General features: G+C 67.8%; 54 protein-coding genes and 2 rRNA genes (2 of these 56 only partly in view). 28 read left to right on the forward strand and 28 right to left on the reverse strand.

Annotation, left to right across the window (positions count from 1 at the left end; genetic code table 11):
* Both JL100_RS02790 and rrf read left to right on the forward strand, forming a co-directional pair.
* Positions 1 to 2354, forward strand: a 23S ribosomal RNA gene (locus tag JL100_RS02790) (it extends 389 nt beyond the left edge of the window).
* Between the two features lie 104 nt (positions 2355 to 2458).
* Positions 2459 to 2573, forward strand: a 5S ribosomal RNA gene (gene rrf, locus JL100_RS02795).
* Between the two features lie 123 nt (positions 2574 to 2696).
* On the opposite strand, the gene JL100_RS02800 is transcribed toward rrf, so the two are convergent.
* A complete protein-coding gene (locus JL100_RS02800) occupies positions 2697 to 3107 on the reverse strand; it encodes a phasin family protein (RefSeq protein ID WP_202682772.1) in 411 nt (136 codons plus the stop codon).
* Between JL100_RS02800 and JL100_RS02805 the strand changes: the two genes are divergently transcribed.
* From JL100_RS02805 to mtnA, 4 genes are all read left to right on the forward strand, one after another.
* Positions 3106 to 3417 carry a hypothetical protein gene (locus JL100_RS02805; RefSeq protein WP_202682773.1) on the forward strand — a complete coding sequence of 104 codons (312 nt, stop codon included), beginning with the start codon at positions 3106 to 3108 and terminating at the stop codon, positions 3415 to 3417. The genes JL100_RS02800 and JL100_RS02805 overlap by 2 nt on opposite strands.
* A 277-nt stretch (positions 3418 to 3694) precedes the next feature.
* On the forward strand, positions 3695 to 4300 hold the full coding sequence (locus JL100_RS02810) for a transcriptional regulator (RefSeq protein WP_202682774.1): 606 nt from the start codon (positions 3695 to 3697) through the stop codon (positions 4298 to 4300).
* 71 nt (positions 4301 to 4371) lie between these two features.
* Positions 4372 to 4704, forward strand: coding sequence for a hypothetical protein (locus JL100_RS02815; protein ID WP_202682775.1), 333 nt, complete (start codon positions 4372 to 4374; stop codon positions 4702 to 4704).
* 62 nt (positions 4705 to 4766) lie between these two features.
* Positions 4767 to 5855, forward strand: a complete 1089-nt coding sequence (gene mtnA, locus JL100_RS02820; protein WP_202682776.1) for an S-methyl-5-thioribose-1-phosphate isomerase — start codon at positions 4767 to 4769, stop codon at positions 5853 to 5855.
* 57 nt (positions 5856 to 5912) lie between these two features.
* Here mtnA and JL100_RS02825 read toward each other — a convergent pair whose 3' ends face one another.
* The 3 genes from JL100_RS02825 to JL100_RS02835 all read right to left on the reverse strand — a co-directional run bounded on the left by JL100_RS02825 (position 5913) and on the right by JL100_RS02835 (position 10073).
* The gene (locus JL100_RS02825; RefSeq protein ID WP_202682777.1) at positions 5913 to 6437 is read right to left on the reverse strand and encodes a response regulator; all 525 of its coding nucleotides are present in this window, start codon (positions 6435 to 6437) and stop codon (positions 5913 to 5915) included.
* A gap of 19 nt (positions 6438 to 6456) precedes the next feature.
* On the reverse strand, positions 6457 to 8748 hold the full coding sequence (locus tag JL100_RS02830; protein WP_202682779.1) for a histidine kinase dimerization/phosphoacceptor domain -containing protein: 2292 nt from the start codon (positions 8746 to 8748) through the stop codon (positions 6457 to 6459).
* A gap of 89 nt (positions 8749 to 8837) precedes the next feature.
* Positions 8838 to 10073, reverse strand: a complete 1236-nt coding sequence (locus tag JL100_RS02835; RefSeq protein ID WP_202682781.1) for a phenylacetate--CoA ligase family protein — start codon at positions 10071 to 10073, stop codon at positions 8838 to 8840.
* Positions 10074 to 10228: 155 nt separating this feature from the next.
* On the opposite strand from JL100_RS02835, the gene JL100_RS02840 reads away from it, so the two are divergent.
* Positions 10229 to 10465, forward strand: coding sequence for a hypothetical protein (locus JL100_RS02840; protein ID WP_202682783.1), 237 nt, complete (start codon positions 10229 to 10231; stop codon positions 10463 to 10465).
* A 123-nt stretch (positions 10466 to 10588) separates the two neighbouring features.
* Here the strand turns inward: JL100_RS02840 and JL100_RS02845 are convergent, their stop codons facing one another.
* The 6 genes from JL100_RS02845 to JL100_RS02870 form a co-directional block, all read right to left on the reverse strand.
* Positions 10589 to 11434: an ABC transporter ATP-binding protein gene (locus JL100_RS02845; RefSeq protein WP_407696945.1), complete on the reverse strand. Its 846-nt coding sequence runs from the start codon at positions 11432 to 11434 to the stop codon at positions 10589 to 10591.
* Between the two features lie 70 nt (positions 11435 to 11504).
* Entirely contained in the window at positions 11505 to 12773 is a 1269-nt protein-coding gene (locus JL100_RS02850) for an ABC transporter substrate-binding protein (protein WP_407697006.1), read from the reverse strand.
* A 63-nt stretch (positions 12774 to 12836) separates the two neighbouring features.
* Positions 12837 to 13904 carry a branched-chain amino acid ABC transporter permease gene (locus JL100_RS02855; RefSeq protein WP_201077149.1) on the reverse strand — a complete coding sequence of 356 codons (1068 nt, stop codon included), beginning with the start codon at positions 13902 to 13904 and terminating at the stop codon, positions 12837 to 12839.
* A gap of 16 nt (positions 13905 to 13920) precedes the next feature.
* A complete protein-coding gene (locus JL100_RS02860) occupies positions 13921 to 14814 on the reverse strand; it encodes a branched-chain amino acid ABC transporter permease (RefSeq protein ID WP_202682786.1) in 894 nt (297 codons plus the stop codon).
* A gap of 322 nt (positions 14815 to 15136) precedes the next feature.
* Positions 15137 to 17089, reverse strand: a complete 1953-nt coding sequence (locus tag JL100_RS02865) for a long-chain fatty acid--CoA ligase (RefSeq protein ID WP_202682918.1) — start codon at positions 17087 to 17089, stop codon at positions 15137 to 15139.
* The gene (locus tag JL100_RS02870) at positions 17089 to 17919 is read right to left on the reverse strand and encodes an ABC transporter ATP-binding protein (RefSeq protein WP_202682788.1); all 831 of its coding nucleotides are present in this window, start codon (positions 17917 to 17919) and stop codon (positions 17089 to 17091) included. Before JL100_RS02870 ends, JL100_RS02865 begins: the two co-directional genes overlap by 1 nt.
* A 325-nt stretch (positions 17920 to 18244) precedes the next feature.
* Between JL100_RS02870 and acnB the strand changes: the two genes are divergently transcribed.
* From acnB to JL100_RS02890, 4 genes are all read left to right on the forward strand, one after another.
* Positions 18245 to 20833 (forward strand): bifunctional aconitate hydratase 2/2-methylisocitrate dehydratase, encoded by a 2589-nt coding sequence (gene acnB / locus JL100_RS02875; protein ID WP_202682790.1) that lies wholly within the window; start codon positions 18245 to 18247, stop codon positions 20831 to 20833.
* A gap of 256 nt (positions 20834 to 21089) precedes the next feature.
* On the forward strand, positions 21090 to 23798 hold the full coding sequence (gene acnA / locus JL100_RS02880) for an aconitate hydratase AcnA (protein ID WP_202682792.1): 2709 nt from the start codon (positions 21090 to 21092) through the stop codon (positions 23796 to 23798).
* A gap of 320 nt (positions 23799 to 24118) precedes the next feature.
* The gene (locus JL100_RS02885; protein WP_202682794.1) at positions 24119 to 24538 is read left to right on the forward strand and encodes a hypothetical protein; all 420 of its coding nucleotides are present in this window, start codon (positions 24119 to 24121) and stop codon (positions 24536 to 24538) included.
* Between the two features lie 77 nt (positions 24539 to 24615).
* Positions 24616 to 24909 (forward strand): HigA family addiction module antitoxin, encoded by a 294-nt coding sequence (locus tag JL100_RS02890; protein WP_202682796.1) that lies wholly within the window; start codon positions 24616 to 24618, stop codon positions 24907 to 24909.
* A 99-nt stretch (positions 24910 to 25008) separates the two neighbouring features.
* On the opposite strand, the gene bla is transcribed toward JL100_RS02890, so the two are convergent.
* On the reverse strand, positions 25009 to 25911 hold the full coding sequence (gene bla / locus JL100_RS02895; RefSeq protein WP_202682798.1) for a class A beta-lactamase: 903 nt from the start codon (positions 25909 to 25911) through the stop codon (positions 25009 to 25011).
* Positions 25912 to 26106: 195 nt separating this feature from the next.
* Here bla and JL100_RS02900 point away from each other — a divergent pair, with 195 nt between their 5' ends.
* Entirely contained in the window at positions 26107 to 26952 is an 846-nt protein-coding gene (locus tag JL100_RS02900) for a hypothetical protein (protein WP_228421041.1), read from the forward strand.
* A gap of 12 nt (positions 26953 to 26964) precedes the next feature.
* Here the strand turns inward: JL100_RS02900 and JL100_RS02905 are convergent, their stop codons facing one another.
* Positions 26965 to 27201 carry a hypothetical protein gene (locus tag JL100_RS02905; protein WP_202682802.1) on the reverse strand — a complete coding sequence of 79 codons (237 nt, stop codon included), beginning with the start codon at positions 27199 to 27201 and terminating at the stop codon, positions 26965 to 26967.
* A 110-nt stretch (positions 27202 to 27311) separates the two neighbouring features.
* Here JL100_RS02905 and JL100_RS02910 point away from each other — a divergent pair, with 110 nt between their 5' ends.
* The 5 genes from JL100_RS02910 (at position 27312) to JL100_RS02930 (ending at position 32170) form a co-directional block, all read left to right on the forward strand.
* Positions 27312 to 28529 carry a multidrug effflux MFS transporter gene (locus tag JL100_RS02910; protein WP_202682804.1) on the forward strand — a complete coding sequence of 406 codons (1218 nt, stop codon included), beginning with the start codon at positions 27312 to 27314 and terminating at the stop codon, positions 28527 to 28529.
* Positions 28526 to 29227: a M48 family metallopeptidase gene (locus tag JL100_RS02915; protein ID WP_202682805.1), complete on the forward strand. Its 702-nt coding sequence runs from the start codon at positions 28526 to 28528 to the stop codon at positions 29225 to 29227. Before JL100_RS02910 ends, JL100_RS02915 begins: the two co-directional genes overlap by 4 nt.
* A 69-nt stretch (positions 29228 to 29296) precedes the next feature.
* Positions 29297 to 30475 (forward strand): multidrug effflux MFS transporter, encoded by a 1179-nt coding sequence (locus tag JL100_RS02920; protein ID WP_202682806.1) that lies wholly within the window; start codon positions 29297 to 29299, stop codon positions 30473 to 30475.
* A gap of 118 nt (positions 30476 to 30593) precedes the next feature.
* On the forward strand, positions 30594 to 31151 hold the full coding sequence (locus JL100_RS02925; RefSeq protein WP_202682807.1) for an ankyrin repeat domain-containing protein: 558 nt from the start codon (positions 30594 to 30596) through the stop codon (positions 31149 to 31151).
* A 38-nt stretch (positions 31152 to 31189) separates the two neighbouring features.
* Positions 31190 to 32170, forward strand: coding sequence for a cobalamin biosynthesis protein CobD/CbiB (locus JL100_RS02930; protein ID WP_228421042.1), 981 nt, complete (start codon positions 31190 to 31192; stop codon positions 32168 to 32170).
* A gap of 3 nt (positions 32171 to 32173) precedes the next feature.
* Here JL100_RS02930 and JL100_RS02935 read toward each other — a convergent pair whose 3' ends face one another.
* Both JL100_RS02935 and cobS read right to left on the reverse strand, forming a co-directional pair.
* Positions 32174 to 32803, reverse strand: a complete 630-nt coding sequence (locus tag JL100_RS02935) for a histidine phosphatase family protein (RefSeq protein ID WP_202682808.1) — start codon at positions 32801 to 32803, stop codon at positions 32174 to 32176.
* Positions 32800 to 33582, reverse strand: a complete 783-nt coding sequence (cobS, locus tag JL100_RS02940; RefSeq protein WP_202682809.1) for an adenosylcobinamide-GDP ribazoletransferase — start codon at positions 33580 to 33582, stop codon at positions 32800 to 32802. The genes JL100_RS02935 and cobS overlap by 4 nt, the downstream gene beginning before the upstream one ends.
* Before the next feature lie 132 nt (positions 33583 to 33714).
* Between cobS and cobT the strand changes: the two genes are divergently transcribed.
* The gene (gene cobT, locus JL100_RS02945) at positions 33715 to 34779 is read left to right on the forward strand and encodes a nicotinate-nucleotide--dimethylbenzimidazole phosphoribosyltransferase (protein WP_202682810.1); all 1065 of its coding nucleotides are present in this window, start codon (positions 33715 to 33717) and stop codon (positions 34777 to 34779) included.
* Position 34780: 1 nt separating this feature from the next.
* The gene (locus JL100_RS02950) at positions 34781 to 35218 is read left to right on the forward strand and encodes a DUF2141 domain-containing protein (protein ID WP_202682811.1); all 438 of its coding nucleotides are present in this window, start codon (positions 34781 to 34783) and stop codon (positions 35216 to 35218) included.
* A 20-nt stretch (positions 35219 to 35238) separates the two neighbouring features.
* On the opposite strand, the gene JL100_RS02955 is transcribed toward JL100_RS02950, so the two are convergent.
* On the reverse strand, positions 35239 to 36915 hold the full coding sequence (locus JL100_RS02955; protein WP_202682812.1) for a methyl-accepting chemotaxis protein: 1677 nt from the start codon (positions 36913 to 36915) through the stop codon (positions 35239 to 35241).
* A gap of 259 nt (positions 36916 to 37174) precedes the next feature.
* Positions 37175 to 38053 (reverse strand): transcriptional regulator GcvA, encoded by an 879-nt coding sequence (gcvA, locus tag JL100_RS02960; protein ID WP_202682813.1) that lies wholly within the window; start codon positions 38051 to 38053, stop codon positions 37175 to 37177.
* Positions 38054 to 38176: 123 nt separating this feature from the next.
* On the opposite strand from gcvA, the gene JL100_RS02965 reads away from it, so the two are divergent.
* Complete coding sequence (locus JL100_RS02965; protein WP_202682814.1) at positions 38177 to 38389, forward strand: DUF1127 domain-containing protein; 213 nt, start codon at positions 38177 to 38179, stop codon at positions 38387 to 38389.
* Positions 38390 to 38395: 6 nt separating this feature from the next.
* Here the strand turns inward: JL100_RS02965 and JL100_RS02970 are convergent, their stop codons facing one another.
* Complete coding sequence (locus tag JL100_RS02970) at positions 38396 to 39193, reverse strand: ABC transporter permease (RefSeq protein ID WP_202682815.1); 798 nt, start codon at positions 39191 to 39193, stop codon at positions 38396 to 38398.
* Positions 39194 to 39222: 29 nt separating this feature from the next.
* Positions 39223 to 39981 (reverse strand): ABC transporter ATP-binding protein, encoded by a 759-nt coding sequence (locus JL100_RS02975; protein WP_202682816.1) that lies wholly within the window; start codon positions 39979 to 39981, stop codon positions 39223 to 39225.
* Between the two features lie 62 nt (positions 39982 to 40043).
* Between JL100_RS02975 and JL100_RS02980 the strand changes: the two genes are divergently transcribed.
* The 4 genes from JL100_RS02980 to JL100_RS02995 all read left to right on the forward strand — a co-directional run bounded on the left by JL100_RS02980 (position 40044) and on the right by JL100_RS02995 (position 42812).
* Positions 40044 to 41384, forward strand: a complete 1341-nt coding sequence (locus JL100_RS02980; protein ID WP_202682817.1) for an ActS/PrrB/RegB family redox-sensitive histidine kinase — start codon at positions 40044 to 40046, stop codon at positions 41382 to 41384.
* A gap of 15 nt (positions 41385 to 41399) precedes the next feature.
* The gene (locus JL100_RS02985) at positions 41400 to 41984 is read left to right on the forward strand and encodes an ActR/PrrA/RegA family redox response regulator transcription factor (protein ID WP_158043777.1); all 585 of its coding nucleotides are present in this window, start codon (positions 41400 to 41402) and stop codon (positions 41982 to 41984) included.
* An 81-nt stretch (positions 41985 to 42065) separates the two neighbouring features.
* The gene (locus JL100_RS02990) at positions 42066 to 42518 is read left to right on the forward strand and encodes a ferritin-like domain-containing protein (RefSeq protein WP_202682818.1); all 453 of its coding nucleotides are present in this window, start codon (positions 42066 to 42068) and stop codon (positions 42516 to 42518) included.
* Between the two features lie 99 nt (positions 42519 to 42617).
* Positions 42618 to 42812, forward strand: coding sequence for a hypothetical protein (locus JL100_RS02995; protein ID WP_202682819.1), 195 nt, complete (start codon positions 42618 to 42620; stop codon positions 42810 to 42812).
* On the opposite strand, the gene JL100_RS03000 is transcribed toward JL100_RS02995, so the two are convergent.
* Positions 42809 to 42988, reverse strand: coding sequence for a DUF1289 domain-containing protein (locus tag JL100_RS03000; RefSeq protein WP_202682820.1), 180 nt, complete (start codon positions 42986 to 42988; stop codon positions 42809 to 42811). The genes JL100_RS02995 and JL100_RS03000 overlap by 4 nt on opposite strands.
* Before the next feature lie 15 nt (positions 42989 to 43003).
* Positions 43004 to 44068, reverse strand: a complete 1065-nt coding sequence (locus tag JL100_RS03005) for an NAD(P)/FAD-dependent oxidoreductase (protein ID WP_228421043.1) — start codon at positions 44066 to 44068, stop codon at positions 43004 to 43006.
* A gap of 166 nt (positions 44069 to 44234) precedes the next feature.
* On the opposite strand from JL100_RS03005, the gene JL100_RS03010 reads away from it, so the two are divergent.
* The 3 genes from JL100_RS03010 (at position 44235) to JL100_RS03020 (ending at position 46998) form a co-directional block, all read left to right on the forward strand.
* On the forward strand, positions 44235 to 46406 hold the full coding sequence (locus JL100_RS03010; RefSeq protein WP_228421292.1) for a sensor histidine kinase: 2172 nt from the start codon (positions 44235 to 44237) through the stop codon (positions 46404 to 46406).
* A 41-nt stretch (positions 46407 to 46447) separates the two neighbouring features.
* On the forward strand, positions 46448 to 46699 hold the full coding sequence (locus JL100_RS03015; protein WP_202682920.1) for a type II toxin-antitoxin system CcdA family antitoxin: 252 nt from the start codon (positions 46448 to 46450) through the stop codon (positions 46697 to 46699).
* A gap of 68 nt (positions 46700 to 46767) precedes the next feature.
* Complete coding sequence (locus JL100_RS03020; protein ID WP_407696947.1) at positions 46768 to 46998, forward strand: CcdB family protein; 231 nt, start codon at positions 46768 to 46770, stop codon at positions 46996 to 46998.
* A 225-nt stretch (positions 46999 to 47223) separates the two neighbouring features.
* Here the strand turns inward: JL100_RS03020 and JL100_RS03025 are convergent, their stop codons facing one another.
* Entirely contained in the window at positions 47224 to 47415 is a 192-nt protein-coding gene (locus JL100_RS03025) for a hypothetical protein (protein WP_202682823.1), read from the reverse strand.
* A 284-nt stretch (positions 47416 to 47699) separates the two neighbouring features.
* Between JL100_RS03025 and JL100_RS03030 the strand changes: the two genes are divergently transcribed.
* Positions 47700 to 49058 (forward strand): TldD/PmbA family protein, encoded by a 1359-nt coding sequence (locus JL100_RS03030; RefSeq protein ID WP_407696948.1) that lies wholly within the window; start codon positions 47700 to 47702, stop codon positions 49056 to 49058.
* 52 nt (positions 49059 to 49110) lie between these two features.
* Here the strand turns inward: JL100_RS03030 and JL100_RS03035 are convergent, their stop codons facing one another.
* The 7 genes from JL100_RS03035 to JL100_RS03065 form a co-directional block, all read right to left on the reverse strand.
* Positions 49111 to 50337, reverse strand: a complete 1227-nt coding sequence (locus JL100_RS03035) for a papain-like cysteine protease family protein (protein ID WP_202682825.1) — start codon at positions 50335 to 50337, stop codon at positions 49111 to 49113.
* Positions 50338 to 50412: 75 nt separating this feature from the next.
* Positions 50413 to 51327 (reverse strand): hypothetical protein, encoded by a 915-nt coding sequence (locus tag JL100_RS03040; protein ID WP_202682826.1) that lies wholly within the window; start codon positions 51325 to 51327, stop codon positions 50413 to 50415.
* Between the two features lie 52 nt (positions 51328 to 51379).
* Complete coding sequence (locus JL100_RS03045) at positions 51380 to 52120, reverse strand: hypothetical protein (RefSeq protein WP_202682827.1); 741 nt, start codon at positions 52118 to 52120, stop codon at positions 51380 to 51382.
* Position 52121: 1 nt separating this feature from the next.
* Positions 52122 to 52454 (reverse strand): hypothetical protein, encoded by a 333-nt coding sequence (locus JL100_RS03050; RefSeq protein WP_202682828.1) that lies wholly within the window; start codon positions 52452 to 52454, stop codon positions 52122 to 52124.
* A gap of 144 nt (positions 52455 to 52598) precedes the next feature.
* On the reverse strand, positions 52599 to 54560 hold the full coding sequence (locus tag JL100_RS03055; protein WP_202682829.1) for a hypothetical protein: 1962 nt from the start codon (positions 54558 to 54560) through the stop codon (positions 52599 to 52601).
* 23 nt (positions 54561 to 54583) lie between these two features.
* Positions 54584 to 55657, reverse strand: a complete 1074-nt coding sequence (locus JL100_RS03060; protein WP_202682830.1) for a hypothetical protein — start codon at positions 55655 to 55657, stop codon at positions 54584 to 54586.
* A gap of 51 nt (positions 55658 to 55708) precedes the next feature.
* Positions 55709 to 55955 carry the end of a hypothetical protein gene (locus JL100_RS03065; protein ID WP_202682831.1) on the reverse strand. It continues 1664 nt past the right edge of the window, so 247 of the gene's 1911 nt are visible here — the last part of the coding sequence; its start codon lies off the right edge, out of view; its stop codon occupies positions 55709 to 55711.

Consider the following 55955-nt stretch of genomic DNA (forward strand, 5'->3'; position numbering starts at 1 on the left):
TGGGGGGACCACCCTCCAAGCCTAAGTACTCCTCAGTGACCGATAGTGCACCAGTACCGTGAGGGAAAGGTGAAAAGCACCCCGACGAGGGGAGTGAAACAGACCTGAAACCGGATGCCTACAAGCAGTCGGAGCGGCCTTGTGCCGTGACGGCGTACCTTTTGTATAATGGGTCAGCGACTTAGAGTATGCAGCGAGCTTAAGCCGGTAGGTGGAGGCGCAGCGAAAGCGAGTCTGAACAGGGCGCTTGAGTTGCATGCTCTAGACCCGAAACCTGATGATCTAGCCATGGGCAGGTTGAAGGTGCGGTAACACGCACTGGAGGACCGAACTCACGCCTGTTGAAAAAGTCGGAGATGACCTGTGGCTAGGGGTGAAAGGCCAATCAAATCAGGAAATAGCTGGTTCTCCGCGAAAGCTATTTAGGTAGCGCGTCGGATGATTGCCCACGGGGGTAGAGCACTGGATGGGCTAGGGGGCCTCACCGCTTACCAAACCTAACCAAACTCCGAATACCGTGGAGCACAGTCCGGCAGACAGACGGTCGGTGCTAAGGTCGATCGTCAAGAGGGAAACAGCCCAGACCGCCAGCTAAGGTCCCCAAGTGGTGGCTAAGTGGGAAAGGATGTGGGAAGGCCATGACAACCAGGAGGTTGGCTTAGAAGCAGCCATCCTTTAAAGAAAGCGTAATAGCTCACTGGTCTAGACAAGCCGGCCTGCGCCGAAAATGTACCGGGGCTCAAGCCACCCACCGAAGCTGCGGGTGCACGCAAGTGCGCGGTAGCGGAGCGTTGCCTAGGCCGATGAAGGGCACCCGTGAGGTTGCCTGGAGGTATGGCAAGTGAGAATGCTGACATGAGTAGCGACAAAGAGTGTGAGAAACACTCTCGCCGGAAGTCCAAGGGTTCCTGCGCACGGTTAATCCGCGCAGGGTGAGCCGGCCCCTAAGGCGAGGCCGAAAGGCGTAGTCGATGGGAACCTGGTTAATATTCCAGGGCCTGGCAGAGGTGACGAATCCCGAAGTGCGTACGGCCTTATCGGATTGGCCGTGCGCTGGAGGGGTTCCTGGAAACAGCCCTGCCGACAAGACCGTACCCGAAACCGACACAGGTGGACAGGTAGAGTATACCCAGGCGCTTGAGAGAATGGTGTTGAAGGAACTCGGCAAATTACCCTCGTAACTTCGGGAGAAGAGGGCCCCGTTCCTGCGCAAGCAGGGGCGGGGGGCACAGACCAGGGGGTGGCGACTGTTTACTAAAAACACAGGGCTCTGCGAAGTCTCGCATGACGACGTATAGGGTCTGACGCCTGCCCGGTGCCGGAAGGTTAAAGGGAGGGGTGCAAGCTCCGAACTGAAGCCCCGGTAAACGGCGGCCGTAACTATAACGGTCCTAAGGTAGCGAAATTCCTTGTCGGGTAAGTTCCGACCTGCACGAATGGCGTAACGACTTCCCCGCTGTCTCCAACACCAACTCAGCGAAATTGAATTCTCCGTGAAGATGCGGAGTACCCGCGGTCAGACGGAAAGACCCCGTGCACCTTTACTCCAGCTTTGCAGTGGTGCCAGGGTTCCCATGTGTAGGATAGGTGGGAGGCTTTGAAGCCAGGGCGCCAGCTCCGGTGGAGCCATCCTTGAAATACCACCCTTGGGATCTCTGGCATCTAACCGCGCTCCCTGAACCGGGAGCCGGGACCCTGCATGGCGGGGAGTTTGACTGGGGCGGTCGCCTCCCAAAGAGTAACGGAGGCGCGCGAAGGTTGGCTCAGAGCGGTCGGAAATCGCTCGACGAGTGCAATGGCATAAGCCAGCCTGACTGCGAGACCGACAAGTCGAGCAGAGACGAAAGTCGGCCATAGTGATCCGGTGGTCCCGCGTGGAAGGGCCATCGCTCAACGGATAAAAGGTACGCCGGGGATAACAGGCTGATCTCCCCCAAGAGTCCACATCGACGGGGAGGTTTGGCACCTCGATGTCGGCTCATCACATCCTGGGGCTGGAGCAGGTCCCAAGGGTTCGGCTGTTCGCCGATTAAAGTGGTACGTGAGCTGGGTTTAGAACGTCGTGAGACAGTTCGGTCCCTATCTGCCGTGGGTGTCGGAGTGCTGAGAGGCGCTGTCCCTAGTACGAGAGGACCGGGATGGACGCACCTCTGGTGTACCGGTTGTGGCGCCAGCCGCATCGCCGGGTAGCTAAGTGCGGACGGGATAACCGCTGAAAGCATCTAAGCGGGAAACCCCCCTCAAAACAAGCACTCCCCGAGAGCCGGGATAGACCATCCCGTCGATAGGAGGCGTGTGGAAGCGCGGCAACGCGTGAAGCTAAGCCTTACTAATCGCTCGATCGGCTTGATCCCAACGCGGCGCGTCATGCGCAGCAGCAAGCCCGCAGAACAAAGCATCCGTCGAAGACGCATCGCATCCTCATCACCCGCCTCAAGGCACCCGGGCGCTTGGTCGACCTGGTGGTCATAGCGAGGGGCCCGCACCCGATCCCATCCCGAACTCGGCCGTGAAAACCCTCCGCGCCAATGGTACTGCGTCTCAAGACGTGGGAGAGTAGGTCGCCGCCAGGTCCACCAACCGCCCGGACGCCTCCAAGGCAGGACCAACCGTCACGAATTCTCCCATGCGGATACGCTCAGCGCCGCCCGGTAACCCGGGCGGCGCTGATGTCGTTCACGGATACTGACCGGCGATCAGTCCGCGCTTTGGTCGATCCGGGCCATTTCGGCGCCCGCCTTGCGCAGGCTTTGGCCGGCTTCGTCCATCAGGGACAGGCTGCCCCCAAGGCTGCTCGTCAGTTCGCTGATCCGTTTCGCCGTGTCGCTCGCGATCTGCGTGGAAACCTCGGAGATCCGGATGTTGCTGTTGTGCAGGGTCTCGATCCGGTCCCGGAGGATGCTGCTCTGGCAGGACAGGAGCGCATCGACCGATCGGCAGTTCATGAGCTCCTCAAGATCGCTCATGTTCTTCTGCGCGGTCTCACGGGTCGTATTGATCCATTCGTGCATGATGGCCTGCCAACCCTCCGTCACGATGGTGCCGCATCTCATCAGCACGTCCATGTTGAGGGTGGCTTGCTTCGCGGCTTCTTCGGATACCCTCATGGAAAAGTCGAGCATCCTGCCGATCCGAGCCGACGATTCTCCGACAAGCTGGACGGCCGAATCCATCGACTTGTCACCCGCCTCCTTTCCCGCCTCTCTGACGGACCGGAGCGTGTTCTTCGATGCCTCGATTATCCTGCTTTCCTCGGCGTCTGCGACGGTCGCAGCCCTTTCCTTATCCGCAGCCATCTCCTCACTCCTTAGCCGGTTTGGTCATCGACATTTCTTGAGTAGTGGCGCCCCGGTGTACGCGGCCGCATCCGGAGCGCGGCGACAGATTAACATGGCATTGGCAGCAGCACTGGAATAATGGAGCAGTGTTCGTGTGACAAACTGGGTTTAAATGTTAATATATCGATTTGTATAGACTTGGCGGTCTAAGCCTATTCACCGCAGATTGGAAGAACATCCTTTTGATCGTTGAAAACCAGCACTTTTGCAGACTAACGAAAAATATATAGGCATTTTTCAAAATTTTACCTATTTTCTGGCCCGGTTCCCTCAAGGCGGAATGGCTGCTATCCACCGTTGGCCTGGAAACCCCGAACGGCTAGCCTGGAGTCGTTTACCCGCTCAAGGTCCATGCCATGCCGCCGCGCCGTCCCAGACGCCCCTCCGATCCCGACCAGCTCGACCTGCTCGACATCCCCGAGGCGACAGCCGTGATGCTGACCTATTCCGGCCGGACGCTGGATCTGGAGCAGCCGGATTTCAGCCGTTTCGAGATCGAGGATATCGCTCGGCCGCTGGCCTATCAGTGCCGGTTCGTCGGCAATACCCGCGCTTTCTACAGCGTCGCCCAGCACTGCGTGCTGGCGAGCGAGCTGGCGCCCCATGGATTCGAGTACGAAGCCCTGATGCACGACAGCGAGGAGGCGTTCACCGGCGACTGGCCGACGCCGTGGAAGGTCCGGATCGGCCGCGACGCGATCAAGGCCGCCATCGAGCCGCTGAAGGTGGCGCTCGCCGCCCGATTCGGCTTCAGCCATCCCCAGCATGACGCGGTCAAGCTCGCCGACCAGCGCAGCCTCGCGACGGAGCTTCGCGACCTCTGCGCTCCCCATCGGGTCAACTGGCGGGATTTGCCGGCTCCCTCGCCCAGTCCCATCGTGCCGCTTGGACCCGACGATGCCATGGCCGCTTTCATCAGGCGCTATCATGAACTGCGTTCGTCCCAGCCGCACAAAGCCTGAGGAAACAAATCCGACCCCGTTCCGTTCTTGCCGGTGATCCGAGCTTTGTTGATGGCACGAGGAACGAAAGCATGCAGGTCATTCGGGTTGCAGACCATGCCCGGGAGCTTGAAGAGCCCGGTCTGGACCGGTTCAGCGCGGCATATGAGGAGCGGCTGGAGCGGGTCCTGAAAGACCTCTTCTCGGCCTGCCCGGACTGCGCCAGCGACGCGTGGGAGGAGGCGGCCGACGACTTCGACAGCCAGGTCGGGCGAGAGAAGGTCGTCGAATTCTGCCTGGAGCGCGGCTACGATGTCCGCCGCCACCCGGGCGGCGGTATCAACGGCAAGACCGAGCTTGTCGGGTGCTGGCGGGACGTGGGCATCATGCTGTTGGCCAGGGACCGCGGGTTGATCGACGCCTGACCTTTGGCCGGGACTGTGGGCGGGCGGTCGGCAGGGCGGGCGTAAACGGAGAGGGGACGGACATGAAAATCGACGGCAGACCATACCGGACGATCTGGCTCGCCGACGACGGCTGGTCGGTGGAGATCATCGACCAAACGCGCCTTCCCCATGATTTCGCGATCGCCCGCCTGACGACGGTCGAGGAGGCGGCGCACGCGATCCGCGCTATGCTGGTGCGCGGAGCGCCGCTGATCGGGGCCACCGCGGCCTACGGCATGGCCCTGGCGGCTCGGGAGGCGCCGGACGACAAATCCCTGTCGCAAGCTTCGGACCGCCTGCTGGAGACCCGCCCGACTGCGATCAACCTGCGCTGGGCGCTGGAGCGGATGCGCAGGCGCCTCGCCGAACTGGCGCCCGCCGACCGCGCCGCGGCGGCCTATGACGAAGCCGCGGCCCTGTGCGACGAGGACGTGGCGTTCAACGAATCGATCGGCACCCACGGCGCCGACCTGATCCGGCAGGCGTCGGAGAAGGCCGGGGGCAGGGTGGTCAACGTCCTGACCCACTGCAACGCCGGATGGCTCGCCACGGTGGACTGGGGCACGGCGCTGTCCCCCATCTACAAGGCGTTCGAGGAAGGCATCCCCCTGCATGTCTGGGTCGACGAGACCCGGCCCCGCAACCAGGGAGCCAGCCTGACCGCCTGGGAACTGAATCACCATGGCGTGCCGCACACGGTGGTGGTCGACAATGTCGGCGGTCACCTGATGCAGCACGGCATGGTCGATCTGTGCATCACCGGAACCGACCGGACCACCGCGAGCGGCGACGTCTGCAACAAGATCGGGACCTATCTGAAAGCCCTCGCGGCGCACGACAACGGCGTGCCGTTCTACGTGGCGCTGCCGTCCCCGACCATAGACTGGACCATCGAGGACGGCGTCAGGCAGATCCCGATCGAGCAGAGGGACGGCTCCGAGGTTTCGGCCCTGACCGGACGCACGGCGGATGGACGGATCGAGACGGTCACCGTCACGCCGGAAGGCAGCCCGGTCGCCAACTACGCCTTCGACGTCACCCCGGCGCGGCTCGTCACCGGGCTGATCACCGAGCGCGGCGTCTGCCCGGCCTCGCGCGAGGGTCTGCGCAGCTTGTTCCCCACATCCTGAAGCGCCGGAAATCGCGGAGTTTCGGACGTTGATGGGCCGACCTTCGATCCCGGAGCATCAGTTCCGGGTCATCGGCCCCAGATGCTCGGCCGCGGTGCGTAGCGTGGTCTTCACCGTCATGGGCGAATAGGGCTTGTCCATGAAGCCCAGCGGCAGGGCTCCCTCGGCCCGCGCGCGGGTCGCCGGATCGTTGTTGGCGGTCATGAAGATCGATCCGATGCCGAACCGGGTCCTGATCTCCCGCGCCGCCCAGATGCCGTCCATCTCTCCGGCCAGCCGGATGTCCATCAGGACCATGTCGGGCAGGACTTCCCCGGCAAGCCGGATGGCGTCCTCGGCCGTCGCCGTCACGCCGCACACGCCATAGCCCAGCCGCGCCACCAGGCGCTTCAGGGCCAGCGCCGTTATCGCCTCGTCCTCGACCAGCAGCAACTGGAGCCCCGTGCCGGCTTTCCGGTTGCCGTCGTTCCGCCCGGCAACGGGCGGCGTGGAGCCGCCGCCCAGGCTGCCCAGTCCGCTGACCCGATAGTCGATCGCCGGCTGCATCAGTTCGAACCCCCGCTGGAAGCGTGTGGTTGCCAAGTTACGCTCACGTATCATGTTAAGTAGGCGGCAGGGAGACGGTAAATCGAGCGCCTCCCGCCTCGTCGGTCGCACCATAGGAGAACTTGGCCGCCAACTGGAGCGATAGTGAACTGACTATGGTCATTCCCAGGCCACCATTCAACGGCTCGAAATCGTCGGGCAGTCCGACGCCGTGGTCGGCTACGGTCAGGACATACCCGCCCCCCTCCTGCCGGACGAAGGAAACCCGGATGGTGCCGTCCGCTCCGGGCGGATAGGCGTACTTGAAGGCGTTGGTGACCAGTTCGTTCACGATCAGGGCCAGGGGGATCGCGCGGTCGGTCGACAGCTCGGCCGGGTCCGCCCGGACCTCCAGCTGATATTCCTCGCCTTCCGACAGCATGAAGTTCGACAGGTCGTCGCACAGCCCGTACAGGTACTGGTCGAATTCGACGCTTTGCAGCTTGTCCGTCTGGTAGAGCCGCTGGTGCAGCTGGGCGACCGTGGAGACCCGATTGTGAGCGTCGGCGAACTGGCGCCTCGTGTCCGGATCGTCGATCCCGTCGCCTTGCAGCGACAGCAGGCTGGCGATCATGTGGAGGCTGTTCTTGACGCGGTGGTTCACTTCCCGCATCAGCATGTCCTTCTGGACCAGCAGACCGTCCTTCTCGGCCGCCAGCGCCTCGATCTCGCGGAGCTTGGCGCTGAGTTCGGCAAGCTTGCGCTGGTGGCGGACGATCACCTCGTCGATCGCATGGCCCAGACTGTGGGCGATCTCCAGCGTCCAGGACGGCCATGGCTGGGAATAGCACCGCATCCGCTCGGTCCAGCGCTCGAAGGAGCGGCGCGGCAGGATGCGCGTCCTTTCCGCGTCCAGGCTGACGGGCTTGTTCGGGTCGCCGCCCCAGGTGATCGTCCTGGTCACCTCCGGCCGGAACCACATCAGCGCGTTCGCCTGGTCGGGACCCAGGAAAACCGCCAGCGCGCCGCTGGCGATGTTCGAATGCTCGGCGAACCGGGGAGAAATGCCGGCTATATGGTCGGTCCCGACCGGGTGTCCGGCGTCCGATCGCCGGCGCAGCGCCTCGGCCATCTCCAGGACGGTTTCGGGCGGCGGCGTTTCGCCGACGAGCCGGACCTCCCCGTCGCGGATCACCGCGGCACCGCCCGCGTCGAACAGGCGGTCGAGCGTCACCGGGCCGTGGGTCAGCGCCGCGACGAAATCGTCGGCGCCGGCCATCTGCTCCAGCAGCCGGGCGTGGATCTCCACATGAGCCTGGCGCTCGTCCCAGTCGGCGGTGGTTTCCACCTCTGTCAGGCGCATGGCGAAGGCGTCGACCAGCAGGGTGACCGCGGTCCGGACGCCAGGCGGTATCAGCAGCGGCTCGCGGTGATGCCCGATCACCAGCCCCCAGAGCCGCCCGTGCTTCATCACCGAAACCGACATGGAGCCGTTGACGCCCAGGTTCCGGTGATACTCCAGATGGACCGGCGACAGGGCGCGCAGGCGGGCGAAGGTCAGGTCGAGCGGCTGCGACCCGTCTCGCGACCCCACGGACACCAGCGGGATCCGGTCGGCGTCGCGGTTCGGAACGAAACGGCTGTGGTTGCGCGCATAAAGGTCGCGCGCTTGGCGGGGGATGTCCGATTCCGGAAAATGCAGGCCCAGCAGCGAGGGTTCCAGGTCCGCGACCTTGTCCTCGGCGATGGCTTCGCCGTTCCACTCCGGGTCGAAGCGGTAGATCAGCACCCGCTCCAGTCCGGTCAGTTCCCGGATGGCGGTCACCGTGAGCCGGCCCAATTCCGCGAGCGACCGGACATCGCGCAGGCGCACCATGGTGCGCGGCAGCATGGCGGGGGCCGTGTCGGAACTTCCGGCCGGCTCCGCTTCGACGATGACGAACCCGCCGTGGGCATGGACCGCGTAATCCAGGAGGGCACCGCCACCCGGGAGCACCGAGGCGGTGCGCAAAGGATTGGCTCCGTCCAGGTCGCCGGCATCCCGCGCACCGCGGATCCGGTCCGCCAGATCGGCGCCGGCCAGTTCGGCCAGTGGCCGGTGGCGGAGATCGCCGGGGGCGACGCCGAACAGGTCCGGCGCGTTGGCGCTGTAGGCGGCCAGCGACAGATCCGCGGGGTTCAACGCCAGCAGCGCTCCATGCGGCTGGATGGCGCCCGGAATGTGGATCGGTTCGCGCTCGCACGGGGTCAGGTCGACGCCTTCGGCGGATACCAGCCGTTCGACCAGGGTGCGGGCTCCGTTACGGTCGAGTTCTGGGGAAGGCCGGCTGGCGGCACCGGAAGCTTCAGGACGGTGAGAGGAGTACATGCTCATCCGGACAGGGTTCTAAGCGCGACATACAATAACACGCCGCATGCCGCCATGTTCAAGCCAAGCCGCCCGCTCTGCCCAAAGGCCTACCCATCGTACTTGCGTAGATCGTCGATCATCTTGCCGTCGTTGGGCAGGCTGCCGGGCGCCACGATCTCGACCGAGCCCTTCAGCTTGGTCACGGCCGCGAGGCTGGCCGCCAGCGCGCCGGCGTCGGCATCGGACGGCGCCTCCACCTTCAAGGTCATGGTGTCGGCCCCCTCGGCCCGATCGACCACCAGGCGGCCGCGCCGGCATTCCGGGTGCCGCTTCAGGACCTCGGCGACCTGCCCGGCATGGACGAACATGCCCTTGACCTTGGTGGTCTGGTCGGCGCGGCCCAGCCAGCCGCGGATGCGCCGGTTGGTCCGCCCGCACGGGCTGGTGCCGGGCATGAAGGCGGACAGGTCGCCGGTCGCGAAGCGCACCAGCGGATAGTCGCGGTTGAGCACCGTCACGACGATCTCCCCGACCTCGCCCTCGGCGACCGGGTCGCCGGTGCCGGGGCGCACGATCTCGACGATCACGTGCTCGTCCAGCACCAGCCCGTCGCGGGCGGCGGTTTCATAGGCGACCAAGCCCAGGTCGGCGGTGCCGTAGCTCTGGAAGACCTCCAGGCCGCGGTCCCGGTAGAAGCGCTTGACGTCAGGCATGAAGGCGCCGCCGGTGACATGGCCGAGCCTCAGGAACGACAGGTCGACGCCCTGCTCGTCGGCCTTTTCCAGGATCACCTTCAGGTAGTCGGGCGTGCCGGCATAGCCCGCCGGCCGGACCCCGGCGATCGCCTGGACCTGAAGTTCCGTATTACCGGTGCCGGCGGGAAACACCGCGCAGCCGAGCGCGTGGGCGCCGCTCTCGAACATCGAGCCGGCCGGAGTGAAATGATAGGAGAAGCAGTTGTGCAGAACGTCGCCGGCGCGGAATCCCGTGGCGAACAGCGCCCGCGCGAAGCGCCAGTAATCCGTCCGCCGGGCCTCCGGATCGAAGATCGGGCCGGGCGAGGCGAAGATCCGGGCGAGCTCCCCCGGGGCCACCGCGCTGAACCCGCCAAACGGCGGCTCCCGCCCCTGAAGGTCTGTCAGGTCCGATTTGCGGGTGACCGGCAGGGCGGCCAGGCTTTCCCATGTGGTCACCGCCATGGCGTCGATGCCGCCCAGGATGCGGCCATAGGCAGGGGCACGCCGCTGGGCCAGATGGATCTGTTCCGGCAAGGCCGCCAGCAGCGACGCCTCCCTTTCGTCGGCCGAGCGGGTCTCCAGATCGTCATGGAAGTTGTTGGCCATCGGGTGCCCTCTTATTCGATGAAAGCTTTACGAGCGCTGCCTATTACCCGGGTGTCGCATACTATTCATAAAGTCGCACCTGTTTTCTCTTTACCACGATCCCGGGTTGATCGTATGGTTCTACAAGAGGTTGTGGTCAAGTGCCGGAGGGTGCCATGGGGGATTGGACGACGGTTCAGTTTTCGGAAGTCCCCGACCTTCCGACCCGCAAGGCCATCCTGCGATGGGCCGAGCAGAGCATCACCGGCCGCTTCCTCAGCTTCAACACGACCGACGGGCTGGGCCGCCGAAAATTCGGCCTGGAGTTCCAGCACCCCGACGACGCCGCCAGCTTCCAGCGCCGCTGGCTGGCCGGGCAGGAGCTTTGCGAAGAGCAAGGGTGCGCCGACTGAGTTCTTGATTTACTGTTTTCGGGCCACAGATGAACGGCGATGGAAAAGATGATCTTTTCCATCGCCGTTCATCTGTGGCAAAAATTTTCACTTTTACAACGCGAAAACCAACGCAGCGTCACGCTACAGCCACCTCTTGCGGCGCTTGTAGCTCTTCAGGTTCTTGAAGCTGCGCCGTTCCTCGCCCCCGCCGCCGAGGTAGAATTCCTTCACGTCCTCATTGTTGACCAGTTCCTCCGCCGTGCCGTCGAGCACGACCTTGCCTGACTCCATGATATAGCCGTAACTGGCGGCGTGGAGCGCCATGCGGGCGTTCTGCTCGACCAGCAGGATGGTGACTCCCAGGTCGCGGTTGATCTGGCGGATGATCGAGAAGACCTCCTTCACCAGCAGCGGCGACAAGCCCATGGAAGGCTCGTCCATCAGGATCAGCTTTGGCCGCGCCATCAGCGCGCGGCCGATCGCCAGCATCTGCTGCTCGCCGCCCGAGAGATATCCAGCGAGGCCGGTCCGCTCCTTCAGACGCGGGAAATATTCATAGACCATCTCGATGTCCTGCTTGACCCCCTTGTCGCGCCGGGTAAAGGCGCCCAGGCGGAGGTTTTCCAGGCAGGTCATGTCGGAGACGATGCGGCGGCCTTCCATCACCTGGAAGATGCCTCGGCGGACGATCTGGTCCGGATCGATCCCGTTGATCCGCTCCCCTTTGAAGCTGATGTCGCCCCGGGTGACCGCGCCGTCCTCGGTCTTCAACAGGCCGGAGATCGCCTTCAGCGTCGTGGACTTGCCGGCCCCGTTGGCGCCCAGCAGGGCCACGATCTCGCCTTCCGGCACCTGGAGACTCAGGCCGCGCAGGACCAGGATGACGTCGCTGTAGACGACCTCGATATTGTTGACGGAAAGCAGGGCCGGCTTGCCCGCGGCTGCGGCCGGCGCGGGGGCGGCGTTGGCGTCGATGACGGCGGTCATGGCCTCAATCCAGTAGTGAAGGAGGCCGGGACGGGAGGACCGTCCCGGCGCAGGTCGGGCCGGATGCTGCTTACCAGCCCAGCCATTCCTTCTTGCGCGGCAGGTCGACGCTGGTGACCTTCTCCAGCTTGATCGTTCCCGCCTTCACCAGCTCGTCCACCGAGGCCTCGGTGGCGCCGCCGACCTTGGCGCGGTAGATCGCCACGGTGGTGGTGCCGCGATGGTCGTCCGGCGTCCAGGTCGAGGGGACGCAGACCCCTTCCATGCCGGCCGGCACCCAGTCCTTCTTCTGGTACATGCCCTGCTTGATGTTGGCGCCGGTGATGCCGCCGTTCTTGGCGGCCCACTCCATCGCCTCCTTCATGTAGAAGGCGGAGCAGATGCCGCTGATATAGTGGACGGGCCGATAGGCGTTGCCCGACGCGTCGGAGACCTTGGAGATTTCCCGGACCGTCTGCATGCCCGGCGCCTCTCCGCCCCACACCACGCCGGTGCGGACCGGGAAGACCACGCCGTCGGCGGCCTTGCCGGCGGCCTTCATGGCGTTCTCGTCCATGCCCCAGACATTGCCCATGAACTGCACCTTGGCGCCGACCGTGTCGCAGGCCCGCAGCACCGAGATGTTGGACCCCGCGGTATTGCCCAGGTAGGCATAGTTGGCGCCGCTGTCCTTCAGCGTCAGGCACTGGGCGGTATAGTCGCCCGGCGTCAGCGCGAACTGCACGGCGGGAAGCACCTCGAACCCCAGCTCCTTCGCCAACTCCTCGCCGGCCTCCTTGGGCGCGTTGGGGTAGGGGTGGTTGGCGCCCATGTGGACGTATTTCGGCTTGCCCGAACCGCCCTTGGCCTTCCAGTCCTCCGCCGCCCATTGCAGCATGGCGCGCAGCGAGTCCGAATAGGACGGGCCGTAGAAGAAGTTGTACGGCGCCGCCTTGGTCGACTTCTCGCCCGATCCGTTCGGGTCGGTCAGCTGCCCGGCATAGGAGCCGGAGAAGTAGGGGATCTCGTCCTTGGCGATGAAGGTGATCAGCGCCTCGGTATCGGCCGTGCCCCAGCCCTGGATCGCCACGACCTTGTCGCGGCCGGACCACTTCTTGTACTGCGAGATCGCGCGCGGGACCTGATAGCCGTAGTCGAAGGTCTCGACGCCCATCTGGGTCCCGCCGGCGCCGCCGGTCTTGTTGATGTAGGCCAGCGCGTCGGCCACGCCCTGGCCGAACGGAACGCCCACGTCGGACGTGGCGCCGCTGTAGTCGGCCAGGTGCCCGACCTTGACCTGGGCCAGGGCCGGGGAAGCCAGGGCGATCGCCGCGGTCGCGGCCAGGATGACGCTCTTCATGTTCATGGGGTCAGCCTCCTCATACTCTTCTTGTGGTTGTTGATTATGGTTATCCGGACCCGGTCAGTGGGAGAACGGGTAGAGCTTCCAGTAGGCCTTGACCTGGTGCCACCGGTGGGCCAGCCCGTCCGGCTCGAAGATCAGGAACAGGATGATCACGGCGCCGATCGCCATCTCGCGCAGGAAGGCGAGGCTGTTGCTCAGGTCCAGCGCCCGGTCGATGGCGCTTCCGGCCAGTGCGTCGGTCAGCCACTGCATGCTTTCCGGAAGCAGCACCATGAAGGCCGTGCCCATCAGCGATCCCATGATGGAGCCCAGCCCGCCGATGATGATCATGCCCAGGAACTGGATCGAGAACAGGATCGTGAAGCCCTCGACCGAGACGAACTGGAGATAGTGGGCGTAGAGCGCGCCGCCGATCCCGGCATAGAAGGCCGAGATGCCGAACGACAGGGTCCGGTACTTGGTCAGGTTGATGCCCATCATCTCCGCCGAGAGGTAATGGTCCCGCACCGCCACCAGCGCCCGCCCGTCGCGGGTGCGCATCAGGTTGGTGCCGAGGATGTACATCACGACCACGTAGGCCAGCACGACGTAGAAATAGCTCTCGTCGGTGTCGAAGGTGACTCCGAAGATCGAGAAGGGCTCGGTCAGCGTGCCCGCCACCCCGCCCGAGAACCAGGAGGCCCGGGCGAAGAAGTCCTGGAGGATGAACTGCGCCGCCAGCGTGGCGATCGCCAAGTAGAGCCCTTTCAGCCGCGCCGCCGGCAGGCCGAACACCATGCCGACCGCCGTCGTCATGACCCCGGCCAGCGGGATCGCGAAGAACACCGGCACGCCGAAGTTCGACACCAGCCAGGCGGAGCTGAAGGCCCCGAACCCGAAGAAGGCCGCGTGCCCGATCGAGATCTGGCCGGTGAACCCGACCAGGATGTTCAGCCCAAGCGCCGCGATCCCCAGGTATCCGATCTGGATCAGCAGGCTCAGCAGGTACCGGTCCATCACCAGCGGCGCCAGGCACAGCACCGCGATGCCCAGGATCACCATGTTGCGGCTGGTGGTGGTCGGAAAGATGGTCGTGTCGGCGGAGTAGGTCGTCTTGAAGTCGCCGCAGGGAATCAGCGTGGTCATGTCTCGGGCGCTCCGCTCAGACGCGTTCGATGTCTTTGGTGCCGAACAGCCCGTAGGGCTTGATCATCAGGATGATGATCAGGACGTAGAAGGGCGCGATCTCGTACATGTTTCCCCAGTTGAGGAACTGGCTGTCGAAGAAGTGCGCCACGTTCTCCAGCAGCCCGACGATCAGCCCGCCGATCACGGCGCCGACGATGCTGTCCAGCCCGCCCAGGATGACCGCCGGAAATACCTTGATGCCGAAGAAGGACAGCGCGGACGACACGCCGTTGACCGTGCCGACCACCACGCCGGCCACCGCCGACACCATGGCGGAGATCGCCCAGCTCAGCGCGAAGACGTTGCGGACCGAGATGCCCAGCGACTGCGCCACCTGCTGGTTGAACGCTGTCGCCCGCATGGCGAGGCCCATCTTCGAGAATTTGAAGAAATACCCGAACCCGGCCATGATGATCACCGAGATGATCAGGCTCATCAGGTAGACCGTCTGAACCTGGAGCCCGAAGACGCTGACCGACTCGGTCTCGAAGATCGGCGGGAAGGGCTTGGCGAACACGCCGAACATCCACTTCATCAGCGCCTGGAAGAAGATCGACAGCCCGATGGTGACCATGATCACCGAGATGATCGGCTCCCCGATCATGGGCCGCAGCACGACGATCTGGAGGATGACTCCGAACGCCATCATGAAGGCCAGCGTGATCAGGAAGCCCCAGACGAAGGGGATCTGGTATGTCGTCAGCAGCCACCAGCAGGCCCAGGCGCCGATCAGCAGGAACTCGCCCTGGGCGAAGTTGACCACCTGGCTCGCCTTGTAGATCAGCACGAACGACATGGCCACGACGCCGTACAGCGCGCCGACGATGATGCCGTTGACGACGAGCTGGAACAGCAGGTCCCAGTTCATGGCGAGGTTCCCTCCCAAGCCGCGTTCTTGTTCTTGGAATCGTTGGAAAGCGGTTGCGACACTATCGCCGCACGCGCGCTACCGAAGAACTCTATCGTATGGGGTACGGTCCGAGGTGCCGGCCGGGAATAGGCCCGGCCGGCCAACTCAGGAGCACAGGGATGAAAAGGACATCCACACTCCTGTGGCTCGATCTCAGGATCTGGCGGATTTCCATCCGCCTTCTCGTGACTCGGGCCTAGGAGGCGCCGGGGGGTGAGCTGAACACCTCCCGGCAGCCTCTTTCTACCCGAACTCCCCCGAAATTGCAATTGCCTCCCCATCACGCCGCCCGCTTCGGAGAGGCCGGCGCGCTGCTCCCCGGCACCAGGTCGACCACCTTCAGGACCGTCCGGATGCGCTGCCTGGTGCCGTCCTGGAAGGCGATGGTGGTGTCCACGTCGATGCTGGGCCGGCCGGCATAGATCGCGTCGATGATGGTCCCGTACTTCTCCGCGATCACGCCGCGCCGCACCTTGCGGGTCCGGGTCAGCTCGCCGTCGTCGGCGTCCAGCTCCTTGTAGAGCAGCAGGAACTTGGCGATGCGCTGGGCTTCGGGCAGGGTCGCGTTGACCGTCTCCACTTCGCGCCGGATCATCTCGTAGACCTCCGGCCGGCTCGACAGGTCGGTGTATGTCGTGAAGGAGATCCGGTTCTTCTCCGCCCACTTGGACACGATCGGGAAGCGGATGCAGATCATCGCGGCGAGATAGTCGCGCTGGTCGCCCAGGATCACCGCCTCGGCGACATAGGGGCTGAACTTCAGCTTGTTCTCGATGTACTGGGGCGAGAACCGGTCGCCCCGCCCGGTGGTGGCGATGTCCTTGATCCGGTCGATCACCACCAGATGCCCGCGCTTGTCGAAATAGCCGGCGTCTCCGGTATGCATCCAGCCGTCGCGGATATCCGCCGCCCCCGCCGCCTCGTTGCGGAAATAGCCCGCGAACATGTTGGGGTGCCGGGTCACGATCTCGCCGACGCCGTTGTGGTCGGGGTTGTCGATCCGGACTTCGATGTCCTTGCCGAACGGCTTGCCGACGGTGTCGAAATCCACGTCGCCCTGGGCATGGATCGTATAGGCCCCCAGCGTCTCGGTCTGCCCATAGAGCTGGCGCAACGGTACGCCCATCGCCATGAAGAAGCGGAAGGTCTCCGGCCCCAGCGCCGCCCCGCCGGTCGCGGCGGAGCGCAGGTTGGAGAATCCCAGCCGGTCGCGCAGCGCGCGGAACAGCAGCAGGTCGGCCAGCCAGGACCGCTTGCCCTTGTCCAGCGCCTCCAGCCCCACCTTCATCCCGTACTCGTACAGGCGCCGCTTGAGCGGCGAGGCGTCCATGATCCGGGCGCGCACGTCGGCCGCGATCTGCTCCCACACCCGCGGGGCGAACAGCACGAAGGTCGGCCCGACCTCGCGGAAGTCGTGCATCATCGTCTCGGGTTCCTCGACGAAGTTCACGGTCATCCGGCTCAGCAGCGCCTTCCCCAGCACATAGACCTGCTCCATGATCCAGGGCAGCGGCAGCACCGAGACATACTCGTCGCGCGGCCCCTTGGCATCGACGTCCAGGTAGCTGGCGCAGTGCCGGATCACGCGCCCCGCCGGCAGCATCGCCAGCTTGGGGTTGGCCGTCGTGCCCGACGTGGTGCACAGCACCGCCACGTCCTCGCCGCGTCCGGCCGCCACCAGCTCGTCGTACAGGCCGGGAAACTCCGACGCGACCGCGTCGCCGTGGTGCATCAGCTCGGTCACGGAGATCAGCCGCGGGTCGGAATGCTTCCGCATGCCGCGCGGGTCGCTGTAGACGATCAGCTTCACGGTGGCGATCCGGTCGCCCAGTTCCAGCAGCTTGTCGACCTGCTCCTCGTCCTCGGCGAACATGACCTTGGCGTCGCTGTAGGTCACGAGATACGCGATCTCCTCGTCCAGCGCGTCCCGGTACATGCCCAGGCTCATGGCGCCCACGGCATGGGCGGCGATCTCGGCGCAGACCCAGTCCGGCCGGTTGTCGCCGACGATCCCGACCACGTCGCCCCGGCCGACGCCGTAATGGTGCAGCCCCAGCGCGAAACCCTTGACCCGCGCCTGGTACTGGCTCCAGCTCAGGCTGTGCCAGATCCCCAGGTCCTTGACCCGGAGCGCCACCTCGTCCGGATGGTTGCGCGCGTGGACCTGGAGCAGCTTCGGGAAAGTGTCGAACAGCGACAGGTCGGGCAGCCCGTTGACCGTTCCGGCGTCCATCACGCCACCTTCCCGGCCGGCACGGCCACGTCGTCCTCGTCGCTCAGCACGTCGTCGGCCTCGCCCAGGTAGGCCCGCTTGACATGCGCGTTCGCCAGGACCTCCTCCGGATAGCCCTCGGCGATCTTCTTGCCGAAATCCAGCACCATCACCCGGTGGGAGATGTCCATGACCACGCCCATGTCGTGCTCGATCATCACGACGGTCATGCCGTACTCCTCGTTCAGATCGACGATGTAGCGGGCCATGTCCTCCTTCTCCTCCAGGTTCATGCCGGCCATCGGCTCGTCCAGCAGGATCAGGTCCGGCTTCAGCGCCATGGCGCGGGCCAGCTCGACCCGCTTGCGCAACCCATAGGAAAGCGTGCCGGCGACCGCCTTTCGGACATGCTGGATGTCCAGGAAATTGATGATCTCCTCGATCTCGCGGCGGTGCTCCAGCTCCTCCTTCCGCGCGCCGGTGAACCAGTACAGCGCGCCGGTCAGGAAGTTGTTCTTCATCAGGTGGTGGCGCCCGACCATGATGTTGTCGAGCACCGTCATGTGCCCGAACAGCGCCAGGTTCTGGAACGTGCGGCCGATGCCGATCTCGGCCCGGTGGTTGGGCGTCATCCGCGTGATATCCCGTCCCTTGAACAGGATCTGGCCCTCGGTCGGGCTGTACCGGCCGGAAATGCAATTGACCATGGAGGTCTTGCCGGCCCCGTTGGGACCGATGATCGAGAACAGCTCGCCCTTGTCGATGCTGAAGCTCACATCCGTCAGCGCGCGCACACCGCCGAACCGCAGCGACACATGTCGGGCTTCGAAAATGGGCGTATCGGCTTTCACCGCGCGTCCTCCCTGTCACGTTCTTATTGGGCGTACCTTTTTCGTTCGTACGACCGTTGCGCAGCAAGGTGCGATACCGGCTCCCTAAATTCAAGATGAATAGCTTGCACCCGGAAGTTCCCGGCAAGGGCGCAGAGCATCCCTGCCGGAAAACCGCGCCTGCCTGGTTTGGGACATTGAAGCGCAGCGGCAAAGAGCCTCATCGCGCATCCGGCAAGAGCCCGGCAAAACTGCCGGCAGGCCAAAACAGTCGGCAGGCATCGAGTCCAAGGGGCTGAAGTCCTGCAATAAACCTGGCAATAAACCTAATAGAGAGGATCTAGCCGTGCTTGAAGCCTATCGCCAGCATGTCGCTGAGCGTGCCGCACTCGGGATTTCGCCGCTGCCGCTGTCCGCCAAGCAGACCGAGGAACTGATCGGCCTGCTGAAGGCCCCCCCCGCGGGCGAGGAGCAATTCCTGGTCGATCTGGTGACCTACCGCGTGCCGGCGGGCGTCGACGATGCCGCCAAGGTCAAGGCCGCCTTCCTGGCCCAGGTCGCCAAGGGGGAGGAGTCCTGCGCGCTGATCTCCAGGGTCAAGGCGACGGAACTGCTCGGCACCATGCTCGGGGGCTTCAACATCAGTCCGCTGATCGGCCTGCTGGCCGACGCCGAATGCGGCGCGGCCGCGGCGGAGGGGCTGAAGACGACCCTCCTCATGTTCGATTACTTCCACGACGTCAAGGAACTGGCCGACCAGGGCAACGCCAACGCCCGGGCGGTGATGCAGTCCTGGGCCGATGCCGAGTGGTTCACCTCGCGTCCGGAGGTTCCGGAAAGCCTCACCCTGACCATCTTCAAGGTGACCGGGGAGACCAACACCGACGATCTGTCGCCGGCCCCCGATGCCTGGTCGCGCCCGGACATCCCGCTGCATGCGCTCGCCATGCTGAAGAACCCCCGCCCCGGCATCGAGCCGGACGAGCCCGGCGCCCGCGGCCCGGTACGGCAGCTCGAGTCGCTGAAGGCCAAGGGCAATCTGGTGGCCTATGTCGGCGACGTGGTCGGCACCGGCTCGTCGCGCAAGTCCGCCACCAACTCCGTGCTCTGGTGGACCGGCGAGGACATCGCCTATGTCCCGAACAAGCGTTTCGGCGGCGTCTGCCTGGGCAGCAAGATCGCGCCGATCTTCTACAACACCATGGAGGACGCGGGCGCGCTGCCGATCGAGCTGGACGTCTCCCGGATGGAGATGGGCGACGTCGTCGAGCTGCGCCCCTATGAAGGCAAGGCCCTGAAGGACGGCGAGGTGATCGCCGAGTTCAAGGTCAAGTCCGACGTGATCTTCGACGAGGTCCGGGCCGGCGGCCGCATCCCGCTGATCATCGGCCGCGGCCTGACGGCCCGCGCCCGCGAGGCGCTGGGCTTGGAGCCGTCCACCCTGTTCCGGCTGCCGTCTGCCCCGGCCGACAGCGGCAAGGGCTTTTCGCTGGCCCAGAAGATGGTCGGCCGCGCCTGCGGCGTGCCGGACGGGCAGGGCATCCGCCCCGGCACCTATTGCGAGCCGAGGATGACCACCGTCGGTTCGCAGGACACCACCGGCCCGATGACCCGGGACGAGCTGAAGGACCTGGCCTGCCTGGGCTTCTCCGCCGATCTCGTGATGCAGTCCTTCTGCCACACCGCGGCATATCCCAAGCTGGTGGACGTGAAGATGCACCACGAGCTGCCGACCTTCATCGCCACCCGCGGCGGCGTGTCCCTGCGGCCGGGCGACGGCATCATCCACTCCTGGCTGAACCGCCTGCTGATGCCCGACACCGTCGGCACCGGCGGCGACAGCCACACGCGCTTCCCGATCGGCATCTCCTTCCCGGCCGGCTCCGGCCTGGTGGCCTTCGCCGCCGCCACCGGCGTGATGCCGCTGGACATGCCTGAAAGCGTGCTGGTGCGCTTCACCGGCACCATGCAGCCGGGCGTCACGCTGCGCGACCTTGTCAACGCGATCCCCCTCTACGCCATCCGCCAGGGCCTGCTGACGGTCGAGAAGAAGGGCAAGAAGAACATCTTCTCCGGCCGCATCCTGGAGATCGAGGGGCTGCCCGACCTGAAGGTCGAGCAGGCGTTCGAGCTGAGCGACGCATCGGCCGAACGGTCCGCCGCCGCCTGCACGGTGCGCCTCAACGAGGAGCCGATCATCGAGTACATGCGCTCCAACATCACGCTGATGCGCTGGATGATCGCCAACGGTTACCAGGATCGCCGCACGCTGGAGCGCCGCATCAAGTCGATGGAGGCCTGGATCGCCGATCCGCAGCTCCTGCAACCCGATGCCGACGCCGAGTATGCCGCCGTCATCGAGATCGACCTGGCCGACATCCGGGAGCCGATCGTCGCCTGCCCGAACGATCCGGACGACGTCAAGCCGCTGTCGGAGGTCGCGGGCGACGTAATCGACGAGGTCTTCATCGGCTCGTGCATGACCAACATCGGCCACTTCCGCGCCGCCGGCAAGGTGCTGGACGGCAGGTCCGACATCCCGACCCGGCTGTGGATCGCGCCGCCGACCAAGATGGACGCCATGATCCTGAACGAGGAGGGCTATTACAGCGTCCTCGGCAAGTCGGGCGCGCGGATGGAGATGCCGGGCTGCTCGCTGTGCATGGGCAACCAGGCGCAGATCCGCAAGGGCTCGACGGCCATGTCCACCTCGACCCGCAACTTCCCGAACCGCCTGGGCATCGACACCCGCGTCTATCTCGGCTCGGCCGAGCTGGCCGCGGTGTGCGCGCTGATGGGCAGGATCCCGACCGTGGCCGAGTACATGGAGCAGGTCAGCATCGTCAACCAGAAGGCCGCCGACATCTACCGCTACATGAACTTCGACCAGATCCCCGCCTTCCGCGAGATCGCGGACACGGTCGCGGTCGCCTGACCGGATCGGATACGCGCGCAACAGCCCCCGCCGGGAAACCGGCGGGGGCTTCGTTTTTTCGGGAGCGCGCAGGCATGGGGCGCCGCGTCCCGAAGCGCGGAAACCCTCGCGATCGGTCCGCTGGTAATACCACTCGCACACCGCTGTCGTTTGCCAGCGTGCCGATTTTGCGCTAGATCATTGCAACGCAAAAAAAAGGTTTCGGTCACATGTCGATCCAAACCTCCGCCGGTTGCAAAGCAATGGAGGAGTTCCCGTGACAACATTCACCGGTCATGACTCGCTGAAGACGCGCCGCACCCTCGACGTGGGGGGCAAGTCGTATGATTACTTCAGCCTGAAGGCGGCCGAGCAGGCCGGCCTCGGCGATCTCTCCACGCTTCCCTTCTCGCTCAAGGTCCTGCTCGAGAACCTGCTGCGCTTCGAGGACGGGCGCACGGTCTCGGTCAACGACGTCAAGGCGGTGGCCGAGTGGCTGAAGGCCCGGCGCAGCGACACCGAGATCGCCTACCGTCCGGCCCGCGTCCTGATGCAGGACTTCACCGGCGTCCCCGCCGTGGCGGACCTCGCCGCCATGCGCGAGGCGGTGAAGACGCTGGGCGGCGAAGTATCGCGGATCAATCCGCTCTGCGCGGTCGACCTCGTCATCGACCACTCGGTCACGGTGGACGAGTTCGGCGGTCCCGACAGCTTCAAGAAGAACGTCGAGCTGGAGTTCGAGCGCAACCAGGAGCGCTACGCCTTTCTGCGCTGGGGCCAGACCGCGTTCAACAATTTCCGCGTCGTGCCGCCCGGCACCGGCATCTGCCACCAGGTCAACGTCGAATACCTGGCCCAGACCGTCTGGACCGACACCGACCAGGGCACCGGCAAGACCGTGGCCTACCCCGACACCCTCGTCGGCACCGACAGCCACACCACAATGGTGAACGGCCTCGCGGTGCTGGGCTGGGGCGTCGGCGGCATCGAGGCGGAAGCGGCCATGCTCGGCCAGCCGATCTCCATGCTGATCCCCGAGGTCGTCGGCTTCAAGCTGACCGGCAAGCTGAAGGAAGGCACCACCGCGACCGACCTGGTGCTGACCGTCACCCAGATGCTGCGCAAGAAGGGCGTCGTCGGCAAGTTCGTCGAGTTCTTCGGCCCCGGCCTCGCCGACCTGCCGCTCGCCGACCGCGCCACGATCGCCAACATGGCGCCGGAATACGGCGCCACCTGCGGCATCTTCCCGATCGACGCCGAGACCATCAAGTTCCTGACCTTCACCGGCCGCGACGCCGACCGCGTGGCGCTGGTCGAGGCCTATGCCAAGGCCCAGGGCATGTGGGCCGAGCCGGGCTCGCCGGAGCCGGTCTTCACCGACGTGCTGGAACTGGACCTCGCCTCGGTCGAGCCGTCGCTGGCCGGCCCGAAGCGCCCGCAGGACAAGGTGCTGCTGTCGTCGATGGCGCAGGCCTTCACCAGCGACCTGATCGCCGCCTTCAAGGTGCCGGCCGCCGACATCGACAAGGCGACGCCGGTCAAGGGCGCCGACTACAGCCTGAAACAGGGCGACGTCGTGATCGCCGCCATCACGTCCTGCACCAACACGTCGAACCCCAGCGTGCTGGTCGCCGCCGGCCTCGTCGCCAAGAAGGCGGTCGAGAAGGGCCTGACCTCCAAGCCGTGGGTCAAGACCTCGCTGGCTCCGGGCAGCCAGGTGGTGACCGACTATCTCGCCGCCGCCGGCCTGGACACCTATCTGGACAAGCTGGGCTTCAACCTGGTCGGCTACGGCTGCACCACCTGCATCGGCAACTCCGGCCCGCTGCCGGAGGCGATCTCCGCCGCGGTGGAGGAGGGTGACCTCGTGGTCGCCGCCGTCCTGTCGGGCAACCGCAACTTCGAAGGCCGCGTCAACCCGCACACCCGCGCCAACTACCTCGCGTCGCCGCCGCTCTGCGTCGCCTACGCGCTGGCCGGCAACGTCAAGGTCGATCTGGTCAACGATCCGATCGGCACGGGCAGCGACGGCCAGCCGGTGTACCTGAAGGACATCTGGCCGACCAACCAGGAGATCGCGGACACGATCCAGGCGTCCCTGACCCCGGCGATGTTCCGCGACCGCTACAGCGACGTGTTCGCCGGCCCGGAGGAGTGGCGCAGCATCGCCACCGCGACCGGCCAGACCTACAGCTGGGCCGAGGGCTCGACCTACGTCAAGCTGCCGCCGCTGTTCGAGGACATGAAGCCGGAGCCGCAGCCGGTCTCCGACGTCCACGACGCCCGCCCGCTGGCGATCCTGGGCGACTCGATCACGACCGACCACATCTCCCCGGCCGGTTCGATCAAGAAGGACAGCCCCGCCGGCGAATACCTGCTGGGCTATCAGGTGCGGCCGACCGACTTCAACAGCTACGGCGCCCGCCGCGGCAACCATGAAGTCATGATGCGCGGCACCTTCGCCAACATCCGCATCAAGAACGAGATGGTACCCGGCACCGAGGGCGGCGTCACGAAGCACGTCCCGTCGGGCGAGGTGATGCCGATCTACACCGCCGCCATGCGCTACGCCGACGAGGGCACGCCCCTGGTCGTGGTGGCCGGCAAGGAGTACGGCACCGGCTCGTCCCGCGACTGGGCGGCCAAGGGCACCCGCCTGCTGGGCGTCAAGGCCGTGCTCGCCGAGAGCTTCGAGCGCATCCACCGCTCCAACCTGATCGGCATGGGCATCCTCGCCCTGCAGTTCAAGGACGGCATGTCGCGCCAGAGCCTGAAGCTGGACGGCACGGAGATCTTCGACATCACCGGCGTGGAGGCGGGCCTGACCCCGCGCAAGGACATCGACGTCAAGATCACCCGCGCCGACGGCACGTCCGAGACAATCCAGGTGACCCTGCGCATCGACACCCTGGACGAGGTCGAGTACTACAAGAACGGCGGTATCCTTCAGTACGTGCTGCGCAGCATGATGAAGCAGGCGGCGTAAGCCTCCGGCTTCGACCGAAGCATCGATCCGGAAGGGCCCCGCGGCGTCGAGCCGCGGGGCCTTTTGCATGGTTCAAGTCCGAGATCGAGCAATTTGACAATGACCATTGATGACTCCGCACGGACAGCTTGGAGGGTGCGCGTCCCGCGCACCACGGGCGGCGGGACGCCGCCCCTCCGCATAAGGCTCTGCCGCTTCGCTCCTGCCGATCGAACTTAGGAAGCCGCAGGTCGCGGCCAAGTTGCCGCATTGACTCTCCCCTGCGTGGGGCTCATGCCGGGGTGCCATGACAGCGCGCCCATGAACAAGGAGCAACGGTCATGCCCGTCCTCGACGGTATGCCGGCGGAGGAAAAGCGCCGCCGGTTCGCCGAAATGATCTCCCGCATGACCGCGGAGCGCTTCCCCGACGAGGCCGATCTCCCCTTCGCCATCGCCGCCGTCGGCGCCCTGTCCGGCAGCCGCTTCTTCGGCGTCCGCTACAAGGCCGAAGCGGCCGGCACCCGCGCCTGGGTCGCCCGGCCGCACGGTCCCGAGCGCACCGAGGTCTGGGACCCGGCGGCCCTTGCCTTCACCTGGAACTACTCGGACTCGCTGCCCGGCGGAGTGGAGGCCTTCACCCCGGACGAAGCCGGCATGGCGCGGCTGCACGCCCTGTTCAACGCCAGGGGCAACGACCTGACCGCCCTGGGCCGCCGCATCCACGCCCTGCTGACCGGCACCGAACCGGACGACGACTGACCCCGACCCGGCGAAGGGAGACTCAGGCCCAGCTTGGCGGGACGGAAATGCCTGGAACGTGGAGGTTGTCGATTGCCATGACTGATCGATCGCGGAACGTGACGCCCGGCATGATCCTCAAGGACGATTTCCTCGATGCGATCGGGATCACTCCCGCCGAACTGGCGTCTGCCACGACAATTTCGGAAGAGAGCCTGAACGACATGATCGCCGGCCGGTGCGACGTAACCGCGGAAGCCGACCTGCGCCTCTGCCGTTATTTCGGATTGACCGATGGTTACTGGCTCCGCTTGCAAGTAGCCCATGATCTGTTTGCGGCACGTCAGCGTATCGGAGCCGAAATCGCCAGGATCACGCCGAGAGCGGCATGAATCCCATCGAGCGCTGCACGCCCTGGGCCGCCGCATCCACGACTTGGTGACCGGCACCGAACCGGACAACGGCTGAGCCCAACCGGCCGAAGGGTGGGCTCAAGCCCCGAGCGTGGTCTTCAACGCCCTGCCGATCTCCGCGATGGCTGCGTTGCGGTCGTCGAAAGACGCCTTCGTCTCCGTCATGTAGATGCTCACGATCACCGGCTTCCGGCCGGGCGGCCAGATCACGGCGACATCGTTCATCGTTCCGTAATCGCCTCCGCCCGTCTTGTCGCCGATGCGCCAGTCCTTCGGCAGGCCCGCGCGAAGCTTCGCGTCCCCCGTCTTGTTGGACACGAGCCACGCCGTCAGCCGGTCGCGCGACGGCGGGGACAGGGTATCCCCCAGGACGAGCGACTCCAGGTTGGCGACCATGGCGGCCGGCGACGTGGTGTCGCGGGGATCGCCGGGCGTCGCCTCGTTCAGGTCGGTCTCCCGTCGGTCCAGCCGGGTCACGGCGTCTCCGAGCGACCGCGCGAATTCGGTCACCCCGGCAGGCCCGCCGAGACTGTCCAGGATGATGTTGCCGGCCGTGTTGTCGCTCCGGGTCATGGCCGCCTCGCAGATTTCCGCGAGCGTGATTCCTTCGCCGCCGACCCTGTCCTGGGTCACGGGGGAGTATGTCACCACATCGCCGGCCTCGAACCGGATGCGCCGCTCCAGGTCTTCCCGGCCCGCGTCCACCTTCGCAAGCACGGCCCCGCAGGCGATCGCCTTGAACGTGCTGCACAGGGGAAAACGCTCGTCCGCGCGATGGGTCCAGCGGCGCCCCGAATCGGTATCCAGGATGGCGGCCCCAAACCGGGCGCCCAGCCTCCGTTCGACCTCGACCAGCTTTCCAGCCAAGTCGTCACCGGCGCTCGGCGCCGCCAGGACAAAGCCCGGGCGCGCGATCACGCTTCCAGCCACCAGGGAACCGACCATCGCCGAAAAACTACGCCGCGTCAGCGTCAACCGCATCCCGCACTCCAAGCCACGTTGATATTGCCCGCCGGCGTTTCTGCATCCTTGAATTGCCGACGCGCGGGAAGATAGTGGACCGCGCCGGTTACGGCAAACATCCATGAGGGTCTCGCGACCGGCGTATCGTCGTCGCCGGCATCGCGCTATCCTCGCACCCGAACGATACCTGTTCCGAGCTTCACCGGGATGCCCATGCCCCTATTGCCCCAGCAGATCGCTCCCGTGGACGAACGGCAGGCAGCACTGACCGAAGCGCATCTGTCCGACCGCATCGGCGCCCTTATGGACTATTTCCTGGCATTGCGGGCGGAGACCGACGCGGTCCTGGCGCCCAGGCTCGCGGCGGCGGCCGGAAAGCCTTACCCGTACGGACGGTGCGCGGAAATCAACAGCGACCTGTTCGCCCGGATGGCCGGGCGCGTCAAGCAACCGGCCACGGACGTGGAACGGACCCTTCATGACTTCGTCTCGCAGGGGGGAGTTATCCGAACGGTCTGGGGCGTCCTGCGCGGGCAGTATTTCCAGAACGCCATCCAGTTCGGCGGCCTCTATGTCGATGTCTCCAACGACACCGTCGTGGTGACCAAGCCCAAGGTGGAGATCCTGCCGATCGCGGAGTCCGGGCTGGTCCCGGTGCGCGACCTCGCGCATTTCCGGGCCACGGCGGAGTCCTACTGGGGAGCGGCGATCTACGCCAACCATCTGGTGCCGTCCCTCGCCCCGCTGCTGCCGATGATCTCGGCCAGCCCGGGCCGTCTGCGGCCGGGGATGCAGTCGGCCTGCGACTACATGATCGCCCTGATGTGCCGCGACGGGTTCCGGCAGGCGGAGGACTGGCTGCGCGATGGCCCGACCCCGCCGCCGGAGATCGCGGCGGCGGTTCTTGCGTCCATCCCCCCCGACCTGCGCGCCCGGACCGCCGACGGCAGGACCGAGGCGCTCGACGCCTGCCGCTGGGCTCGCGCCTCCGGCTGTGACCGGGACCAAGGCTGGCGCGACGTTCGGGTGAGCGAATACCTGCGTACCGTGCGCACTTAAGGGGTCACGCACTTAAGGGGTCAGGGCGGATAGCGGCCCGTACCGCGTCACGCAGACGAAGCCTCCCTCCGCATGGCCCCCGCCCAGGCCGCCATTTGCGACGCTGACGGTGGTGCCGTCCGGCTTGTCGATCTGGATGCCGCCTTCGAAACGGCGCATGGACGCGATCCCGGTCTCGTCGAAGATCGGCACGCCGTTCTGCCAGCAGCGTATCAGCCGAACGTCATCAAGAACACCGAGCAGAACCACCAGGCGAATTGTCCGTGCAGCGCGCTTCATTTTCCGGCATGCCTGCCACCCCCCGCCGGCGACCCGCACGGCCATTGGTAAAACGCGCCGGCCCCTCTATAACGAATTCCATGCCCGATACCCGATCCTCCGCCATGACGCTGCTGGTGACCGCGATCACCGCGCTCGGCCCCCTCACCATGTCCATGTACGCGCCGTCCATGCCGACCATCGCCCAGGCGCTGGACACCACTGCGGGCATGGTCCAGGTGACCCTCAGCATCTATCTCACCGGGTTCGCGGTCGGCCAGCTCGTCTACGGCCCGCTGTCGGACCGGTTCGGCCGGCGGCGCGTGCTCCTGCTCGGGCTGGTCGTGTTCATCGCCGGGTCGGTCGGCTGCGGCCTCGCCGGCGACATCGAGACGCTGATCGCGGCCCGGCTGGTCCAGGCGCTGGGCGCCGCCGCCGGTCCCGCGCTGGGCCGCGCCATGGTCCGCGACATCTATACCCGGGAGCAGGCGGCGCGGGTGCTGTCCTTCATCGGCATGGCGCTGGCCGTGGCCCCGGCGATCGGGCCGGTGCTCGGCGGCTATCTCCAGGTCTGGTTCGACTGGCACGCGATCTTCGCCGTGCTCGGCGCCTTCGGGCTGACGCTGCTGGTCGTCGTCGCGTTCCGCATGCCGGAGACGAACCCCGTGCCGGACTATCAGGCCCTGCGCCCGTCGCGCATGGCCTCCAACTACGCCGACCTGATGCGGCACGGCCGCTATGTCGGCTACATGGCGGTGGGTGCCGTGACGCTGGGCGGGCTGTTCACCTTCTATGCTGTGGCGCCCTTCATCTTCATCGACCTGATCGGGCTGTCGCCGGAGCAGTACGGCTGGACCACCAGCATCACCGTCGTCGGTTACCTGATCGGCGGGGTCGCCGCCAACCGGCTGGTCGGGCGCCTGGGCATCGATCGCATGATCATGATCAGCACGGCGCTGGTGGTCGGCGGGGCCGGGCTGATGCTGGCTTTCAGCCTTGTCCACATCATTACCATCGCCAGCGTGATCGGCCCCATGGCGCTCTGGACCATGGGAATGGGCATCGCCTTGCCCAACTCCATGGCCGGCGCCATGAGCCCGTTCCCCCGGATCGCGGGGGCCGCGTCCGCCCTGATGGGGTTCATGCAGATGGCGGTCGGGACGGTCGGCAGCATCGCCGTCGCCCGGCTCAGCGACGGGACCGCGCTGGCCCCGGCGCTGGCACTGCTGGCGTTCTCCCTGGTCGGCTACGGGCTCTACTGGCGGCTGGTCTGGTGCCGCCGCGGTTCCTCCGGGACCCGGCCGGGAGCGGCGCCATGACCCCCCGGGCGCGTCCGCTGGTGGTCACCGGCCTGCCGGCCGCGGCGCTGGAACTGCGGGAGAGCGTGCGGGCGACCCGGCTGACGCTCCGGGTCGATCCCAGCCGGGACGTCATCCAGGTCGTCGTCCCGGTCGGCGTCAGCGAGGCGGAGGCCGCGCGCTTCGTCGGGCGGCACGCCGAATGGGTGCGCGGCCGCCTCGCCGCGATGCCGCCGCGCCGTCCCTTCGCCGAGGGCTCCACCGTCCCGGTGCTCGGAATCGACCACGTGATCCGCCACGCCGCCGGCTACCGGGGCGCCACGCACCGGGCCGCCGGGGAGATCCGGGTCGGCGGCGAGCCCGAGTTCGTCGCCCGCCGGGTGCGCGACTTCCTGATGCAGGAGGCCCGGACCGAGCTGGCGCGCCGTTCCCGGGCCAAGGCGGCGACCATCGGCAAGCGGGTCGCCGCGGTGACCGTGCGCGACACCCGCAGCCGCTGGGGAAGCTGCGCCTCCTCCGGCCGGCTGTCCTTCTCCTGGCGGCTGATCCTGACGCCCGAGGCCGTGTTCGACTATGTCGTGGCCCACGAGGTCGCCCATCTGCGCGAGATGAACCACGGCGCCCGCTTCTGGGCGCTGGTCGCGACCCTGACGCCCGAGGTCGAGGCCCCGCGCGCCTGGCTCAAGGCCAACGGCGCCTCTCTCCTCCGCTTCGGCTGACCCAAATCCCCCGACTTCAGGTTTCTGTTTTCTGGTTTCTGACTTCTGACCCCTGCCCCCAAGGCCGCCATGCCCCGCCCCGACAGCCGAGCGATCGCCGTCCTGCTGACCCTGCTGGTCGCGTTCGGGCCGCTCTCCACCGACCTTTACCTGCCGTCGCTGCCGACGCTGGTCCGCGTCTTCGGCAGCGACATCGCGACGGTCCAGCTGACGCTCAGCGTCTTCCTCGTCGGCTTCGCGGTGTCCCAGCTCGTCTACGGGCCGCTGTCCGACCGGTTCGGCCGTCGGCCGGTGCTGATCGGCGGCATCGTGGTGTTCGTGGTCGCCAGCGCCGCCTGCACGCTCGCCGACTCGATCGAGCAGCTGATCGCGGCGCGCTTCTTCCAGGCGCTGGGGTCGTGCTGCGGTCCCGTCCTGGGGCGCGCCGTGGTCCGCGACGTCTACGGGCGGGAGCGGGCGGCCTCCGTCCTGGCCTATATGGCGATGGCGATGGCGCTGGCCCCGGCGGTCGGGCCGGCGATCGGCGGCTACCTGACCGTGCTGTTCGGCTGGCGGACCAACTTCGTGTTCCTGACCCTCTTCGGCATCGCGATCCTGGCCGCCGTCTGGCTGATGCTGGAGGAGACCAACCGGCGGCGCGATCCCACGGCGCTGATGCCGCGCCGGCTTGTCTCTAACTACGCGTCGCTGGCGCGCAGCCGGACCTTCGCCGGCTATACCCTGTGCCTGGCCGCGATCTACAGCGGGATGTTCGCCTTCATCTCCGGCTCGTCCTTCGTCCTGATCGAGCAGTTCGGCCTGTCGCCGGAACGCTACGGCATGGCCTTCGGGGTGATCGTCGTGGGCTTCATGGTCGGGACCTTCAGCGCCGGCCGGCTGACCCGGCGGCTCGGGGTGGATCGGCTGATCGGGGCCGGCTCGACCCTGTCCGGGCTGTGCGGCCTCGCCGGGCTGGCGCTGGCGCTGGCGCGGGTGGACCACACGGCGGCGATCCTGGCGCCCATGTTCGGCTTCATGATCGGGGCCGGGCTGCTGATGCCCAACGCCCAGGCCGGCGGGCTGGGGCCGTTCCCGACCATGGCGGGCACGGCCTCGGCCCTGATGGGCTTCACCCAGATGGGGCTGGCGGCGGCGTCGGGCATCCTGGTCGGGGCCCTCCAGGACGGGACCCAGGTTCCCATGATGGCCTCGGTCTGCGCGGGCGCGCTGGTCGCCGCGGCCTCCTACCGCTTCCTGGTCCGCCGATAGGGTTCGCTTGTAGCCTCGGCCGATCGATGGTGGCGGACCGCCGGGCGGATTGGCTACACTCGGCGCCGGCCGCACAGCGGTACCCCTTCAGCGCCCTTCAGCGATGGAAGAACACGCCATGAAGAAGATACTGGCCGCGTGCCTGCTCGCTCTCGCTTTCGCGTTGCCCGCCCCGGCGGGTGCGCAGACCGTGCTGTTCCAGGCGCCGCCGATCATCAAGGCGGCGGTCGAGAACAACTACGAGACCATGCGCTCGCTGCTGGTCAAGGGCACCAGCGCCAACACCGCCGACGGCAACGGCAAGACCCCGCTGATCTACGCGGTGGCGGCATCCAACGCCGACATGGTCCATCTCCTGCTGGAGAACAAGGCTAATCCCAACCAGGCCGACAAGAGCGGCAACGGCCCGCTGTTCTGGGCGGCGGGGCAGGGCGACCCGGCCGTGATCGACCTGCTGGTCAAGGGCGGCGCCCGGATCGACCAGGAGAACCGGCAGGGCGCCACCCCGCTGATGGAGGCGGCCCGCACCGGCAAGCTGGAGGCGGTCCAGAGGCTGCTGGCCGCCGGGGCGACGGTGGACCAGGCGGATTTCACCGGGCGCAGCGCGCTCGACTGGGCGCAGGACGGACGCAGCCAGCGGGTCATCGCGGCGCTGCGTCAGGCCGGCGCCCGCTGACCGCGGCTGCCCGATAGAACGCCGCCGGCCCGCCCGCCATGCCTTTCCCGATCTTCGGCCCGATGCCCGGCGGCGCCGAGTCGCTGCTCCTGCTGCCGATCGCCCTGGCGCTCGCGGCGCTGGCCGGCGACTGGCCGGTGGTGGACGGGGTGCTCGGCCTGCCCCGAAGGCTGGCCCTGGGGTCGGCCGGCTGGTTCGACCGGCGGCTCAACCGGCTCAACCGAAGCCCCCGGACCCGCCTCGTCCGCGGCCTGCTGGTCACCGCCCTGTTCGCCCTACTGGCCGTCGCCGCCGGGCTGGCCCTGGCGGTGGGGCTCCGTTTCCTGCCCTACGGCTACGCGGTGGAGCTGGCGCTGGTCGCCGGCGCGCTCCAGGTCCGGCCGCCGTGGAACCGGCTGCGCACCACCATGCGGGCGCTGGAATGGAAAGGGCTGCCGGCGGGGCGGGACGCCGTCCGCGACCTGACCGACCGCCACACCCTCACCCTGGACGAGCACGGCGTCGTGCGCGTCGCGGTCGAGGGGGCGGCCCGGGCGCTCGACGGCGGGGTGGTGGCGCCCGCCGTCTGGTACGCGGTGGCGGGCCTTCCCGGCATCCTGCTGTGGACGGCGGTGGACGCCCTCGATCGGGCGATCGGCGACCGGGGACCGCGGCACGACCGGTTCGGGCTGGCGACGGCGCGCCTGCACGCGGCGCTGGGCTGGGTTCCGACCCGCCTGACCGGGGTGCTGCTGGTGCTGGCCTGTCCCTTCGTTCCCCGGACCCGGACCGGCGAGGCGGCCCGCACCCTCGCCGCCGCCGCGCCGGCCCCGGTCGCCGCGATCGCCGGCGCGCTGGACCTCTCCCTCGGCGGCCCCCGTAGGGAGGGGGAGGTGATGGTCCGCGCCCCCTGGATCGGCGAGGGCCGCGCCCGCGCCGTCCCGGCCGACATCAGGCCGGCCCTGGCCCTCTACGCCGTCGCCTGCCTCCTGCTGGCCGGTCTAGCCGCGGCCGCCGCCGCCGCGCTGCATTACTTCTGAACCCTAGAAGGGCGGCCGGTTGACGCCGACGATCCGCCAGGCGGGCTTCGCCCCGTCCAGCGGGATGTGGTCGATCCGGGTCACCGACAGGGGATCGACCTGGAATGCTAGCGCCGCCGCGGGGGGGATCCCCAGCGCCACCGCCAGCGCAGCCCTGATCGCGCCGGCGTGGCAGACCGCCACGATATCCCGACCGGCATGGGATTCCGAGTAACGCTCCAGCGCCAGGGCGACCCGGGCGACCACCTGCTCGAAACTCTCGCCGCCCGGCGGCCGGGTGGTCGCGGGGGCCTCCCAGAACCGGGCGATCCGCCCGCCGTCGTCCATGGCGGCCAGCTCGTCATGGCTGAACCCCTGCCACGCGCCGAAATCCTGTTCAAGCAGCCCCGCCTCGACGACCAGCTCCGTCCCGGCCCCCCAGACCGCCTCGGCGGTGCGATAGGTGCGGGACAGCGTCGTCACCATCCGCACCGCGCCGGACGGCAGAAGCCGGGCAAGCGACTCGAACGCGGGGACGTCGCCGCAGTCCGCCGCCACGTCGAGCTGGCCGTGGATCCTGCCTTCCGGGTTGATTACCGGGGCATGCCGCACCAGCCACCATCGCGTAACTTTGTCCGGGGCCGGGCCGCTCATGGCAGCATCATCGTCGCCAGGACCAGAAGCACGGCGATCTCCACCGCCTGCTGGCAGGCGCCCAGCACGTCGCCGGTATGGCCGCCGATCTGCGCCCGCGCCAGTTCGGCGATCGCCAGCGCCGCGACGATCGCCGCCGCCAGCACCGGCAGCGCCACCGGTCCCAGGGCCAGCCCCGCCAGGCAGATCCCGAGCGCCAGGGCCATGGCGATCCGGGTTCCCGGCGGCGCTCCCAGTTCCGCCGCCAGCCCGTCCGTCCGGGCCGGGTCGAGATAGCCGTAGACGGCCGGCACCATCGCCCGCGACAGCGCGCCGGCCCCGATCAGCGCCGCCGCGACGGCCAGCGGGTCGGCCAGCGCCGCCAGCGCCGACCAGCGCAGCCCGAGCGAGAACAGCAGCGCCAGCACGCCGTAGCTGCCCAGGCGGCTGTCGCGCATGATGGCCAGCTTGGCCATTTTGTCGCGCCCCCCGCCGAAGCCGTCGGCCACGTCGGCCAGCCCGTCCTCGTGCAGCGCTCCCGTCACCATCACCTGCACCCCCAGGGCCAGCAGTGCCGCGGCCGTGGAGGTCAGGCCCAGCAGCGTGGCGACCGCGTAGACGGCGCCGGCGGCCAGCCCGAGTCCCGCCCCGACCACGGGATACCAGCCCAGCGCCCGCCCGTGCAGGTCCGCGGGCATGGGGCCGTCGAACCGGACCGGCAGCCGGGTCAGGAAGATCGCGGCGGCGGCGATCTCGTCGCCCAGCCGGGCGGACGCCTTGGTTTGGGAACTCTTGGACATGGGTGCGGTATAAGGCAGGTCAGGTCCGTTCGGAAGGCTTTTGACCGGCCCTAGCTTTCCTGCCAAGGTGCCGCCCGAATCGTGCCCCATACCTCTTCCGCATCCCCGTTTCCGCAAAGCCGAGACAGCGCCATGGCCAATCCGCAACCCGCCGTCACCTTCGACGAGATCCGCGCCCTGATCCGCGACCTGCCGGGCCCCGACCTGGAAGCGGGCACGGCGGCGCTGGCGCGGCAGAACCAGCTCACCAAGCCGCGCGGATCGCTCGGCCGGCTGGAGGAGCTCGCCCAATGGATGGCGACGTGGCAGGGCAAGCATCCGCCCGAGCTGCGCCGGCCCCGGGTCAGCGTCTTCGCCGGCAACCACGGCATCGCGGCGCGCGGCGTCTCGGCCTATCCGGCGGAGGTCACCGCCCAGATGGTGCAGAACTTCATCGACGGCGGCGGCGCCGTGAACCAGCTGTCCGAGGTGGCCGACGCCGACCTGCGGGTCTACGAGCTGGACCTGGACCGCCCGACCCGGGACTTCACCACCGGCCCCGCCATGACGGAGGAAGGCTGCGCCCGCGCCATGGCCTACGGCATGATGGCGGTGGAGCAGGGGCTCCACCTGATCTGCCTGGGCGAGATGGGCATCGCCAACACCACCTCCGCCGCAGCGCTGTGCACCGCGCTGTTCGGCGGCGATCCGGCCGACTGGGTCGGCCCCGGCACCGGGGTGGACGCCACCGGCCTGGCGCTCAAGGTCGAGACCGTGGAAGCCGGCCTCGCCGCCAATCCCGGCGCCTCGTCCGACCCGCTGGAGGCGCTGCGCTGCCTGGGCGGCTTCGAGCTGGCCGCCATCGCCGGCGCCGTCGCCGCGGCCCGGCTGGCCCGCACGCCGGTGGTGCTGGACGGCTACGCCTGCACCGCGGCAGCGGCCGTCCTGGCGAAGCTGGACCCGCGCGCCCTCGACCATTGCCTGATCGCCCACCGCTCGGCCGAGCCGGGCCACGCCCTGCTGATCGAGAAGCTGGGCAAGCAGCCCCTGTTCGACTTCGGCATGCGCCTGGGCGAGGGCTCCGGCGCCGCCCTGGCGATCCCGATCCTGAAGGCCGCGGTCGAGTGCCATACCGGCATGGCCACCTTCGCCGAGGCCGGCGTCAGCGGCCAGTCGTCGGGGCCGTCGGGCGGCCAAGCCTCCGGTCAGGTCCACTGACATGGCGAGGGCCGCCGTGCTGGCGATCCTGCCCGTCTTCCTGGGGGCCGCATGCCTGTGGGCCGGAAGCGCGTCCGCTTCCGAGCTGCGGGTCACGGTCCGCGGCGTTCCGTCCGCCGACGGCGACGTCAAGGTCGGGCTCTACGCCACGCCGGAAGCCTTCGAGAAGCGGGAGCGGACCTTCGGGGAGGCGGCTCCCGCCCGGGAGGGCGACGTGGTGGTGGTGTTCCGCGACCTGACGCCGGGCCGCTACGGCATCGCCGCGATCCACGACCTCAACGGCAACGGCAAGCTCGACTCGAACCTGCTCGGCGTCCCGACCGAGCCCTTCGGTTTCGGCAACGACGCGAAGGTGAACTTCGCGCCGCCCGACTTCGCCGACATGGCCGTCACGGTGGGCGCCGGGACCGTGGAGACGGCGGTCACGCTGCGCCGCTGATCCTCCGGCCTTCCCGGGGGTTACGCCGCGCGGATGCCGGCCAGGAACCGCTCGACCTCGGCCCGGAGCAGTTCCGACTGCTGCGACAGTTCCCCGGCGGCGCTCTGGACCTGGGTCGCCGCGGTCCCGGTCTGGCCGGACGCCTCGGTCACCTGGACGATGTTGGACGATACCTCCTGGGTGCCGGCCGCGGCCTGGGTGACGTTGCGGGAGATCTCGGAGGTCGCGGCGGTCTGCTCCTCGACCGCGGCCGAGATCGCGGTGGTGATCTCGTTGATCGAGCCGATGGTCGTGCCGATGTCCCGGATCGCGCCGACGGCGCCGCCGGTGGCCGCCTGCATCGACGATATCTGGGCGGAGATCTCCTCCGTCGCCTTGCCCGTGCGGGTCGCCAGGCTCTTGACCTCGGACGCCACCACCGCGAAGCCCTTGCCCGATTCGCCGGCTCTCGCCGCCTCGATCGTCGCGTTCAGCGCCAGCAGGTTGGTCTGGCTCGCGATGTCGGCGATCAGGTCGACCACCTCGCCGATCCGGTTGGCGGCTTCCGCCAGCCCCTGGATGGTCGCATTGGTCTGCTCCGCCTCGGCGACCGCCTGGTTGGCGATGCCGGTGGACCGGGACACCTGGCGGGAAATCTCCTGCAGCGATCCGGCCATTTCCTCGGCCGCCGCCGCGACGGTCTGGACGTTGGCGGAGGTCTGCTCGGCCGCGGCGGCGGACGCGCCGGCCTGGCGGCTGGTCTCCTCGGCGATGGCAGCCATGCTCTGCGCCGTGCTGTCCAGTTCGGTCGCGGCGGACGAAACGGTCCTCAGGATATTGCCCATGGAGCTGTCGAACCCGGCGATCAGCCGATCGATCGTCTCCATCCGCTTCTGCCGGGCTGCCTGCTCCTCGCGCTGGCGGGCCTCCAGCAGGCGCCGCTGTTCGGCATTCTCCTTGAAGACCTGCACGGCCTTGGCCATGGCGCCGATCTCGTCGCCGCGCTCGCGTCCGGCGACCTCGACCGAGAGGTCGTCGGCGGCCAGCCGGGTCATGGTCCCGGTGATGCGGACCATGGCGGCGGCGACCGCCTTCTCGAAGAACAGGACGACGCCGGCCAGGGCGGCGATCACCAGCACCAGGATCGACACCACGACGGCGCGGGAGAAGGCGTAGATGGCGTCGCCTTCCTCACTCGCCTCTTCCCCGAACCGGGTGTCGAGCGTCACCAGCTTCAGGAGACCCTCCGAGAAGTCGTCGAAGGTGGCCTTGGTCGACATGAATTGTCGGGCGGCCGCCTCGTTCTCGTTCCGCCGGGATATCGTGATCATCTCCCGGCTCTTGTCCAGGTATTCCCGCCATTCCTCGACCACATCGTTGATGAGCGCGCGCTCCTCGGGATGCAGGTCGGACTTGAGGTAGCTGTCGAACCGCTGGTCGATGTCCTTCCTGATCCGCTCCAGGTCGCGCTCGGCCTGCGCCATGGCATCGTCGGTGGTCGAGAGGATGTGCGTCGCCTCGGCGATGCGGTAGTCGGAGGTCGCCGTGTTGGCCGCGTTCAGCAGGTTGGCTCGCGGCATCCAGGTGTGGGCGATCAGTGACGACTGCTCGTCCACCACCGCCATCCGGTCCAGGGAGAAAATTCCCAGCGCAATGACGAGCAGCGCGAGGGTCGCGAGGGCAGTGCGCATCCGCGCGCGCAAGGTCCAGTTTTTCATGATGCTCCCGATAAGTCTGGAGGACTTGATCCGGCCGATACCCGTTATCGCCTTCGGTCCGTCATGCGACGCCTCAAGCATGCCGGGTGCCAGATCCGGGAATTTCAAAATACCACTTTGGAAAGAGGGTCGAATCCTTCGCGCCTGCCGTGGAATCTCCTGCAGCGACCACTCGGTGTCTATGTTCAACGACATAGGCGGTCTTCCGCGCGTCCTTGGCAAAATGCCAAGGGGAAGCGACGGGGATTTGCAAAATGCGTCAGGCCCCGCGGGCCTCTTCGAGCAGCCAGTCGCGGAATGCCGCCAGCGCCGGGCGGTCGGCCAGGTGCTTCGGGCTGACGAGCTGGTAGCTGCCGAGCCGCGCCTCCAGACCGGGAAAGGGAACCGCGAGCCGGCCGGCCGCGATGTCGTCCTGGACCAGCGACAGGTCGGCCACCGTCACGCCATGCCCGTCGGCCGCGGCCTGGATCGCCAGGTCCTGGGTGTCGAAGATCTGGCAGTTGCGGTCCACGTCCAGGTCGGGCATCCCCGCCAGTTCCAGCCAGGCGCGCCATTCGCTCTGGTGCGGGTCGGGATGCAGGATCGTGAGGCCCGCGAGGTCGGCGGGAGCCTTCAGCCGGCCGAGCAGGGACGGCGCGCACAGGGCGGTCAGCCGTTCCTCGAACAGCGGGTCGGCGCGCAGCCCCGGCCAGGGGCCGACCCCGAACACGATCCCGGCGTCGAAGTCGTCCCGGTCGAAATCGACCCATTCCCAGCCGGTGTTCAGCCTGACCCGGATATCGGGACGGCTGGTCTGGAACCGGATCAGGCGGCGCATCAGCCAGCGGATCGTGAAGGTCGGCGGCACCTTGACCTGAAGGTCATGGGCCCGCGCCTCGACCCGCGCCGCGGCCTGGGCGATCCGGTCCAGACCCTCCGTCACCCCCGCCAGCAGCACCTTGCCCTCGTCGGTCAGCGCCAGGGCGCGCGGCAGGCGCTGGAACAGCGTCACGCCCAGATGGTCCTCCAGCCCCTTGACCGCCCGGCTGACCGCGCCCTGGGTCACGTGCAGCTCTTCCGAGGCCACGGTGAAGCTGAGATGGCGGGCGGCGGCCTCGAAGGCGCGCAGCGAGTTCAGCGGCGGAAGGCGGCGCGACATGACGGCTCATGCATGAGTTTCGCTCATGCAGAGTATGAGAACTCATGGTTTGTGCGCAAGCGCCGGACGCCGTAGATCATACATGTCGAAACCATCGCATACCGCACGCCGAAGGAGGCTGCCATGATCAGAACTCAAACCAGGCATGCGTCGGCGCTGCCCGTCGCGATCCCCGCCGTCCCGCTGGCCCGCATCGCGGAACTGCCGGCCCTGTGGCGCCGCCGCGCGCTGACCCGCCGCGACCTGGCCCGCATGGACCGCCACCTGCTGTCCGACATCGGCCTGACCGAGCAGCAGGCCCTGGCGGAGGTCTCCAAGCCGTTCTGGCAGGAGTGAGCCGGCTCACTCCCCGGTCTGGAGCAGCGAGCCGCGCACCCGGGCGACCTTGAAATAGTGCAGGAAGACGAACGCAGCCGCGGCCATGTAGGCGGCGTTCAGCCCGACCGCCCAGGCCAGATGGTCCCAGCGAGTCGCGTTCTCGAACATCAGCGCCCTCATGCCTTCGAAGACGTGGGCGGAGGGCAGCGCCCAGGCCACCGCCTGGAGCCAGCCGGGCAGAACCTCGACCGGGTAATAGACGGCGCTGACCGGCGCCAGCAGGAAGACCGCGACCCAGGCAAGGCTCTCGGCGCCCAGGCCGTGGCGCAGGATCAGCGCCACGATCAGCAGCCCGAGCCACCAGCCCATGACGATCAGGTTGGCGAAGAACCCGACCAGGGGCAGGCCCATGTCGAAGATCGAGTATCCGAAGATCGGGATCGCCAGGAGTCCGGCGGGCACGGTGCCCAGCAGCGTGCGGATCAGGCTCATGGCCATCAGCGCCGCCACCCATTCGCCCGGCCGCAGGGGGCTGACGAACAGGTGGCCCAGGTTGCGCGACCACATCTCCTCCAGGAACGACACCGACACGCCGAGCTGGCCGCGGAACAGCACGTCCCACAGCAGCACCGCCGCGATCAGCACGCCCGCGGCCTGGGCCACCCAGGTGCTGTTGGTCGCCATGAACTGGCTGATGAAGCCCCACATGATCATCTGCACGGTCGGCCAGTAGGCCAGTTCCAGCAGGCGCGGCCACGACCCGCGCAGCAGGTACCAGTAGCGCAGCACCATCGCCGCGATCCGGCGGGCGGAGCCTCCCATGGGGTTTCCCCTGCCGTCCATCGGGCCGATCACTCCGCCGCGTCCGCGACGGTGCCGGAGCGGCGGTCGCGCGCGATGTCGAGGAAGACGTCCTCCAGCGTGTCGCGGCCGTAGCGTTCCAGCAGGTCCGCCGGGGCGCCCCGGTCGACGATGGTGCCGCCGCGCATCATCAGCACCAGGCCGCACAGCCGCTCGACCTCCAGCATGTTGTGCGACGCCAGCAGGATCGTGGCGCCGGTCTCCCTTCGGTAGGTCTCCAGGTAGGTCCGGATCCAGTCGGCCGTGTCGGGGTCGAGCGAGGCCGTCGGCTCGTCCAGCAGCAGCACGTCCGGCCGGTTGAGCAGGGCCTTGGCGAGCGCCACGCGGGTCTTCTGCCCGGCGGAGAGCTGCCCCGTCGGCTTCTTCAGGAAGCGCGCGATGTCGAGCGCCTCGGCGATCTCCGCGACCCGGCGCCGGACGCCGGACAGGCCGTAAAGATGGCCGTACACGGTCAGGTTCTCGGCGACGGTCAGGCGGTGCGGCAAGTCGACATAGGGCGACGAGAAGTTCATCCGCGGCAGCACCCGGTGGCGGTGGCGCAGCATGTCCTCGCCCAGCACCTCGATGGTGCCCGACGTGGGCAGAAGCAGGCCCAGCAGCATGGAGATGGTGGTGGTCTTGCCGGCGCCGTTGCCGCCGAGCAGCCCGGCGACGGTGCCGGCCGGCACGGCGAAGCTGATGCCGTCGACCGCCGTGGTGGCATCGAACCGCTTGGTCAGGTGATCGACTTTGATGACAGGCTGGGACATAAGCAGGCTATATGGCGGACCGCCCAGCCGCTGACCACCCCCTCGACTCCCGGCAGCCCACCATGATCGAAGCCGCACCGCCGCCGCGTTCCGGTCCAGCCTCTCCCCCGGTCGTCACGCCGATCGCCACCGCGATCGACGGCCGGGTGACCTTGCGGACCCTCATCCTGATCCGCTGGATCGCCGTCGTGGGACAGCTGACCGCGGTCCTGTCGGTCCATTTCGGCTTCGGCTTCAAGCTGCCGCTCGGGCCGGCGCTGGCCGCCATGGGGGCGTCGGTCCTGCTGAACCTGGCGGCGCAGGCCCAGCGCGGCACCCGGCCCCGGCTGGCCGACCGGGACGCCGCCCTCTACCTGGGATACGACACGCTCCAGCTCACGCTGCTGCTGTACCTGACCGGCGGGCTCCAGAACCCCTTCGCGATCCTGATCCTGGCGCCGCTGACCGTGGCCGGCACGATCCTGTCCCGGGTCAGCGTGATCGCGCTGACCGTGCTGGCGCTGTGCTGCCTGACCGGGCTGGCTCTATGGCAGTTCCCGCTGCCCTGGGCCAACGGCGCGGTCGGGCTGCCGCCCCTGTACCTGCTAGGCATCTGGCTGTCGCTGTCGCTGTCCGCGATCTTCATCACCGCCTATGTCTGGAGCGTCGCGCAGGAGGCGCGGTCGATCTCCGACGCGTTGGCGGCCAGCCAGATGGCGCTGGAGCGCGAGCAGCGGCTGTCGGCGCTGGGCGCGCTGGCGGCGGCCGCCGCCCACGAGCTGGGCACCCCGCTCGGCACCATCCATCTCGTCGCCAAGGAACTGGCGAGCGAGATCCCGCCGGACAGCCCGCTGGCCGAGGACATCGCCCTGCTGCAGAGCCAGAGCCTGCGCTGCCGCGACATCCTGGCCGAGCTGTCGCGGAAGCCCGAGGCGGAGGGCGGCGAACCGTTCGACCGGCTGACCGTCCCGGCGCTGATCGAGGCCGCCGGCGCGCCCCACCGGCTGGGCCACATCAAGTACCTGCTGGAGACCGAGCCGGTGGCCGGCCCGGCCGTCCCGATGATCCGCCGCAGCCCGGAGATCATCCACGGCCTGGGCAACCTGATCCAGAACGCTACCCAGTTCGCCCGGTCCACGGTCACCGTGCGCGCCCGCTGGGACGAGGAGGCGCTGACCATCACCGTCGGCGACGACGGGCCGGGCTTTCCCCAGAACCTGCTGAACCGGATAGGCGAGCCCTACATCTCTACCCGCGTCGAGGGCGGCCGGGCCGAGGGCGGCTCGCACATGGGGTTGGGCATCTTCATCGCGCAGACCCTGCTGGAGCGTACCGGGGCGGAGGTCATGTTTGCCAATAGTCGTAGCGGCGGGGCGCAAGTTGTCGTACGGTGGAATCCACCGATTTTCGACACGAAAGGCTGAGGGACGGGAACGCGAATGACTTCCGACATCGGTCCGACAGGCGAAGCAGCCAAACTCACTTTCTCCGGTGACGCCTCGCGCAGCCTTCTGGTTGTCGATGATGATCCCCCGTTCCGCAACCGCCTGGCCCGCGCGATGGAAAAGCGCGGCTTCGACGTCGTCGCGGTCGACAGCGTCGCGATGGGGATCGAGGTCGCCCAGGAATCGGCGCCCGTGTTCGCCGTGGTCGACCTTCGGCTGGGCGACGGCAGCGGCCTCGACGTGGTCGCCGCCCTGCGCGACGCCCGCCCGGACAGCAGGATCGTGGTCCTGACCGGCTACGGCAACATCGCCACCGCGGTCGCGGCGGTCAAGGCGGGGGCGGTCGACTACCTGCCCAAGCCGGCCGACGCCGACGCGGTGGAGGCGGCGCTGCTCGCCGACGGGCGCCCGTTGCCGCCGCCGCCGGACAACCCCATGTCGGCCGACCGGGTCCGATGGGAACATATCCAGCGGGTATTCGAGCAGTGCGACCGCAACGTGTCGGAGACGGCGCGCCGCCTGAAGATGCACCGGCGCACCCTTCAGCGCATCCTGAACAAGCACGCGCCCCGGGGGTAAGCCTCACGCGGGGCTCGGGGATGGGAACCAAGTCAGGGAATGGCTCGTTATCGCCGATGTGAAACACCGGTGGAGCGGGCCATGACCAAGGACGAGATCGTCGATACCCTGAACGACCTGATTCAGATCACCGAGGACAGCCATGAAGGGTATCGGAAGTCCGCCGAGGATGCCCAGGACCCGGATCTGAAGACGCTGTTCAACGATCTCTCCGCCCAGCGCGGCGCCATGGTCCGCGATCTCCAGAAGCACGTGGCGGAGCAGGGCGGGGCGCCGGAGGCCAGCGGCACCATGCTGGGCGGCGCCCACCGGTTCTTCGTCGACCTCAAGTCCGCCGTCATGGGGCGCGACCGGGCGGCGATCATCCAGGAGGTGGAGCGGGGCGAAACGGAAGCGGTGCGCCGGTACGAGCAGGCGCTCGACAAGGATCTTCCCACCCATCTCGCCAGCGTGATCAGCCAGCATCTGGCACGCTTGCGGTCCGACCGCGACCGCCTCGCGGCGGTCAAGCAGGGCTCGAAGCAGGCTTCGTAGCCGTTCGAATCGCACCGATCGGTCGCAACGGATCGGGCAGGGGCGTGTTGGACACCGAATACGCTTTTCGTCCAACCCCCTCATCCCAGGAGACCGCCGATGGCAACCAACGCCGAAATCGCCGCCAAGCTGCTGAGGGATGCCGCATCCTTCTTCCGTCATGTCGGTGAACAGAACGATCCCATCCGGGAGCAGATGGACACCAACGCCCAGGCGTACGAGACCATCGCCGGACTGGTCGAGACGGAGCCGACCGCCCAGTTCGACCTGACGGAGCGCGGACCCGACGCCTAGCGGCGCTTCCGCTCCTCCAGCGCCGCGATCACCGCGCGGCGCTCCCCGGGCGGTTTCGTTCCCCAGCCGGTGATCTCGTCGAGGGTACGCAGGCAGCCCCGGCAGTAGCCCGAGACCGGATCGATCACGCAGACTCGCGTGCAGGGTGATGGAACGTGGTTTTCATCGAAGGTCATGGCGGCGGGACGGTATCAAACCGGGGATCCCTCCGCCAGGACTCGATCGGCCAGGATTCGATCGGCCAGCGCCAGGCCGCTGAGGAAGGCGCCCTCGACCCTGCCGCCCAGGCACCAGTCGCCGCACGCGCCCAGCCCACGCTCCGGATCGTACAGGCAGTCCTGATCCAGCCCCTGGATCGGGATCGAGAAACGCCAGCGATGCGCGGCGAGATAGCCCGCCTCGACCGGCCCGACTCCCGCCAAGTCACGGAAAGCCGCCGTCAGGCGGTCGATCACGCCGGCCGGATCATCCTCGATATGGCGTTGCGACCAGGCGGGCGAGCCGTGGAGCACCCAGGTCTCGCCCCGGCCGGCATCGCGGCCGGGCTTGGAACTGTCGCAAGCGATCCACGAGAGCGGAGAATCCGTGACGAAAGCCCCGTCATAGTCCAGCCCGAGCGGTTGCGGGAATCGGGCCAGCACGGACCAGCATCCCGCCATCACCGCTTCGGCCGCCGCCGAGGCGAGATCCGGCGCTTCGGCCAGCAGGGGTACGGCCTGGGGCGAGGGCACGGCGACAGCCACCCGGTCATAGCTTCCCAGATCCCGCCCGGCCTCGTCGCGCAGCCGCCACCCGTCGCTTCCCGGAACCACCTCCGCCACCCGCACGCCGCTGCGGGGAGCGACCGACTCCGCCAGCAGGCGGGCGGGAGCGGTCATGCCCGGCGTGCCGACGAAGCGCTCGCCCGGTGATTCCTCGATGCCGCCCGCGCCGATCCGGACGATCCGCCCGGCCCAGGGCGCCGCAGCACCCCGCGCGACCCAGTCCTCGACCCGGCTGCGGAAACGAGGGTCCCGGGCGGTGAAATACTGGGCGCCGTGGTCGAACCGCAGGGTAGCGTCTTCGGCATCCGTCCGGCGCGTCGCCATCCGGCCGCCCGGTGCCCGCCCCTTGTCGAAGACGGTCACGTCCAAACCCCGGCCGGCCAGTCGCTCCGCGCACGCCAAGCCGGAAAGCCCGGCGCCGATCACCGCCACCCGGGAGATCCCGCCCCGGCCTGATCGCCCCGGAAACCCGATCACCGTCCCGTCGCCCATCGATTCCCCCGATATTGCTTGCCCGCGGTGATGAGAAGTAGCCCGGTGCGGCCATTCATCCAGGCTTACGGAAGACAGATGCCGGATGAGCCGTTGCCAGATATGCCAATTCGGCGATAATACTGATAAAATGTATCTGTAACTAATTTCTGGCAGGTCGGTCTTGGTGCGCGTCTTTGCGGGAAGAGCGGGAGGGCCGACGGTCCGTGGCCGGGGTCCGGATCTGGAGTCGGAAAGCCGCGGGCGCGACCGCCGGACGACGCTGGCCTGCGTGATCCTGTGCGGGATACTGCTGTCGGTCTCCATGTTCCTGGTGGTGCGCCAGCAGACCGCGGCCCAGATCGCCGAGATCCTGGACGCCCAGGCGGTCCACATGACCGAGACGATCCAGCGCCGTGTCCGCGTGGTGGAGGATACGGTCAGGGCGACCAGCGCCCTGTTCAGCGCGTCCGGCACGGTGACTTCCGGGGAATTCGCCGGATTCATCGACCATATCCTGCCTGATCGCGACGGTGTCGACCTGCTTTTCTGGACGCCGCGGACCGAGGGCCGCATCGTCGCGCGCTATGCGATCGGGGAGCCCGGGAGCCGGTGGGAGGATAGCCCGGTCGAGCGGAGTTCCGACTTGCGCGGCCTCGCCTCCGCGGCCCTGGCCGGGCGGCCCCTGGCTGCCGGCGTGGTCCGCGACCTGGAGGGTACGCCGGCCGGAACCGGATACCTGCTGGCGGTCGCGGTGCCGACCCGGCGGTGGGAGAATGGGGCGGTGGACGGGGCCGCCGTGGCCATTGCCTCCCTGGGCGGCCTTTTCCGGGAGGCCCAGGGAGACCAGGGCACCGGCATGGCGCCGCTTTCCCTGCGGGTGTTCGATCCGGAGCAGCCGGACAGGCCGCTCTACGCCCGTGAACATCAGGCGAGCCTGGGCCTCCTGGCCCTGGTCGGGCCGGTGGTCCGCGGGACCCGTATCGTGATCGGCGACCGCGTCTGGATCGCCGAGTTCCGGGCCGTCATGCTCGGCCTGCCGCCGGCGCTGGCTTTCGCGCCGGCCGGGGTGCTGCTGGGAGGACTGGTCCTGACCGCGATGCTGGCGGCCTACATGGTCGCGGCGCAGCGCCGGGCCGCCGACGTCGGGGCGCTGGCGAGCCGCCTGGAGCGGATCAACCGCGAGCTCGAACACCGCATCCGCGAGAACGAGCGGACCGCGGCGGCGCTGGGCGAGAGCGAGCGCAAGTACCGGGAGATCTACGAGAACGCCGCGGAAGGCATCTTCCAGACCTCGCCCGACGGACGGATGCTGAGCGCCAATCCGTCCCTGGCGCGGATCTATGGCCATGACACGCCCGCGGACGTGCTGGAAGCCCTCCAGGACATCCGGCACCAGCTCTACGTGGACCCGAGGCGGCGGGACCAGTTCGCCCGCCTGCTGGACCGGTACGACACCATCCACGGCTTCGAGTCGGAGGTCCGCCGCAAGGACGGCTCCATCATCTGGATCTCGGAGACGGCCCGCGCCGTGCGCGACCCCGCCGGCCGGCTGCTCTACTATGAAGGCAAGGTCGAGGACATCACCGACCGCAGGGCCGCCGAGGAGCTTCAGCGGATGGCGAGGGAGGAGGCCGAACTCGCCAGCCGCGCCAAGTCCGAGTTCCTGGCCAACATGAGCCATGAGCTGCGCACGCCGCTGAACGCCGTGATCGGCTTCTCCGAGATCATCATGAACGAGATGTTCGGTCCGGCAGGGCGCCCCGAATATGTAGAGTATGCCCGCGACATCCATGAAAGCGGCACGCAGCTTCTGGCATTGATCAACGACATCCTGGACATGTCGAAGATCGAGGCCGGCAAGAAGGAGCTTCAGGACACGGTGGTCGATATCGGCCGGGTCTCCCGCAACTGCGTCCGCCTGGTCGAGGCGCGCGCCCAGTTCGGCGGCGTCGCGGTCGCGATCGACCTGCCGCCGGACCTGCCGCCCGTCCGGGCGGAGGAGCTGGCGCTGAAGCAGATCATCGCCAACCTGCTGACCAACGCGGTCAAGTTCACCCCCAAGGGCGGCAAGGTGCTGGTGTCGGCCGGCATCGAGCCGGACGGAAGCCTGGCCGTCGCCGTGGCCGACACGGGCATCGGCATAGCGCCGGAAGACATGGAGAAGGCCCTGGCGCCCTTCGGCCAGATCGACAGTTCCCTGAGCAACAAGACCCAGGGGACCGGCCTCGGCCTGCCGCTGGCCCGGTCGCTCGCGGCGCTGCACGGCGGGACCCTGTCGATCGAGAGCATGCCGGGGCGGGGCACCACGGTGACGGTCCGCCTGCCGGCCGAGCGGGTGATCCGCAAGGTCGCCTGACATCGGTGACGATGAAGTCGCCGCCGCTGATGGAGAAATACATGGGCAAGGCAACGCGCTATCTCGCCGAAACACCGAAGCGGGCGACCAACGTTTCGATCAACGAAACGCAAATGAAGGAAGCCAAGGAGCTTCAGGTGAATGTGTCCCGTGCCGCCGAGTTCGGTCTCATGCAGGCGATCGCTGAGAAGCGGGCTGAATTATGGGTGGAGGAAAACCGGGAAGCACTGATGAGTTCGAATGAGTATGTCGAGAAGCATGGGCTGCCGCTTGCGAAATACCGGCAATTCTGATGGCCCGATAGGATGTTTATCTGAATCCTGAAGGTTCCGGATACCTGCTCGATGTCCAGCCCAACGTATTGGACAGCCTTAACACCCGAGTGATCATTCCTTTGATTGAAGGGCAGCAGGCTCCGATACCAGCAAAGCGTCTGAACCCTGTCTTTCTCATCGGTGATCTCGAAGTCGTCATGATCACCCAGTACATCACTGCCGTCCCAATCTCTGTACTCAAAAGACCGGTAGCAACGCTTGACGGACATCATGACGAGATTGTCAACGCTATCGACGTGCTGACCAAAGGATTCTGAGTCAAAGACAGAGCGGGCTCCGCTTTCGTCCGTCCCGCCAGATGGACAAAAAAAGGCCGCCATGAAGGCGGCCCAGAGTCTAGGGAGGAAACGCCCAAAGAGGCGTCGCAGCATCTCTGCTGCAGTGCACAATGTAATGTACGGTTCAGTACATCGCAAGCGCAAACACCGTTTTTCCCATCCGACTTTCGACCGATGGCGGGGTTCGGCTTGCCAGGTTCCGGTTCAGGCGGCGTTGCGCAGGCCGTCGTTGGCCGGCGTCCGCGCCACGGCGCCGCGGATGATCGAAGCGGCCGGCAGGGTGGAAGTCCCTTCGGCACCGGTCAGCCTGCGGGCGATGATCATGCTGGCCACGGCATGGACGACCGCGACGATGGCGAGGATGGCGATGGCTTCGAAATTGGTCCCAGTCAGCATGGGTCGGCTCCGGTTCGGTAGGAAGTGCGGCTTGGTGTCTGCCCTGCCGCGTTGGAAGGAAGATGCTCCCGGCTGGTTTGGATGTCAAATACTGTATGCCGTATTTTGTATACCAGAAATGAAATGCAGACCTGCGTGCGGCGGATGCCTTGCCGAGTGCCGCCGCCGGACGGGGTGCGAAAATATGCGGGACAGGCCCATCTCTCCCCTGCCATCTTTCGCCGACGCCGCCCACTTTGATAGAGACGTCCGAAAGAGCGTGCGCGAAATGAAATGGACCGGAGATGTCGATGCCTGCTGATTCCCACAACGCCTCCCTCTCCCTGCTGGAAGACCTGATCGGGAAGGCCAAGGCCGCCGGCGCGGACGCCGCCGACGCGGTGCTGTTCGACGGCGCCTCCCTGTCGCTGTCGCAGCGGCTGGGCCAGCCGGAGCGGCTGGAGCGGGCGGAAGCCGGCGACCTGGGCCTGCGCGTCTTCGTCGGCAAGCGCCAGGCGATCGTCTCGACCACCGACCGCAGCGCCGACACGCTGGCGGCCCTGGTCGAGCGGGCCGTCGCCATGGCCCGCAACGTGCCGGAGGACCCCTTCAGCGGCCTCGCCGATCCCGACCAGCTCGCCCGCGGCTGGCCGACCGACCTGGAGATGGACGACCCGACCGAACCGTCGGCCGAGCAGATGATCGAGCAGGCGCGGATCGCCGAGGAGAGCGCCCTGGCGGTCCAGGGCGTCACCAATTCCGAAGGCGCGGAGGCGAGCTGGAGCCGCTCCCACGTCGCCATCGCCGCCAGCAACGGCTTCGCCGGCGCCTATTCCATCTCGCGCCGCAGCCTGTCGGTGTCGGTGCTGGCCGGGTCCGGCACGGGGATGGAACGCGACTACGAGTACAGCTCCAAGGTCTTCGCCGCCGATCTGGCCTCCGCGGAGGAGATCGGCCGGGGCGCCGGCGAGAAGGCGGTGCGCCGGCTGAACCCGCGCAAGGTCAAGACCTGCCAGGTGCCGGTGGTCTACGACCCGAGGGTGTCGCGCGGCCTGATCGGACACCTGTCCGGGGCGATCACCGGGCCGTCGATCGCGCGCGGCACCAGCTTCCTGAAGGACAAGATGGGCGAGCAGCTGTTCCGGGCCGGGATCACCATCGTGGACGACCCGCACGTCCGGCGCGGCCTGCGCTCCAAGCCGTTCGACGGCGAGGGCGTCGCCAATTCCCGGCGCAACATCATCGAGGACGGGCGGCTCACCACCTGGCTGCTCGACCTGCGCTCCGCCCGCCAGCTCGGCCTGACCTCGACCGGGCATGCGTCGCGGGGCACCTCCGGCCCGCCCTCGCCCTCGCCCAGCAACCTGTACATGGCGCCGGGGACACGCACGCCGGAGGAGCTGATCGCCGACATCGGCCAGGGCCTCTACATCACCGAGCTGATGGGCATGGGCATCAACGGGATCACCGGCGACTACAGCCGGGGCGCCGCCGGCTTCTGGATCGAGAACGGCGAGATCGCCTATCCGGTCAGCGAGCTGACGGTCGCCGGCAACCTGAAGGAAATGTTCAAGGTGCTGGAGCCGGCCAGCGACCTGGAGTTCCGCTACGGTATGGACGCCCCGACGATCCGGATCGACGGCATGACCGTCGCCGGCACCTGACCCTGTCCGACCGGCCTCCGCCCTGTCGCGGAGGCCGGCCGGGGGCGGCGCGTCAGATCGTCGTCGGTCCCCGGGTGTATGAGCCGTCGGCATAGACGGTCACGTCGAAGTACCTGATTTCCGGGTTTTGCAGGGTGCAGTTGAACGAGCAGGTGAAGTGGATGCGGACGCCGATGATCGGCTTGCCACCTGCGCCGTGCTTCACCGGCGGCGGCTCGTTCAACAGGATTCGGCCCACCATGGTGCCGCTGCCGCCCAGCCTGTCCACGGGATTCCACGAGTCCATGAGGATGGGTCCCACACAGGTTCCGTTCGAATGCCAGTTGATCTTCACGCCCATGTGGATCTGCATGCCGTAGCAGGTGGACTCCTCTTTTTCGCGCACCTCGTGCATGGGGTCGAACTGAACTTCCTTCTCCTTTTTGGCGGCCTTCGCCGGGCAGCGGATCTGGTCCATCATGTCCAGCCGATAGGTGATGTCACCCTCGGTCTTGGAGACGTAGCCGGAAACCACCGCGCCGCCGACCGCGGCGATTATCTCCGCGACCGCGGCTCCACCCATCCCGCTGGCATGGCCGCGCCAGGACAGCGACTGCTGCTGCACCCTGGCCTTGGCGTCGGGGCTCCAGTGGATCACCAGGGCGGGAACCTGCGGCCAGGGCTTTCCGGCTGGCCGGTTCTTCGCCGCGATCCGCTCGTACGTGCGCAGGAACGCTTCGAAGGTCTTCGTCTTCTCCGTGTTGGAGGCGGGATCGATGATGTGGAAGCTGGTCCCCGCCGGCGAGCCGTCGCCCGAGATGCCGACCAGGATAGTGGCATGGGTGATGTTGGGTTGGGCTGGATTTTCCGCAGTGATCACCCACAGCGGGCCGTGGGCCTGCATCATGGCGAGATAGTCGGCGATGGAGAAGTTCGCCGGTCCCTTCTGCACCAGCCCGACCGTGTTGAAGAAGGTGGGGATGTCGGCTCCCCACAGGAGCTGATCGGTCTTGTATTTCGTAACCCAAGGTTCGCCGTAACGTGCGACCGCTTGGTCCGGGGGCACGGTCTGGCCGAGCAGCCAGGACAGCATCATGGCGGTGCTGGCGGCCCAGCAGACGTTCGGGGTTCCCTGCGGGATGATCGGGACGGTGCCGGGCACCCGATAGCTGATCGACTGGTTCAGCGCCCGTGGGCGGAGCGACTGGGCGGTGGCGGGTGCCGCCGGGCCGCCGGTCTTGCGCTTGCCGATATGCTTGCGCGCCCGCGATACGTCCTTCTGAAGCTGGAACAGGCTCATGATGACATCCCCCTGTGCTGATGCTGCCTCGGCTCGCACAGCCGGGCGATAGGTTGCTGCGTCGGTCCCGCCGGGTCAGCCGGCGGCATCCTCGGCGGTTTCGGTTTCGGCCGGCGATCCGGCCGAGCCCATGATGAGCGAGAGGTCCTCGGCGAAATCCAGGTCGCTGACGGAAAGCGCCGCCGCCGGCGGACCGGGGCTCCGCTCCTCTGCCGCCATGCGCCGGTCGAATTCGTCCAGCGACCGTTCGATCGCCATGCTGCCCAGGTCGAAGGTCGTGGCCCTCGCCATGCTGGCGCCCAGGCGGTCGAAGATCTCGTGCCCGAAGGCGGCGGCGGGCGCCGCCACGGGCCGCGCGTCGGCCGGCTCGTCGCCGGGCGGCGGGACCGGAACCGGCCGAGGCTCGACCGAGGGATGGGAGCGCTGGCCGCTGAGGATCGCCTTCAGGTCCTCGTTGAACCGCCGCGTCTCCGGATCTTCGTCGAGGCCCAGGCCGGCCGACTCGGGGAAAACGTACTCCGCGGGAGGCTCCTCGACCCGTTCTTCGGCCCGTTCCTCCGGTGGGTCGGGCGGCGCCTCGGCGGGCTCTTCCCGGACCTCCTCCTCGTCGGCCAGGGCGCGGGTCCGGCCCGCGCAGGCGTCGCAGCAGCCGGCCGGCTTGGCGGGCCGGGCCGGGGCGTCGAAAGCCTCCACCTGGAAGGCGGTGCTGCCGTCCGACAGGGCGGTCGCCACGAGATCGAAGGCGGTCGGCGTCGGCGCGGCGCCCAGTCCGGCCGCGAAGCCCAGGCCCGCGGCGGGCGGCGCCGGCTCGGGCGGCATGACGGCATCGCCGGGATGCGCCGGGTAGCGCAGGTCGATCGGCGCGTCCGTGTCGGCGCGCTGGCGCTTCGGGGCCGGCTGCTCCCTGGCCCCGGGCTTGACGCCGGGTTTGGAGCCGCGCCGGCGCAGTGTCCGTTCGATCGCGTAGAGCTGGCCCCTGGGGTCTGCCATGGTGCGTCCTGCCATGATGGGTCGTGCCTCGGTCGGTTCCCCGCTGCGGGGGTCAGTGTTTCAGATCCATGCGGATGATCGAGAAGCGGTCCAGGGCCACGGCGAGCTGGTTGCTGCCGGGGCGCAGCACGCCGTCCGGCACCGCCAGCGCCAGTTCCCGGTCGTTGGCGGAGACCACCTCGACCTGGGCCTGGTTCAGCAGCGCCGCCGGGAAGCCGGGCGCCTGGGCGGCGGCCGCCAGGTTGGTCCCGGCCAGGCGGAGCACGGTTCGCCCGCCCGATTTCTGGACGCTGACCTTGCTGACCGCCGGAGCGGCGCCCCGGCGTTTGGTCTGCCCGATCAGGTCGGCCAGCTTCTGGTAATCGACCTTGTTGTTGCTGACCTTCTTGATGTCGATGTTCCGTTCCTGCATGCGCTGGATGTCCTCTTCCGAGGTGACGCCGATCCGGCGCAGCGTGGTCCGGGTCTCCTCGTCGATGTCCTCGATCAGGTCGATCGCCACGTCGTCCTTGGTGATCGGCTTCTTGGTCACTTCCTTGATCTGCCGGTCGGTGATCGAGCCGAGCTGGATCGATACCTTGCTGGCCCCGCTCTCGCCCGGCCGGGCGGTCGAGAACAGGATCGTGTCGCCCTGGACCTGGGGGAAGAGCTGCAGTTCCAGGGCGACATCCTTGACCGTATAGGTCAGCGGCCGGTTTACTCCCTTGACGGCAAGCGTATCCTGGGCCCGGTCGAGCTCGACGATCAGGGAATCCAGGAACGATTCGAGCCGCCAAGGCTGGTTCTGGGCCACGTCAGTCCGCGCCTCCCAGGGTGATCCTCATCCGGTGGAACACCGGCATGACCGACGTGGCGGTGACCTGGGTCGGCGGCTCGCCGCCCAGCCGCACCCGGCCGTCGTCGTCCACCAGCACCTCCAGCTCGACCGGCAGGTCGATGGTCATGCTCTCCACGGCCAGCGACACGCCGGCGTCGGCGTCCTCCAGCGTCTCGGCGAACACCGCCAGGTCGGCCGCGAAGTCGCCGAACGGCGCCAGCGCGCCGGCGTCCGGGACATCGGCGGCGTCCTCATCCCCTGCGGGAGAGGGAAGCGGGACGTCGGTCGCGGGATCGGGGTCGGGGGGCATCGCCTGGCTCCGCGGTGAGATCGACGGGGGTGAGGGCTGTGGTCTGGTCGAACAGGACGGTCATCCCGTCGAGCAGGACCGGATCGGAGGCCAGCCCGGCCGACAGGCCGGAAGCTGCCGTGGGGAAGCGGGTGCGGGGGATCGTCATGATTCGCTGCTCGTTCCGACGAAATGGACCTTGGCCGGGATCGGGAAGGAGACCCGCCGCGGCTCGAAACTGATCACCTGTCCCGCCTGGCTGACCTCGGCCGCCCGCTGGAGCACCACCGTCGCCAGCCTGACTTCCGGGAACACCCAGAGGGCCACCGTGGTCCCGCGGCGGCCGGAGAAGCTCACCCGGCTGCGGGCGGCCAGCCCGAACCGCCTGACGAAGGACGGGGTCATCAGGGCGGCCAGTTCCGCCGGGGCCAGCATCGGCTCTCCGGAGATCCCGGGGATCAGGTCGTTCAGCGCGTTGGGGCTGAGCACCAGGCCCGACTTCAGCCGGCCTTCCTCCTTGCGCAACCCCGTCGGGGACGCCTTGACGACCGTTTCGACCCGGGCGTTGGTGGTCCGCTCCGGCTCCATCAAGGTGACGTAGCGGGCTTCCAGCTCGATCCGGCGGCGCTCGTCGTCGAAGCCGTCCTCCCATACCTTGTGCCAGAAGTCGCGGTAGCGGTTGACGTCGTCGAGCGGCACCGGCTCGCCGGTCGCCTCCACCGCGTCCGTGCTGTACTCGCCGACGACATGGACCGAATGGGTCATGGCGGCGCCGACCTTCTCCCCGCCCTTGGCGCGCCAGATCAGGTGGGCGCAGACGAGATAGTCGCGGCCGGCTTCCAGCCGCTGGAGGTCGGCGGCCGGAAAGGACGGGACGGCCTCCAGCGGCCCGGCGGCGCCCGGCGGCAGGATCGAGCGGCTGCGGGCCAGCGGCTCCAGGGTCACGGCGTCCTTCAGGATCACCACCAGCCGGGCTTCCGGCAGCGGCCGGGGCGTGCGCACCGTCAGGGGAAAGGACAGGTCCCGGCCGCGCAGGAAGGCGGTGACGGGCCGTCCCTCCACGATGGTTTCCACCAGGTCGGAGAAGCTCAGGCGGACGGAAGGGACCCTGCGGTAGCGCGGGTTCGCCCGCGGCTCGGACAGGCTGGTCCCCAGGCTCAGCAGGAGCTGGTTGAGCGCCGGATCGTCCACTCCCGGGTTGAGCGCCCGGAGATGCTCCAGCTCTTGCTTGTTGGCGTCGAGCCCCAGCTTGCCGACCGAGGTGACGGCATCCGTCACCGCGCCCAGCACGTTCTTGGGATCGACCATGTTGAACAGGCCCTTTATGGTCTCGGGCGTCAGGACCTGCTGGAGCAGCGGCATCAGGGCGGGCAGGGCCGCGACCGCGGCCGGGACCACGGCAGCCTCGCTGTAGCGCGATTTGGCCTCCGCCTTCGCCGCGGGCGCGGTCGGCGCCTTGGCCGGTGCGATGGCCTCCAGCAGCTGGGCCAGGAACTTCTGCAGGTCGTCGGCGCCCGGGCCGGCGGCCGGGGCCGCCGCGGGTCCGCCGGGCTTGAGCAGGCCGCCCAGGATCGATCCGGCGGCGGGCAGGATCTGGGGAATCAGCGCCATCAGGCCGTCCAGGAACTGGGCGGTGCTGAGCGGCTTGGCGGGCGCCAGCGCGCGCCGCACCGTCGGCACCGCGGACGCTTGCCGGGACGGGATCGGCGGTGCCGGGGGCAGGGAGGAGGCGGCCAGGGATCTGGTCATGCTGATCTCCGGAAGGTCGGCCGATCCGTCGGCCCGGTCGTCGGCCCAGGCGTCGGATGTGGGGGGCACCTCGACGATCTCGGACAGCGCCGGGCCGTCGCGGCCGGGCGTGCGGAAGCTCATGAGCTGGATCGACCGGTTGCTGCCGGCGAACAGGCGGGACGGCACCTCCAACTCGGTTCGGCCGTCCTCGGAGTTATCCAGCGGGCCCAGCAGCTCGGAGGTATGCGACCTGACATCGAGCAGCGTCAGCCCGTTGCGCAGCTTGCGCGACCCTTCGCCGATGGCATAGGCGTACCAGCGGTTCCGGCCGGTATCGATCCGGAACCGCACCCGCCCGCCGCCGGTGTCCACGTGTCGGATATGCGCCAGGGCCATTGCCGGTCACCGCTCGTCCGGGGTCAGCGGGTCGGCGTGGCGGGACGCGGCGGCAGGCTGGCCGGCTGCTGCCCTCCCGGCTGGGCGGGCTGCTCGACCGGCTGGTTGTAGAGCTGCGCGAAATTGTCCAGCTTGAAGTAGTCGGTCTTGAAGGTGATGTCGACCGAGCCGGCCAGCTTGGCCGACAGGTCGGTGGAGGAATTGCTCTTGGCCGACGACACGCTCAGGCGGGTCTCGCGGGTGCTCTTGGTGGTGCCGCCGGACGGGCCGCCGAAGATCGCGCCGAGGAAGCCGCCACCCGCCTTGACGGAGCTGCTGGTCGACTTGACCTGCTGGAGCGCCGCCTTGTCCCGCTTCTCGATCTTCTCCGTCGTCTTGAAGTCGAACAGCACCGACGCCTTGATATTGCCCTTCTCGACCACCAGCCGGGTGACGCCCATCAGGATCGTCTCGCGCAGCATGGCCCGCTGCTCCTTGGCCATGGCGATCTTGGCGTCCATGATCTTGGCCTTGATCTCGTTGTCGCCGAGATCGACCTTCTGGCCTTCCTTGTCGGTCAGCACGACCTTGCGCTGGCCCTCCTCGTCCTTCTCCTCGTCGTCGAAGTCCAGGCTGAAGCTGTCGCCATTGTTCTCGGCCAGGTAGCCGAAGGCCGCGGTGTCGTCGATCGCCTTGACGAACTCGGTCACCGACTTGGACGCCGCCTTCATCAGGTTGATGTAGTTCTCGGTCTGGGCCAGCATGACCTGGATGTTGGCGTCGAACACGCCCTTCAGCAGGTCCTTGACGAACTTGGGGAAATCGACCTCATCGACGAAGTCGCCGGCGAGTTCCCCGGCCCGCTCGATGTTCTTGTTTTCGTGCCGCTTGTCGTCGATCATGTCGCTCGCCTTGGGCGTCGGCTTCGATCCGGCCATGGCGACCGACGAGGCCCGCGGACTCCGGGTGGCGACCAGCTGGCCGTAGCGGTCCTCGACCATGCGGCGATAGGTCTCGTACTGGTCCGCGCGCGGCATCTGGGCGAACTGGGTGCTCGCCGCCAGGGTCTGCCGCACGTCGCGCCGTGCCTCTTCCTTGAGCTGTTCGTGATCGGTCATGGCTGGGACTCCTTGGGCTTCGGGGACGGGCGGCGGGTCGGCCGGACCGGGTTACCAGTCCTCTTCCCCGTCCTCCTCGCCGCCGTCGCCGAAATCGTCCTCGTCGTCGTCATCCCCGCCGGCGCCGGGGCCGGCCATGTCGCCGACCGCGGCCTGGGCGATGATCCAGGACTCGCAGGACTTGCGGAACATGCTGAACTCCTCGTCCGGAGCCGGGCCGTCGAAGTTCGCCACGAACTGCAGGATGCGCCAGCCTTCGACGCCCAGCGTGCGGAGCGCCGCGACGTTGATCTGGCTG

The organism is Skermanella mucosa, assembly GCF_016765655.2.
GTDB classification, from domain to species: domain Bacteria; phylum Pseudomonadota; class Alphaproteobacteria; order Azospirillales; family Azospirillaceae; genus Skermanella; species Skermanella mucosa.

Excerpts from the sequence above, each read along its gene's own strand:
- JL100_RS03055 (WP_202682829.1), bottom strand. The coding sequence starts at position 54,560 with ATGGCCCTGGCGCATATCCGACACGTGGACACCGGCGGCGGGCGGGTG.
- JL100_RS02970 (WP_202682815.1), bottom strand. The coding sequence starts at position 39,193 with ATGGGAGGCTCCGCCCGCCGGATCGCGGCGATGGTGCTGCGCTACTGG.
- cobS (WP_202682809.1), bottom strand. The coding sequence starts at position 33,582 with ATGTCCAAGAGTTCCCAAACCAAGGCGTCCGCCCGGCTGGGCGACGAG.
- JL100_RS02920 (WP_202682806.1), top strand. The coding sequence starts at position 29,297 with ATGCCCCGCCCCGACAGCCGAGCGATCGCCGTCCTGCTGACCCTGCTG.
- JL100_RS02810 (WP_202682774.1), top strand. The coding sequence starts at position 3,695 with ATGCCGCCGCGCCGTCCCAGACGCCCCTCCGATCCCGACCAGCTCGAC.
- JL100_RS03015 (WP_202682920.1), top strand. The coding sequence starts at position 46,448 with ATGGGCAAGGCAACGCGCTATCTCGCCGAAACACCGAAGCGGGCGACC.
- JL100_RS02800 (WP_202682772.1), bottom strand. The coding sequence starts at position 3,107 with ATGAGGGTATCCGAAGAAGCCGCGAAGCAAGCCACCCTCAACATGGAC.
- JL100_RS02990 (WP_202682818.1), top strand. The coding sequence starts at position 42,066 with ATGACCAAGGACGAGATCGTCGATACCCTGAACGACCTGATTCAGATC.
- JL100_RS02980 (WP_202682817.1), top strand. The coding sequence starts at position 40,044 with ATGATCGAAGCCGCACCGCCGCCGCGTTCCGGTCCAGCCTCTCCCCCG.
- JL100_RS02915 (WP_202682805.1), top strand. The coding sequence starts at position 28,526 with ATGACCCCCCGGGCGCGTCCGCTGGTGGTCACCGGCCTGCCGGCCGCG.
- JL100_RS02855 (WP_201077149.1), bottom strand. The coding sequence starts at position 13,904 with ATGACCACGCTGATTCCCTGCGGCGACTTCAAGACGACCTACTCCGCC.
- bla (WP_202682798.1), bottom strand. The coding sequence starts at position 25,911 with ATGCGGTTGACGCTGACGCGGCGTAGTTTTTCGGCGATGGTCGGTTCC.
- JL100_RS02930 (WP_228421042.1), top strand. The coding sequence starts at position 31,190 with ATGCCTTTCCCGATCTTCGGCCCGATGCCCGGCGGCGCCGAGTCGCTG.
- JL100_RS02975 (WP_202682816.1), bottom strand. The coding sequence starts at position 39,981 with ATGTCCCAGCCTGTCATCAAAGTCGATCACCTGACCAAGCGGTTCGAT.
- JL100_RS02860 (WP_202682786.1), bottom strand. The coding sequence starts at position 14,814 with ATGAACTGGGACCTGCTGTTCCAGCTCGTCGTCAACGGCATCATCGTC.
- JL100_RS03000 (WP_202682820.1), bottom strand. The coding sequence starts at position 42,988 with ATGACCTTCGATGAAAACCACGTTCCATCACCCTGCACGCGAGTCTGC.
- gcvA (WP_202682813.1), bottom strand. The coding sequence starts at position 38,053 with ATGTCGCGCCGCCTTCCGCCGCTGAACTCGCTGCGCGCCTTCGAGGCC.
- JL100_RS02995 (WP_202682819.1), top strand. The coding sequence starts at position 42,618 with ATGGCAACCAACGCCGAAATCGCCGCCAAGCTGCTGAGGGATGCCGCA.
- JL100_RS02845 (WP_407696945.1), bottom strand. The coding sequence starts at position 11,434 with ATGACCGCCGTCATCGACGCCAACGCCGCCCCCGCGCCGGCCGCAGCC.
- JL100_RS02935 (WP_202682808.1), bottom strand. The coding sequence starts at position 32,803 with ATGAGCGGCCCGGCCCCGGACAAAGTTACGCGATGGTGGCTGGTGCGG.
- JL100_RS02815 (WP_202682775.1), top strand. The coding sequence starts at position 4,372 with ATGCAGGTCATTCGGGTTGCAGACCATGCCCGGGAGCTTGAAGAGCCC.
- JL100_RS02885 (WP_202682794.1), top strand. The coding sequence starts at position 24,119 with ATGCCCGTCCTCGACGGTATGCCGGCGGAGGAAAAGCGCCGCCGGTTC.
- JL100_RS03030 (WP_407696948.1), top strand. The coding sequence starts at position 47,700 with ATGTCGATGCCTGCTGATTCCCACAACGCCTCCCTCTCCCTGCTGGAA.
- JL100_RS03005 (WP_228421043.1), bottom strand. The coding sequence starts at position 44,068 with ATGGGCGACGGGACGGTGATCGGGTTTCCGGGGCGATCAGGCCGGGGC.
- JL100_RS03060 (WP_202682830.1), bottom strand. The coding sequence starts at position 55,657 with ATGACCGATCACGAACAGCTCAAGGAAGAGGCACGGCGCGACGTGCGG.
- cobT (WP_202682810.1), top strand. The coding sequence starts at position 33,715 with ATGGCCAATCCGCAACCCGCCGTCACCTTCGACGAGATCCGCGCCCTG.
- JL100_RS03035 (WP_202682825.1), bottom strand. The coding sequence starts at position 50,337 with ATGAGCCTGTTCCAGCTTCAGAAGGACGTATCGCGGGCGCGCAAGCAT.
- JL100_RS02840 (WP_202682783.1), top strand. The coding sequence starts at position 10,229 with ATGGGGGATTGGACGACGGTTCAGTTTTCGGAAGTCCCCGACCTTCCG.
- JL100_RS02850 (WP_407697006.1), bottom strand. The coding sequence starts at position 12,773 with ATGAAGAGCGTCATCCTGGCCGCGACCGCGGCGATCGCCCTGGCTTCC.
- JL100_RS02925 (WP_202682807.1), top strand. The coding sequence starts at position 30,594 with ATGAAGAAGATACTGGCCGCGTGCCTGCTCGCTCTCGCTTTCGCGTTG.
- JL100_RS02865 (WP_202682918.1), bottom strand. The coding sequence starts at position 17,089 with ATGGACGCCGGAACGGTCAACGGGCTGCCCGACCTGTCGCTGTTCGAC.
- JL100_RS02805 (WP_202682773.1), top strand. The coding sequence starts at position 3,106 with ATGGAAAAGTCGAGCATCCTGCCGATCCGAGCCGACGATTCTCCGACA.
- JL100_RS02900 (WP_228421041.1), top strand. The coding sequence starts at position 26,107 with ATGCCCCTATTGCCCCAGCAGATCGCTCCCGTGGACGAACGGCAGGCA.
- JL100_RS02950 (WP_202682811.1), top strand. The coding sequence starts at position 34,781 with ATGGCGAGGGCCGCCGTGCTGGCGATCCTGCCCGTCTTCCTGGGGGCC.
- JL100_RS02835 (WP_202682781.1), bottom strand. The coding sequence starts at position 10,073 with ATGGCCAACAACTTCCATGACGATCTGGAGACCCGCTCGGCCGACGAA.
- JL100_RS02965 (WP_202682814.1), top strand. The coding sequence starts at position 38,177 with ATGATCAGAACTCAAACCAGGCATGCGTCGGCGCTGCCCGTCGCGATC.
- JL100_RS03025 (WP_202682823.1), bottom strand. The coding sequence starts at position 47,415 with ATGCTGACTGGGACCAATTTCGAAGCCATCGCCATCCTCGCCATCGTC.
- JL100_RS03040 (WP_202682826.1), bottom strand. The coding sequence starts at position 51,327 with ATGGCAGACCCCAGGGGCCAGCTCTACGCGATCGAACGGACACTGCGC.
- JL100_RS02985 (WP_158043777.1), top strand. The coding sequence starts at position 41,400 with ATGACTTCCGACATCGGTCCGACAGGCGAAGCAGCCAAACTCACTTTC.
- JL100_RS02955 (WP_202682812.1), bottom strand. The coding sequence starts at position 36,915 with ATGAAAAACTGGACCTTGCGCGCGCGGATGCGCACTGCCCTCGCGACC.
- JL100_RS02910 (WP_202682804.1), top strand. The coding sequence starts at position 27,312 with ATGCCCGATACCCGATCCTCCGCCATGACGCTGCTGGTGACCGCGATC.
- JL100_RS02890 (WP_202682796.1), top strand. The coding sequence starts at position 24,616 with ATGACTGATCGATCGCGGAACGTGACGCCCGGCATGATCCTCAAGGAC.
- JL100_RS03050 (WP_202682828.1), bottom strand. The coding sequence starts at position 52,454 with ATGCCCCCCGACCCCGATCCCGCGACCGACGTCCCGCTTCCCTCTCCC.
- mtnA (WP_202682776.1), top strand. The coding sequence starts at position 4,767 with ATGAAAATCGACGGCAGACCATACCGGACGATCTGGCTCGCCGACGAC.
- JL100_RS02830 (WP_202682779.1), bottom strand. The coding sequence starts at position 8,748 with ATGTACTCCTCTCACCGTCCTGAAGCTTCCGGTGCCGCCAGCCGGCCT.